The organism is Vogesella sp. (genome assembly GCF_046297735.1).
Lineage (GTDB): Bacteria > Pseudomonadota > Gammaproteobacteria > Burkholderiales > Chromobacteriaceae > Vogesella > Vogesella urethralis.
In genome coordinates, this window is the sequence record NZ_JBKBHK010000005.1 from 1 (window position 1) to 55,126 (window position 55,126).

55 protein-coding genes and 4 tRNA genes (1 of these 59 cut by a window edge) are annotated in these 55,126 nt (G+C 62.9%); 14 read left to right on the forward strand and 45 right to left on the reverse strand.

Annotation, left to right across the window (positions count from 1 at the left end):
• Positions 1–307: 307 nt before the first annotated feature.
• Complete coding sequence (gene mscL, locus ACK4FZ_RS07465; protein ID WP_409819437.1) at positions 308–772, forward strand: large-conductance mechanosensitive channel protein MscL; 465 nt, start codon at positions 308–310, stop codon at positions 770–772.
• 439 nt (positions 773–1,211) lie between these two features.
• Here the strand turns inward: mscL and ACK4FZ_RS07470 are convergent, their stop codons facing one another.
• The 10 genes from ACK4FZ_RS07470 to bfr form a co-directional block, all read right to left on the reverse strand.
• Complete coding sequence (locus tag ACK4FZ_RS07470) at positions 1,212–2,147, reverse strand: carbohydrate kinase family protein (RefSeq protein ID WP_409819439.1); 936 nt, start codon at positions 2,145–2,147, stop codon at positions 1,212–1,214.
• Between the two features lie 90 nt (positions 2,148–2,237).
• The gene (locus tag ACK4FZ_RS07475; protein ID WP_409819441.1) at positions 2,238–3,203 is read right to left on the reverse strand and encodes a porin; all 966 of its coding nucleotides are present in this window, start codon (positions 3,201–3,203) and stop codon (positions 2,238–2,240) included.
• A gap of 230 nt (positions 3,204–3,433) precedes the next feature.
• Complete coding sequence (locus tag ACK4FZ_RS07480) at positions 3,434–4,555, reverse strand: ABC transporter ATP-binding protein (RefSeq protein ID WP_409819443.1); 1,122 nt, start codon at positions 4,553–4,555, stop codon at positions 3,434–3,436.
• A 2-nt stretch (positions 4,556–4,557) separates the two neighbouring features.
• Positions 4,558–6,174, reverse strand: a complete 1,617-nt coding sequence (locus tag ACK4FZ_RS07485; RefSeq protein ID WP_409819445.1) for an alpha-amylase family glycosyl hydrolase — start codon at positions 6,172–6,174, stop codon at positions 4,558–4,560.
• 166 nt (positions 6,175–6,340) lie between these two features.
• Positions 6,341–7,177 carry a carbohydrate ABC transporter permease gene (locus ACK4FZ_RS07490; RefSeq protein WP_017508800.1) on the reverse strand — a complete coding sequence of 279 codons (837 nt, stop codon included), beginning with the start codon at positions 7,175–7,177 and terminating at the stop codon, positions 6,341–6,343.
• A 1-nt stretch (position 7,178) separates the two neighbouring features.
• Positions 7,179–8,117 (reverse strand): carbohydrate ABC transporter permease, encoded by a 939-nt coding sequence (locus tag ACK4FZ_RS07495; protein WP_409819449.1) that lies wholly within the window; start codon positions 8,115–8,117, stop codon positions 7,179–7,181.
• A 79-nt stretch (positions 8,118–8,196) separates the two neighbouring features.
• Positions 8,197–9,471, reverse strand: coding sequence for an ABC transporter substrate-binding protein (locus ACK4FZ_RS07500; RefSeq protein ID WP_409819451.1), 1,275 nt, complete (start codon positions 9,469–9,471; stop codon positions 8,197–8,199).
• A gap of 139 nt (positions 9,472–9,610) precedes the next feature.
• On the reverse strand, positions 9,611–12,196 hold the full coding sequence (locus ACK4FZ_RS07505; protein ID WP_409819453.1) for an ATP-binding protein: 2,586 nt from the start codon (positions 12,194–12,196) through the stop codon (positions 9,611–9,613).
• Positions 12,193–12,933 (reverse strand): response regulator, encoded by a 741-nt coding sequence (locus tag ACK4FZ_RS07510; RefSeq protein WP_144372085.1) that lies wholly within the window; start codon positions 12,931–12,933, stop codon positions 12,193–12,195. Before ACK4FZ_RS07510 ends, ACK4FZ_RS07505 begins: the two co-directional genes overlap by 4 nt.
• 150 nt (positions 12,934–13,083) lie before the next feature.
• Positions 13,084–13,572 (reverse strand): bacterioferritin, encoded by a 489-nt coding sequence (gene bfr / locus ACK4FZ_RS07515; RefSeq protein ID WP_409819456.1) that lies wholly within the window; start codon positions 13,570–13,572, stop codon positions 13,084–13,086.
• A gap of 322 nt (positions 13,573–13,894) precedes the next feature.
• On the opposite strand from bfr, the gene dcd reads away from it, so the two are divergent.
• From dcd to ACK4FZ_RS07530, 3 genes are all read left to right on the forward strand, one after another.
• Positions 13,895–14,464 carry a dCTP deaminase gene (gene dcd, locus ACK4FZ_RS07520; RefSeq protein WP_144372088.1) on the forward strand — a complete coding sequence of 190 codons (570 nt, stop codon included), beginning with the start codon at positions 13,895–13,897 and terminating at the stop codon, positions 14,462–14,464.
• A 258-nt stretch (positions 14,465–14,722) separates the two neighbouring features.
• A complete protein-coding gene (locus tag ACK4FZ_RS07525) occupies positions 14,723–15,199 on the forward strand; it encodes a glutathione peroxidase (RefSeq protein ID WP_144372089.1) in 477 nt (158 codons plus the stop codon).
• Positions 15,196–15,639 carry a MarR family winged helix-turn-helix transcriptional regulator gene (locus tag ACK4FZ_RS07530; protein WP_409819459.1) on the forward strand — a complete coding sequence of 148 codons (444 nt, stop codon included), beginning with the start codon at positions 15,196–15,198 and terminating at the stop codon, positions 15,637–15,639. Before ACK4FZ_RS07525 ends, ACK4FZ_RS07530 begins: the two co-directional genes overlap by 4 nt.
• On the opposite strand, the gene ACK4FZ_RS07535 is transcribed toward ACK4FZ_RS07530, so the two are convergent.
• The 11 genes from ACK4FZ_RS07535 to ACK4FZ_RS07585 form a co-directional block, all read right to left on the reverse strand.
• Positions 15,636–15,944 carry a hypothetical protein gene (locus ACK4FZ_RS07535; protein WP_144372091.1) on the reverse strand — a complete coding sequence of 103 codons (309 nt, stop codon included), beginning with the start codon at positions 15,942–15,944 and terminating at the stop codon, positions 15,636–15,638. The genes ACK4FZ_RS07530 and ACK4FZ_RS07535 overlap by 4 nt on opposite strands.
• 111 nt (positions 15,945–16,055) lie before the next feature.
• Positions 16,056–16,460, reverse strand: coding sequence for a YchJ family protein (locus tag ACK4FZ_RS07540; RefSeq protein ID WP_409819460.1), 405 nt, complete (start codon positions 16,458–16,460; stop codon positions 16,056–16,058).
• Between the two features lie 10 nt (positions 16,461–16,470).
• Positions 16,471–16,887 carry a hypothetical protein gene (locus tag ACK4FZ_RS07545; protein WP_409819462.1) on the reverse strand — a complete coding sequence of 139 codons (417 nt, stop codon included), beginning with the start codon at positions 16,885–16,887 and terminating at the stop codon, positions 16,471–16,473.
• A gap of 484 nt (positions 16,888–17,371) precedes the next feature.
• A complete protein-coding gene (gene cysK, locus ACK4FZ_RS07550) occupies positions 17,372–18,307 on the reverse strand; it encodes a cysteine synthase A (RefSeq protein WP_409819465.1) in 936 nt (311 codons plus the stop codon).
• 121 nt (positions 18,308–18,428) lie between these two features.
• Positions 18,429–18,965: a macro domain-containing protein gene (locus tag ACK4FZ_RS07555; RefSeq protein ID WP_409819467.1), complete on the reverse strand. Its 537-nt coding sequence runs from the start codon at positions 18,963–18,965 to the stop codon at positions 18,429–18,431.
• 73 nt (positions 18,966–19,038) lie between these two features.
• Complete coding sequence (locus ACK4FZ_RS07560; protein WP_409819470.1) at positions 19,039–19,479, reverse strand: ProQ/FINO family protein; 441 nt, start codon at positions 19,477–19,479, stop codon at positions 19,039–19,041.
• 146 nt (positions 19,480–19,625) lie between these two features.
• Positions 19,626–20,054, reverse strand: coding sequence for a type IV pilin protein (locus ACK4FZ_RS07565; RefSeq protein WP_409819473.1), 429 nt, complete (start codon positions 20,052–20,054; stop codon positions 19,626–19,628).
• 14 nt (positions 20,055–20,068) lie between these two features.
• Complete coding sequence (locus tag ACK4FZ_RS07570; protein ID WP_409819475.1) at positions 20,069–20,476, reverse strand: PilX N-terminal domain-containing pilus assembly protein; 408 nt, start codon at positions 20,474–20,476, stop codon at positions 20,069–20,071.
• Complete coding sequence (locus ACK4FZ_RS07575; RefSeq protein WP_409819477.1) at positions 20,473–21,180, reverse strand: PilW family protein; 708 nt, start codon at positions 21,178–21,180, stop codon at positions 20,473–20,475. Before ACK4FZ_RS07575 ends, ACK4FZ_RS07570 begins: the two co-directional genes overlap by 4 nt.
• A gap of 5 nt (positions 21,181–21,185) precedes the next feature.
• Positions 21,186–21,776 (reverse strand): prepilin-type N-terminal cleavage/methylation domain-containing protein, encoded by a 591-nt coding sequence (locus tag ACK4FZ_RS07580; RefSeq protein WP_409819480.1) that lies wholly within the window; start codon positions 21,774–21,776, stop codon positions 21,186–21,188.
• On the reverse strand, positions 21,777–22,286 hold the full coding sequence (locus tag ACK4FZ_RS07585; protein ID WP_409819482.1) for a GspH/FimT family pseudopilin: 510 nt from the start codon (positions 22,284–22,286) through the stop codon (positions 21,777–21,779).
• 294 nt (positions 22,287–22,580) lie between these two features.
• Here ACK4FZ_RS07585 and gltX point away from each other — a divergent pair, with 294 nt between their 5' ends.
• Positions 22,581–23,966 carry a glutamate--tRNA ligase gene (gene gltX, locus ACK4FZ_RS07590; protein WP_409819485.1) on the forward strand — a complete coding sequence of 462 codons (1,386 nt, stop codon included), beginning with the start codon at positions 22,581–22,583 and terminating at the stop codon, positions 23,964–23,966.
• A gap of 171 nt (positions 23,967–24,137) precedes the next feature.
• Positions 24,138–24,911 (forward strand): substrate-binding periplasmic protein, encoded by a 774-nt coding sequence (locus ACK4FZ_RS07595; RefSeq protein WP_409819488.1) that lies wholly within the window; start codon positions 24,138–24,140, stop codon positions 24,909–24,911.
• A 44-nt stretch (positions 24,912–24,955) separates the two neighbouring features.
• Here ACK4FZ_RS07595 and ACK4FZ_RS07600 read toward each other — a convergent pair.
• The 4 genes from ACK4FZ_RS07600 to ACK4FZ_RS07615 all read right to left on the reverse strand — a co-directional run bounded on the left by ACK4FZ_RS07600 (position 24,956) and on the right by ACK4FZ_RS07615 (position 25,335).
• Positions 24,956–25,032: transfer RNA gene (locus ACK4FZ_RS07600), tRNA-Pro, on the reverse strand.
• Between the two features lie 23 nt (positions 25,033–25,055).
• Positions 25,056–25,132: transfer RNA gene (locus ACK4FZ_RS07605), tRNA-Pro, on the reverse strand.
• A 24-nt stretch (positions 25,133–25,156) separates the two neighbouring features.
• Positions 25,157–25,233: transfer RNA gene (locus tag ACK4FZ_RS07610), tRNA-Pro, on the reverse strand.
• Positions 25,234–25,258: 25 nt separating this feature from the next.
• Positions 25,259–25,335: transfer RNA gene (locus ACK4FZ_RS07615), tRNA-Pro, on the reverse strand.
• Between the two features lie 93 nt (positions 25,336–25,428).
• On the opposite strand from ACK4FZ_RS07615, the gene ACK4FZ_RS07620 reads away from it, so the two are divergent.
• Positions 25,429–26,421, forward strand: coding sequence for a recombination-associated protein RdgC (locus ACK4FZ_RS07620; RefSeq protein ID WP_409819491.1), 993 nt, complete (start codon positions 25,429–25,431; stop codon positions 26,419–26,421).
• Positions 26,422–26,585: 164 nt separating this feature from the next.
• Positions 26,586–27,422 carry a hypothetical protein gene (locus tag ACK4FZ_RS07625; RefSeq protein ID WP_144372107.1) on the forward strand — a complete coding sequence of 279 codons (837 nt, stop codon included), beginning with the start codon at positions 26,586–26,588 and terminating at the stop codon, positions 27,420–27,422.
• 65 nt (positions 27,423–27,487) lie between these two features.
• Here the strand turns inward: ACK4FZ_RS07625 and ACK4FZ_RS07630 are convergent, their stop codons facing one another.
• Positions 27,488–27,877, reverse strand: a complete 390-nt coding sequence (locus ACK4FZ_RS07630) for a rhodanese-like domain-containing protein (protein WP_409819494.1) — start codon at positions 27,875–27,877, stop codon at positions 27,488–27,490.
• Positions 27,878–27,998: 121 nt separating this feature from the next.
• On the opposite strand from ACK4FZ_RS07630, the gene ACK4FZ_RS07635 reads away from it, so the two are divergent.
• The 4 genes from ACK4FZ_RS07635 (at position 27,999) to ACK4FZ_RS07650 (ending at position 32,855) form a co-directional block, all read left to right on the forward strand.
• Positions 27,999–29,024, forward strand: coding sequence for an efflux RND transporter periplasmic adaptor subunit (locus ACK4FZ_RS07635; protein WP_409819496.1), 1,026 nt, complete (start codon positions 27,999–28,001; stop codon positions 29,022–29,024).
• Positions 29,024–32,218 (forward strand): efflux RND transporter permease subunit, encoded by a 3,195-nt coding sequence (locus tag ACK4FZ_RS07640; protein WP_409819499.1) that lies wholly within the window; start codon positions 29,024–29,026, stop codon positions 32,216–32,218. Before ACK4FZ_RS07635 ends, ACK4FZ_RS07640 begins: the two co-directional genes overlap by 1 nt.
• Complete coding sequence (locus ACK4FZ_RS07645; protein ID WP_144372111.1) at positions 32,215–32,442, forward strand: DUF2892 domain-containing protein; 228 nt, start codon at positions 32,215–32,217, stop codon at positions 32,440–32,442. Before ACK4FZ_RS07640 ends, ACK4FZ_RS07645 begins: the two co-directional genes overlap by 4 nt.
• An 80-nt stretch (positions 32,443–32,522) precedes the next feature.
• Positions 32,523–32,855: a rhodanese-like domain-containing protein gene (locus ACK4FZ_RS07650; protein ID WP_144372112.1), complete on the forward strand. Its 333-nt coding sequence runs from the start codon at positions 32,523–32,525 to the stop codon at positions 32,853–32,855.
• Positions 32,856–32,928: 73 nt separating this feature from the next.
• On the opposite strand, the gene ACK4FZ_RS07655 is transcribed toward ACK4FZ_RS07650, so the two are convergent.
• The 10 genes from ACK4FZ_RS07655 to ACK4FZ_RS07700 all read right to left on the reverse strand — a co-directional run bounded on the left by ACK4FZ_RS07655 (position 32,929) and on the right by ACK4FZ_RS07700 (position 42,893).
• Positions 32,929–35,271 (reverse strand): heavy metal translocating P-type ATPase, encoded by a 2,343-nt coding sequence (locus ACK4FZ_RS07655; protein ID WP_409819501.1) that lies wholly within the window; start codon positions 35,269–35,271, stop codon positions 32,929–32,931.
• A 61-nt stretch (positions 35,272–35,332) separates the two neighbouring features.
• Positions 35,333–36,346, reverse strand: a complete 1,014-nt coding sequence (gene corA / locus ACK4FZ_RS07660; RefSeq protein WP_409819503.1) for a magnesium/cobalt transporter CorA — start codon at positions 36,344–36,346, stop codon at positions 35,333–35,335.
• A 184-nt stretch (positions 36,347–36,530) separates the two neighbouring features.
• Positions 36,531–38,024 carry an exopolyphosphatase gene (ppx, locus tag ACK4FZ_RS07665; protein ID WP_409819506.1) on the reverse strand — a complete coding sequence of 498 codons (1,494 nt, stop codon included), beginning with the start codon at positions 38,022–38,024 and terminating at the stop codon, positions 36,531–36,533.
• A gap of 219 nt (positions 38,025–38,243) precedes the next feature.
• Positions 38,244–38,960 carry a phosphate signaling complex protein PhoU gene (phoU, locus tag ACK4FZ_RS07670; RefSeq protein WP_409819508.1) on the reverse strand — a complete coding sequence of 239 codons (717 nt, stop codon included), beginning with the start codon at positions 38,958–38,960 and terminating at the stop codon, positions 38,244–38,246.
• 139 nt (positions 38,961–39,099) lie between these two features.
• A complete protein-coding gene (gene rpiA, locus ACK4FZ_RS07675; protein ID WP_144372370.1) occupies positions 39,100–39,762 on the reverse strand; it encodes a ribose-5-phosphate isomerase RpiA in 663 nt (220 codons plus the stop codon).
• Between the two features lie 23 nt (positions 39,763–39,785).
• A complete protein-coding gene (gene ispF / locus ACK4FZ_RS07680) occupies positions 39,786–40,271 on the reverse strand; it encodes a 2-C-methyl-D-erythritol 2,4-cyclodiphosphate synthase (protein ID WP_144372371.1) in 486 nt (161 codons plus the stop codon).
• Positions 40,268–40,954 carry a 2-C-methyl-D-erythritol 4-phosphate cytidylyltransferase gene (gene ispD / locus ACK4FZ_RS07685; RefSeq protein WP_409819510.1) on the reverse strand — a complete coding sequence of 229 codons (687 nt, stop codon included), beginning with the start codon at positions 40,952–40,954 and terminating at the stop codon, positions 40,268–40,270. Before ispD ends, ispF begins: the two co-directional genes overlap by 4 nt.
• Positions 40,951–41,682 carry a DNA polymerase III subunit epsilon gene (gene dnaQ / locus ACK4FZ_RS07690; protein ID WP_409819513.1) on the reverse strand — a complete coding sequence of 244 codons (732 nt, stop codon included), beginning with the start codon at positions 41,680–41,682 and terminating at the stop codon, positions 40,951–40,953. Before dnaQ ends, ispD begins: the two co-directional genes overlap by 4 nt.
• A gap of 10 nt (positions 41,683–41,692) precedes the next feature.
• Complete coding sequence (gene rnhA / locus ACK4FZ_RS07695; protein WP_409819515.1) at positions 41,693–42,142, reverse strand: ribonuclease HI; 450 nt, start codon at positions 42,140–42,142, stop codon at positions 41,693–41,695.
• Positions 42,135–42,893, reverse strand: coding sequence for a class I SAM-dependent methyltransferase (locus tag ACK4FZ_RS07700; RefSeq protein WP_409819517.1), 759 nt, complete (start codon positions 42,891–42,893; stop codon positions 42,135–42,137). Before ACK4FZ_RS07700 ends, rnhA begins: the two co-directional genes overlap by 8 nt.
• Here ACK4FZ_RS07700 and gloB point away from each other — a divergent pair.
• Complete coding sequence (gloB, locus tag ACK4FZ_RS07705) at positions 42,892–43,656, forward strand: hydroxyacylglutathione hydrolase (RefSeq protein ID WP_409819520.1); 765 nt, start codon at positions 42,892–42,894, stop codon at positions 43,654–43,656. The two genes, ACK4FZ_RS07700 and gloB, sit on opposite strands and share 2 nt — an antisense overlap.
• A 152-nt stretch (positions 43,657–43,808) precedes the next feature.
• Entirely contained in the window at positions 43,809–45,761 is a 1,953-nt protein-coding gene (locus ACK4FZ_RS07710; protein ID WP_409819522.1) for a LysM peptidoglycan-binding domain-containing protein, read from the forward strand.
• Positions 45,762–45,906: 145 nt separating this feature from the next.
• Here ACK4FZ_RS07710 and ACK4FZ_RS07715 read toward each other — a convergent pair whose 3' ends face one another.
• From ACK4FZ_RS07715 to ACK4FZ_RS07755, 9 genes are all read right to left on the reverse strand, one after another.
• Positions 45,907–47,202, reverse strand: a complete 1,296-nt coding sequence (locus tag ACK4FZ_RS07715; protein ID WP_409819524.1) for an adenylosuccinate synthase — start codon at positions 47,200–47,202, stop codon at positions 45,907–45,909.
• Between the two features lie 28 nt (positions 47,203–47,230).
• Complete coding sequence (locus tag ACK4FZ_RS07720) at positions 47,231–48,382, reverse strand: ATP phosphoribosyltransferase regulatory subunit (RefSeq protein WP_409819526.1); 1,152 nt, start codon at positions 48,380–48,382, stop codon at positions 47,231–47,233.
• A gap of 95 nt (positions 48,383–48,477) precedes the next feature.
• Entirely contained in the window at positions 48,478–49,353 is an 876-nt protein-coding gene (gene hflC, locus ACK4FZ_RS07725) for a protease modulator HflC (protein ID WP_409819528.1), read from the reverse strand.
• A 12-nt stretch (positions 49,354–49,365) separates the two neighbouring features.
• Entirely contained in the window at positions 49,366–50,583 is a 1,218-nt protein-coding gene (gene hflK, locus ACK4FZ_RS07730) for an FtsH protease activity modulator HflK (RefSeq protein ID WP_409819530.1), read from the reverse strand.
• Positions 50,570–51,706, reverse strand: a complete 1,137-nt coding sequence (gene hflX, locus ACK4FZ_RS07735; RefSeq protein WP_409819532.1) for a GTPase HflX — start codon at positions 51,704–51,706, stop codon at positions 50,570–50,572. The genes hflK and hflX overlap by 14 nt, the downstream gene beginning before the upstream one ends.
• Positions 51,707–51,771: 65 nt before the next feature.
• Positions 51,772–52,029 carry an RNA chaperone Hfq gene (gene hfq / locus ACK4FZ_RS07740; RefSeq protein WP_017508502.1) on the reverse strand — a complete coding sequence of 86 codons (258 nt, stop codon included), beginning with the start codon at positions 52,027–52,029 and terminating at the stop codon, positions 51,772–51,774.
• Between the two features lie 88 nt (positions 52,030–52,117).
• Positions 52,118–53,482: a ribosome biogenesis GTPase Der gene (der, locus tag ACK4FZ_RS07745; protein ID WP_409819534.1), complete on the reverse strand. Its 1,365-nt coding sequence runs from the start codon at positions 53,480–53,482 to the stop codon at positions 52,118–52,120.
• 10 nt (positions 53,483–53,492) lie between these two features.
• Complete coding sequence (bamB, locus tag ACK4FZ_RS07750) at positions 53,493–54,632, reverse strand: outer membrane protein assembly factor BamB (protein WP_409819536.1); 1,140 nt, start codon at positions 54,630–54,632, stop codon at positions 53,493–53,495.
• A 2-nt stretch (positions 54,633–54,634) separates the two neighbouring features.
• Positions 54,635–55,126, reverse strand: the 3' portion of a protein-coding gene (locus ACK4FZ_RS07755; protein ID WP_409819538.1) for a YfgM family protein. 141 nt of this gene lie beyond the right edge of the window; only the last 492 of its 633 coding nucleotides appear in the window; its start codon lies beyond the right edge, outside the window; it ends in the stop codon at positions 54,635–54,637.

Consider the following 55,126-nt stretch of genomic DNA (forward strand, 5'->3'; position numbering starts at 1 on the left):
GTCGAGTCTGTTTGTCCTACCACCCCGCAGACCAGACCGACATTGCCCGCGAGTGGTGAAGAACAGGGCACACAAATATCCAACGAAAAATGCCAGTCAGCGTTAACTGACTGGCATTAGGCCCTGCCGGGGTTTTTGCATTCTGGCGCAGCTAGGTCGACGCTGTTGTTAAGCTAAATCTAAACAGTCAAAGCCGCATTTGCATGCTACATAATCAAATTGAGTGCCAAGCTTCAGTTTTTCCGATTTTCGTTCGATACTTAAGCGTCTTGTTAATCTTCATTACAAAATCAAAAGGGGGGCACACATGTCCGTACTGAAAGAATTCCGCGAATTTGCCATGCGCGGCAACGTGATCGACCTGGCGGTGGGCGTGGTGATTGGCGGCGCCTTCGGCGCCATCGTCAAGTCGCTAGTTGACGACGTGATCATGCCGCCCATCGGCTTGCTGATCGGCAATGTCGACTTCGCCAATATGTTCATCGTGCTGAAGGAAGGCGCCAAGGCAGCCGCCCCGTACGCGTCCGTTGCTGCCGCCAAGGAAGCCGGCGCCGTCACCATGAATATCGGCCTGTTCATCAACGCTCTGGTCAGCTTCACCATCGTGGCATTCGCCATCTTCATGCTGGTCAAAGTCATCAACCGTCTGAAGCGCGAAGAAAAAGTGGCCGAGGCCCCGGCAGAGGTCACCACCAAGGAATGCCGCTACTGTCTGTCCAGTATTCCGGTGAAAGCCACCCGCTGCCCGTGCTGCACCTCGCAGCTGGACTAAGCGCCACTGCGTGATACGCGACAAGGCCGCCCAAAGGGATAATGCCAGTCAGTTAGGCGAATGTGCTTGGTATTCACGTAGCAGGACGTGAGTGAAGCGCCCCATCCCGTTGGCGCGAGCCGGTCAAAATGGTGCGCCCCAGGTTTTAAGACGCCGATTTGTGTGAGCCCCGAGCCGTTAGCGAGGGGCGAGTTCGGCGGTGCCTGGGGCGTGCCATTTTGAACGGGGTTTCGAGCAGCCCCGGGTTGCGGGGGAATGAAAAGGGGGCGGCAATCCGCCCCCTTTCCCGTCTGCCGGGCGGAACCGGCATCTAATCATCGTCCGCAGAGCGGACACACTAGCCTACTTCAACGCAACAAACCCCTAACCAAAAAACGCCAGTCAGTGTTAACTGACTGGCATTAGCCCAAAGGGCGGCCTTGTCGTTTGGCGGTCCACCCTAGCGTGACTGTTGCACCGCCGGCAGCAAATCTGCCTGCAAGCCAGCCACCGTTGCCTGCGGCGGAATCGCCGCCCCCGCCACGCCGCAAGCCGCACTGCCGCTGGCCACGGCGGCGGCCAGATGCTGCGCCGGCGTCGCCTGCGGTGCCTGCCACAGGCTAGCCAGCAAGCCGGCCATGCTGGCGTCCCCCGCCCCTACCGTATCCACAACCGGCACGGCAGGCGGCGCCAGCTGCCAGACCGCGTCTTCCACATACAACTGCGCGCCGGCGGCACCACGGGTGTACAGCACCCAGGCCTGCGGGTTCCATTGCCGCAAGGTGGCCAGCGCGGCGGCCTGATCGTCGTGGCGGAACAGACCGGCCAGGTCTTCGTCCGATACTTTCACCACGTCGGCCAGCGCCACCATCTGGCGCAGCATGTCGTCGTAGCCGGCGTCCATCGCCACGCGGAAATTGGGGTCATACGCGATGCGTACGCCTGCGGCTTTCAATTGCCGCGCCTGCGCCAGCAAATGGCCGGCCAACGGGGCGCGCGCCAGGCTGATGCCGCCAAACAGCGCCCAGCGCGCCGCCTGCGGCCAACCCGGCGGCAGCTTGGCTGCATCGAAGTGCAAGTCAGCACTACGGTCGCCAACAAAAAAGTATTTCGGCGGCTGCGTGCTGTACACCATCGCCAGCAACGGCGAGGCCGCCACCTGCTGCAGATAGCGCACATCCAGCCCGGCGTCGCGGCTGGCCGCCAGCAAGGCATCGCCAAAACAGTCGCGGCTGATGGCGCCGGCAAACGCCGCCGACAACCCCCAGCCGGCCAGAATGCGCGCCACGTTCCACGGCGCGCCACCGGGGCGCGACAGCCAGCGCCCGTCGGGCTGGATGATCATGTCGGTCAAAGCCTCGCCAAAACAGAGCAAGGCTGCTAAGGGCTGTGTCATTGCGTCTCCTGCATGAAAAAAACCTGCCGCAGAGCGGCAGGCAAAGACCTCATCCGGAACCGGCAGCGTGCGCTGCCATGCACAGCAGCATCAGAAGCCGATGTGCACCCCGCCAAACAGGTAATTGTCACGCTGCTTGTTGTTCTTCTTGTCGGACTTGTACTCGACGAACAGGCTGGTCTGGAAGCGGCTTTCCTTGCCCGACAGATCGTAGTCGGCGCCCAGCAGACTCACCTTGTGCTTGCCACCGTTGGCGTAGCCGTAGTCCTTGGTATTGATATAACCGGCACGCACGCCCAGGCGCTGCGGCTTGTACTCGGCGTACACGCCCACGCTCTTTTGCGTCGGGCCGCTGACATTCTTGGAATTGTTGAACTCGGTCGCCAGCGTCAGGCCGGTCGCCGGCACTACCTTGAATGCCAGCAGCGTGTCCTTCAGCGTACCGCCGGCTGCCACTTTTTGCTGGCCAAACGACAGGCGGGCGCCAAACAAGCCTTGCTCGTAGGTACCGCTGGCGGCCCAGGCGTCGGTGGCGCGCTGCTGGGTGGTGGTCTTGTCTTCACCCGGCGAGTAGCTGAACGACAGCGCCAGGCCATTCAGGTTCGGCGCTTCGTATTTGAAGGCACCGCGTGCATTGCCCCCGCCGCTGGCGATGTCGCCGCGGTCCGGGCCCACGTCGTAGGCGTACAGGTTGGCTTTGAAGTAGCCGTCACCGTAGGCATTGATGCCACGGCCCAGTTTCACGGTACCAAACTCGCCCTGCAGGCCGACAAAAGTATCGCCATTGGCAAAGTGGTCGGTGCCTTTATTATTATCCAGTTTGATGTCGGTATTTACTTGCAGCAGCGCTTTCAGGCCATTGCCAATATCAGCACTGCCAACCACATTCAATTCGGAACCGCCGTCTTCTACCGCACGGTTACTGATACCGTTCTCTTTTTTGGACGCCATACCGACTTCCACCTTGCCGGTGAATTTGATATCGCCATCCAGGGCAAAAGCGTGGCCGGCCATCAGGGTGCCAGCGATCAGCAGGGCAATGTGTTTCTGGTTCATGCTTGTCTCCGTTTGTGTTTATTTTCCAGCGCGTGCCGGTAGACTTATTTAAAACGGTGGCCAACATGTAGCCAATCAATTACAAAACAAAACGAGCCATTTTCAGCAAGCAATTGGTTACCAGCAACAAAACATTATTCACAAATAAAACCTGCCATTAATAATTGAAATAATACACAAATAAATAAAGGCACCTACCGGTGCCTTTATTCGCGCTCCCGCTGGGGCTGCTAAGCCGCAGCCAGGCTGGCGGCCAACCTTGGCAGCGCCTCATCGGCGGCGTCGAACACGTGCACACGCTCTGCCGGCAGGGCAAAACGCAGGCTGTCGCCGATGGCGGCGCTGGCGCCGGCCAGCTTCACCACCAGCGGCGCCGGCGACAGGTCGGTGTCCAGGTAGGCATAGCTGTGCTCGCCCAGGTGCTCCAGGTGGGTGATACGGCCAAGCAGGCTGCCCTCGCCTACCTGCACGTGTTCGGGGCGCACGCCCAGCGTCACCATACTGCCCGCCAGCTGGCCGGCGGCGTTCACCGCCGCCAGCAAGGTGGCGGTACCCGCCTGGCACTGCAGGCCGTCGCTGCGCGCCATGCTGACCTCGGCCGGGAAAAAGTTCATCCCCGGCGAGCCGATAAAGCCGGCCACAAAACGGTTTTTCGGGTGGTGGTACAGCTCCAGCGGGTGGCCCACTTGCGCAATGCTGGGCATACCCTCCTGCCCGGCCAGCGGCTTCAGCAGCACGATCTTGTCGGCCAGCGTCATCGCTTCTACCTGGTCGTGCGTCACATACACCATGCTGGCGCGGCCCAGCTCGCGGTGCAGGCGGGCGATCTCCACCCGGGTTTTCACGCGCAGCGAGGCGTCCAGGTTGGACAGCGGCTCGTCAAACAGAAACACCTTGGGCTGACGCACGATGGCGCGGCCAATCGCCACGCGCTGGCGCTGGCCGCCGGACAGCGCGCCCGGCTTACGGTCCAGCAGCGCAGTAAGGTGCAGCGACTCGGCGGCGCTGCGCACGCGGCGCTCGATCTCGGTCTTACCCAGCTTCAGGTGGCGCAGGCCGAAGGCCATGTTGTCGTACACCGTCATATGCGGGTACAGCGCGTAGCTCTGGAACACCATCGCCACGTCACGCTGCGCCGGCGGTACCTCGTTGACACAGCGGCCGTCGATATACAGCTCGCCGCCGCTGGCGTCGTCCAGGCCGGCGATCAGCCGCAGCAGCGTGGATTTACCGCAGCCGGACGGGCCGATGAACACGCAGAACTCGCCCGGCGCGATGGTGAGGTTGATGTCGGCCAGGATGGGGTTGCCACCAAAGCGCTTTTGAATGCCCTGCAGTCGGATTTCGCTCATGATCAGCCCTCCACGGCCAGCTGGATGAAGGCAGCCGACATCGGCGCCAGTTCGATGACTTGTCCGGCAGCCTGGCCACCGTCGCTATGCAACAGTACGCGGGCGCCTGCCGGCAGCGGCAGGTTGGCCGCGGTACTTCCCAGGTTGAACACGCACTGCAGCTGCTGGCTATCAGCGCGGCGGCCAAAGCGCAGCAGGCTGTCGTCGGCTGCGTCCAGCACAAAGTCGCCACCGTGCAGGGCCGGTTGCTGACGGCGCCAGGCCAGCAGCTGCTGCCAGAACGCCAGCGTGCTGCCCGCCTGTGCGGCTTGCTGTGCCACCGCCGCAGCACGGTGCGCCGGCCACAGCGGCAGCCACGGCTGCGTACTGCCGAAGCCGCCGTCGGCGCTATCGTCCCACGCCATCGGCGTGCGGCAGCCGTCGCGGCCCTTGAACTCGGGCCACAGCACCTTGGCGTACGGGTCTTGCAGCTCTTCGTAGCGGATTTCGGCTTCCGGCCAGCCCAGCTCCTCGCCCTGGTAAAGGCACACCGGCCCCGGCAGCGCCAGCAGCAGCATGGCGAATACACGGGCGCGCGCCGCCTCACTGCCGCCCAGCGCCGCCCAGCGGCTGACCACGCGGATGTTGTCGTGGTTGGACAGTGCCCAGCACACGGTGGCGTTACCGGCCTCGGCCACGTACTCCTGCAGCACGCGGTGCAGGTAGCGCGGGTGGCATTCTTCGGTCAGCAGCGTGAACACGTAGGCCATGTGCAGCAGATCGCTACCGGCGGTGTAGTCGCGTAGCGTCTGGTACTGCAAATCGTCGCCGATCTCGCCCACGGTAATGGCGCCGAATTCGTCGCACAGGCGGCGCAGGCGGCGGATGAAAGCCAGGTTTTCCGGCTGCGTCTTGTCGTACAGATGGCGCTGGAAGGCGTACGGGTTGCTACGCGGCACGCCGCCGGCGTAGCTGCCGGCCGGCTGTGGCGGGTTGTCGCGCAGCTGCGCGTCGTGGGTGTAGAAGTTGACGGTATCCAGCCGGAAGCCGTCCACGCCCAGCTGCAGCCAGAAGCGCGCCACGTCCAGTACCGCGTCCTGCACCGCCGGCTGGTGGAAGTTGAGGTCCGGCTGGCTGGTGAGGAAGTTGTGCAGGTAGTACTGGCCGCGGCGGGCGTCCCACTGCCAGGCGCTGCCACCAAAAATGCTCAGCCAGTTATTGGGCGGCGTGCCGTCGGCGCGCGGGTCGGCCCACACGTACCAGTCGGCGCGGGCGTTGTCGCGGCTGGCGCGGCTTTCGGCAAACCACGGGTGCTGGTCGGAGGTATGGCTGAGCACCAGGTCGATCAGTACTTTCAGCCCCAGTTCGTGGGCGCGGCCAACCAGGGCGCGGAAATCGTCCAGCGTGCCGAACATCGGGTCTACGTTGCAATAATCGGAAACGTCGTAACCGAAATCGGCCATCGGCGAAGTAAAAAATGGGGAAATCCAGATCGCCTCGGCGCCCAGTTGCGCAATATGCGGCAGGCGGCAGGTAATACCCGGCAAATCGCCGATACCGTCGCCATTACTATCCTGATAACTGCGCGGGTAAATCTGGTAAATCACGGTGTTTTGCCACCAGTGTTGATTCTTTTGCATGCTTTTATTCCTTAGCCACGAAAATCACGAAAAGCACGAAATAACACCCGCTGTACCATGAGGCGTTGCATCATGTTATGTCTATCCGGCGGTGGACTATTTCGTGCCGGCGATCAGGCAATATTGTTTCCCTGGAAGTACACAGGCGTTGTATGGCGAAATCACATCAGCCTTTTACCGCACCCGCGGTCAGGCCCGACACGATCTGGCGCTGGAATATCAGCACCAGCACAATCAGCGGCACGGTAACAATCACCGAGGCGGCCATGATGTTGCCCCACGGCAGTTCGTAGCTGCTGGCACCACTGATCAGCGCAATGGCTACCGGCACCGTGCGCTGCTCGCCGGACAGCGTGAAGGTGAGTGCAAACAAAAACTCGTTCCACGCTGCGATGAAGGCCAGCAGCGAGGTGGCCGCCACCGCCGGCCACAGCAGCGGCAGGAAGATGCGGAAGATCACCGTCAGCACGCCGGCGCCGTCCATCAGCGCCGCCTCTTCCAGCTCTCGCGGCAGCTCGCGCATGAAGGTCACCAGCACCCACACCGTAAACGGCAGCGTGAAGATCAGGTCGGACAGCACCAGCGCCCACAGGCTGTCGTACAGGCCCAGCCACGAGATCAGCTCGAACAGGCCGGACAGGATGGCCACCTGCGGAAACATCGACACGCCCAGGATGGTCATCATCAGCACGCCGCGGCCACGGAACTGCACCCGCCCCAGCGCGTAGGCCGCCAGCAGCGACACGGTGAGCGATAGCAGCACCACGCCGCCCGCTACCAGCACCGAGTTCAGCAGGTTCTGGCCGAACGGCTGCTCGGCGAACACCGCCACGTAGTTGGCCGCACTCCACACTTTGGGCCAGAAATCGCTGGAGAACAGCGCACTGCCCTGCTTGAACGAGCTGGCCACAGCGTAGGCAAACGGGTACAGCGAAAACGCCAGCACCAGCGGCAGCAACAGGTAATAGGCCAGGTCGGTGGCCTGCAAACGTTTGGGCAGCATCTTAGTAGCCCTCCATGCGGCGGCGCGCCAGCGCCATGTAACACAGGGTGATCAGCGCAATCAGCAGGAACAGCAGCGTGGCGGCGGCCGAGCCGTAGCCGGCCAGCTGGAAGTCGATCAGCTGCTCACGCACGTACACCGACATGCTCTTGGTGCTGCGGCTGTTGGACGTCATCACGTAGATCAGGTCGAACACGCGCAGCGCGTCCAGCGTGCGGAAGATCATCGCCACCAGCACCGCCGGCGTGATCAGCGGCAGCGTGATGTTGACGAACACCGACCAGGTAGGCACGCCGTCCACGCGCGCCGCTTCGTAGCAATCGCCCGGCACCATCTGCAACGCGGCCAGGATCAGCAGCGCCATGAACGGCGTGGTCTTCCACACGTCCACCAGCACGATGGTGGTAAAGGCCAGGTCGGGGTCGGCGGTCCACGCCAGCGGCGCGTCGATCAGGCCGGCCGACAGCAGCATGGCGTTGATGACGCCAAACTGGTCGTGCAGCATCCAGGTCCACATCTTGGCCGACACCACGGTGGGGATGGCCCACGGCACCAGCACGGCGGCGCGCAGCAGTGCCTTCAGCGGCGACGGATGGTTCAGCATCAGCGCCACGCCCAGGCCGAACACCGTTTCCAGCGATACCGACAGCAGCGCAAACCACAGCGTGTTGCGCACCGCCTCCCACCATTGCGGGTCGGCCAATACGCCAGTGTCGCCGATGTAGTTGGCCAGGCCGACAAACTGCCGCGCCGACAGGTCGGACAACTGGGCATCGGTCAGGCTCATGAAAAAAGTACGCGCCAGCGGCAGGCCGGCGATGGCCAGCAGCACCAGCAGGCTGGGCAACACCAGCAGCCAGGCCATGCGCTGCCGGCTACGCTGCAGCGACGACAAGGCACCGCCCGCCGGCAAGGTGGCAGTCAGGGTTGGGCTAGACATAGGGTTCTCCGCGAGGCAGGCACCGGCTACGGCCAAGGTTGGCCGCAACCGGGCTGCCCCGGTCAGGACAGGCAGGGGCTTACTTGGCGGCGCTGAAACCTTGCGGTGCCAGGCGCTTCAGCTGGGCGTCCAGCTGCGCCAGCGAGGTCTTGGCGTCGGTCTTGCCGGACAACACGTCGTGGGTGGCATTCCAGAACTGGTTGCTCACCTGGTTGTAACGGGCAGCCGATACCGAGGACGGGCGGCCCACGGCGCTGGTGAAAGTGTTGTACAGCTCGCCAAAGAACGGGTTGGCCTTCAGCACGTCCGTGTCGCGGTACAGCGCGGCGATGGTGGGGTTGTAGGAACCGTTGATGGCACGCATTTTCTGCACGCTGCTGCTGGTGAGGTAGGTCACCAGTTCGGCGGCCAGCTTCTGGTTCTTGGAGTACTTGGACACTGCCAGCTGCCAGCCGCCCAGTGTGGCAGCGTTGCGGCCATCGGCGCCGCCCTTGGGCAGGGCCACCACGCCGACCTTGCCGTTCACTGCGCTATCCGGCTTTTGTGCCAGCGCCCAGGCGTACGGCCAGTTGCGCATGAACACCGCGTTACCGGCCTGGAACACGCCGCGCGCTTCTTCTTCGCCGTAGTTCAGTACTGCCTTCGGCGTGATGGTGCCCACCCAGCCGGCGGCGGTGGTCAGCGCCTTCACCGCTTGCGGGTTATTGATGGTGGGTTTGCCGCTGGCGGCGTCGATGATGGTGCCGCCCTTGTAGCTCACCACCCACTCCAGCGCGTCGCAAGTCAGGCCTTCGTAGGCACGGCCCTGCCACACAAAGCCCCACATCTTGTCGTTGCCGGCTGCGCGCTCGGCGTCCTGGATCTTTTTGGCGCTGGCGGTCAGCTCTTCCCAGGTCTTGGGTACCGGCTGTTTGTATTTCTCCAGCAGGTCTTTGCGGTAGTACAGCACGCCGGCGTCGGTAAACCACGGCATGGCCAGCAGGCGGCCGCCAATGGTGTTGTTGCTGACGATGCCGGCGAAGTGCTGCTTCTCGGCACCGTTGGTGTACGGTTTCAGGTCCAGCAGATGGTTGGCCAGGATGCCGGGCCACACCACGTCGATCTGGAACACGTCGATCTTGTCGGAGCCGCTACCGAGGATCTGCTGGTACAGCGCCAAGCGCTCGTTGGAATCGTTGGGGGTGGACACCACTTGCACGTCGTTGCCGGTTTTCTTGCTCCACTCCGCCACCGACTGCTTGCACAGTTCCAGCTCCTGGCCCACGGCACCGCAGGAAATCTTCAGCGGGGCGGCCTGGGCACCGGCGGCCAGGGTCATCATCACGGCAGCACTGATCAGGCTGTATTTCATCATGCGTCTCCTCGTTGTGTTGTTGGCCGCACGCCAGCGGCCAGACAGGCCGGCTGCGTGCCGTCGCCCTGCCATGTAAACGCGGAAACGTTAATGCGCAATTTCATCGCCATGCCGACGCCATTAACAATTGCAACATCGCTCATGGCGCCAGCGGTGCCCAGGCCAATAGGCGTGCCAGATCGTCACGGCGATAAGGCTTGGCCAGAAACGCCACCCCGGCCGGCCAGTCGCTGCGGCGGGCGTGGTGCTCGGGCGGCAGGCCGGAGGTGAGTACCACCGGCAGCGCGGGGTAAGCCGCCTGCAGCGTACGGTACAAGCGCACGCCGTCGCCGCCCTCGCCCAGCATGATGTCGGACAGCACCAGGTCGGCCTCGCCGCCGGCCGCCAGCCAGCCCAGCAGCGCCGCCTCGCTGGCAAACACGCTGACGCGGGCACCCAGTGCGGCCAACTGTTGCTGCGCGGTGTCGCGCACGTCGGCGTCGTCTTCCACCAGCAACACGTGGCGGGCGGGCAGTACTGCTGGCAGCGCACTGGCGCAGGCTTGCGGGCTGCACTGGCCGGCGCTGGCCGGTAGCTCGATGCACACGGTGGTACCCTCGCCCTGCCGGCTGTGGATGGCCAGCTCGCCGCCGCTCTGCTTCACGAAACCGTACACGATGGACAAGCCCAACCCGCTGCCCTTGCCCTGCGCCTTGGTGGTAAAGAACGGCTCCAGCACGTGTGGCAGCACCTCGGGCGGAATGCCCGGCCCGTCGTCCTGCACATTGATGGCCACCCAGTCGCGGCCGTCACGCTGGATGCGGCCCACCCGCAGTTGCAGGCTGCCCTGCTCGCCCATCGCCTGCGCCGCATTCAGCGCCAGGTTGAGGATGGCGTTTTCCAGTTGGCCGCGGTCTACCTGCACCACCAGGCCTTCCGGCGCGTCCACGCTGACGCGAATGCCGTCGCTGACGCTGTATTCCACCAGGTCCAGCATTTCGTACAGCATGTCGCCCACGTCCACCCGTTCGGTACACAAGGGCTGGCGGCGGGCAAAGGCCAGCAACCGCCGCGTCAGCGCCGCCGCCTTGTTGGCCGCCGCCTGGGCGCGCTCCAGCCGCTGCCGCGCCTCGGCCGGCAGGTCGGCGCGCTGCTCCAGCAGCTCCAGGTTGCCCAGGATGGCGATCAGGATATTGTTGAAGTCGTGCGCCACACCGCCGGTAAGCTGGCCCAGCACTTCCATTTTCTGCATCTGCTGCAGCTGCGCCTCGGCGGCGCGGCGCGCCGAGACATCGCGGCATACCGCCACCCAGCCGCCTTCCGGCATGGCGTGGCTCATGAATTCCAGCACCCGGCCGCCGGGCAGGTGCAGCTCGGCGTGGCTGGCGATGCGGTGGCTGTCGTCCGGCCGCGCCACGGTGTCGCCGGCCACCGCTTCCCAGCGGGTGCCGGCCGGCATGGCGGCGCGCAGCGCGGTGTACGGCATGCCGCTATGCAGGCAATCGGGCACCATGCCCAGCTGCGCCGGGAACTGCGGGTTCCACACCATCAGCTTGCCGTCTTCGTCGTACACCGACAGGCCGTCGTGCATGCTGCGGAACACCGTCTGCAGCAGGCGGCGCTGCGCTTCGATACCGTGCGACAGGCGCTGCTTTTCCAGCAGGTTGTCGCGGAATACCTGGAACGCGCGCGCCAGGTCGCCGATTTCGTCGGCCTGCTCAGTGGCCGGCGTCAGTTGTTCGGTATCGCCACCGGCCAGCCGGCTCATCACGCTGGAGATGGCCTGCATGCGCTGCGCCACGCGGCGCACGTAGGCGGCGGCCAGCATGGCCACCGCCACGCCAATGGCGGCCAACAGCAAGGCGCTGCTGCTGCCGGAGCGGATTTCGGTAGCCATCTGGCCGCTGCGGTCGTCCGCCTGCTGGCGGATGGCCTGCACGTAACTGGCGGTACGGCGGCTGAGGTGCTCGGCGTTGCTGCGGTACAGCTGCAGCAACACGGCAATGCGCTCGCCACTTTCGGTGAGCTCGCGCTGCTGCTCGAACAGGTTTTGTGGCGCCTGTACCATCACCTCCAGCTCTACCACCAGCCAGTCCGGCAATTGAGCACTTTCGCCACGGCGCGCCATGGCCAGCATCAGCGCCTCGGCACTGGCTTCCAGCTCGCCCAGCCGGGCACGGTCGCGCGACAGCGGCACCGCCAGCAGCGTTTGCCACAGCGGAATCAGCGTGGGGGCACGCCGTGCCTGGGCGGCGTGCTGCGCGGCCAACCTGCCGCCCAGCTCGTCCAGCCGCGCCATATAGGTGTTCAGGATCTGCTGGCTGCGGCGGCGCTGCGCCGACAGCAGCAGCAACTGCGACAGGTCGCGCTCGGCGCCTTCCAGCATGCTGCTGACTGCCAGCTGGCGGTCGGCCTCCGGCGGCAGGTTTTGCGACAGCTGGCGGATTTCGCGTGTCAGCGCCTGCAGCCGGTTGATGTCGCGCGACAGCGTTTCCGGCGCATAGCTGTCGGCCAGCGACGGCGCAATGGCGGCAATTTGCGACACTTTTTCAGCCAGCTCCAGCACGCGAGCCAGCTCCGGCATCACTTCCTCGCGAAAACCGGTCAGCGTGTCCAGCGTGTTGCGCATGGCGCTGACGCTGACCACGATCACCACCAGCATCAGCACGAACAGCAGCACGAAGGCGGCCTGCAGCCGGGCACGGATGGGCTGGGTACGCAGCTGCTGCAACAGGGTGGGGATCATGCCGGCTGGGTCTTGCTGACGCTGGCGCGAAACACGTAGCCGGCGCCGCGCTCGGTGCAGATCAGCGCCGGCAGGCGCGGGTTGGGTTCGATCTTGCGGCGCAGGCGCAGGATCAGTACGTCGATGGTGCGGTCGAACACTTCGGTATCCAGGCCGCGGGTTTGCTCCAGCAGCTGCTCGCGGCTCCAGACGCGGCCCGGGTGGCGCACCAGCGCGGCCAACAGTGCGTATTCGCCCTGGGTGAGCGCGCACGGCTCGCCGCCCTTGCTATGGCGCAGCTCGCGCGCGGTGGTGTCCAGAATCCAGTCGTGAAAACAGTAGCATTCGTGCGCTTCGCCCGGCTTGCGCAGCATGGGCAGCGACAGCTCGGTGGCACGGCGCAGCGCGGCGCGCACGCGGGCCAGGAATTCGCGGCCGGAAAACGGCTTGGTCAGGTAATCGTCGGCGGCCAGCTCCAGCCCCAGCACACGGTCGGTTTCGTCGCCCTTGCCGCTCATCATGATGATGGGCACCGCCGACTGCGCACGCAGCGTGCGCGCCAGCTGCAGGCCGTCCTCGCCCTTCAGCCGCAGGTCCAGCACCACCAGCGCAAAACTGTGCTGTTGCAGCGCTGCCTGCATGTCGCGGCCGTTGGCCGCCCCCACTACCGCGTAGCCGCAATCCTGCAGCAGCTCGGCCAGCCAGTCGCGGATATCGGCCTCGTCGTCCACGATCAACACGGCATGCCTGTCGTCCATTGTTGTCTCCCTGTTTTTTGCCATCAGGTTTAACAGAAAGCGGCGTGACGTGTGTTTCAATTATTTCAAATCGAAGGCAATAAAAAACCCTGCGTGCAGCAGCAGGCAGGGTACGGGACAAGGTTGGCCGCATACGGTGGCCAAGCGGGCTTAGCTGGCGCTGGCGTCGCCGGCCATTTGCGATTGCTGGTAATTGGCCAGGCCCACCAGATCGATCAGCTTGATCTGCTGTTCCAGCCAGTGCGCGTGATCGTTTTCGGTTTCTTCCAGCAACACCATCAGCTGTTCGCGGGTGATGTAGTCGCGCTCCTGCTCACAGACAGCGATCACGTCTTTCAGCGCGGCCGCCACGCGGTATTCCACGTCCAGATCGCTTTTGAGCATCGACGGTACGTCGTCACCGATCACGATCGGCACGCGCTTGGCCACGTTGGGCTTGCCGCCCAGGAACAGGATGCGGGCAATGAGGGTGCGGGCGTGTTCCAGCTCGTCCTCGCGCTCGTGGTCGATGCGGGCAAACAGCTTGTTCAGGCCCCAGTCCTTGTACATTTCTGCGTGTACGAAGTACTGGTCGGCGGCGGACAGCTCTTCTGCCAGCAGTTCGTTCAGCAGGTCGATGATTTTCGGGTTGCCTTGCATGATGTGTGCCCCTGTAAAAGCGGTGAAGTCTCGAATACGGGGATTCTAGTACAGGCCTGCCATGCTGTCATGGTGGATTTTTGCGAATTATTCGCAATAAAATTATCAACATCACTATTGTTTTGCCACTTGATAGCACAAAAAACCAATAAAATAATCAATAAAGCAATTTGCAAGCAAAGCATTTGCCTGAAGCGAACGCGCCATGCCGCTACCATGCCGCGCCACGTACTAGCGTGATGCGATGAATGGTGGTAGCGCCGCCGGTGTGTGGGCAGTAAAATCCGGTTGATCCGCCAAAATCAGCACGAAAGCGAACAAGATGAGCATCAAATCCGACAAGTGGATTCGCCGCATGGCCGAAGAACACGGCATGATCGAGCCGTTTGTATACGACCAGGTCAAGAACGTGAACGGCGAAAAGGTGATCTCGTTCGGCACCTCCAGCTACGGCTACGATATCCGCTGCGCGGACGAATTCAAGGTGTTCACCAATATCAACAGCACCATCGTCGACCCGAAAAACTTCGACCCCGATTCCTTCGTGGAAGTCTCCGGCAAGGGCTACTGCATCATCCCGCCCAACAGCTTTGCACTGGCCCGTACCGTGGAATACTTCCGCATTCCGCGCTCGGTACTGACCGTCTGCCTGGGCAAGTCCACCTATGCCCGCTGCGGCATCATCGTCAACGTCACCCCGTTCGAACCGGAATGGGAAGGCTACGTCACGCTGGAGTTTTCCAACACCACGCCGCTGCCGGCCAAAATCTACGCCAACGAAGGCGTGGCGCAGGTGCTGTTCTTCGAATCGGACGAAATCTGCGACGTGTCGTACAAGGACCGCGCCGGCAAATACATGGGCCAGGTTGGCGTTACCCTGCCGCGCCCCTGATCCCCCCGCTCCCCACACCAAGCCTGCCGGCAACGCCTGCAGGCTTTTTTCATGGCGGCAGCCTGCCGCGGCGGCCGTATTTAAGCCTCGCAATTTCCCTACCCTGGTCTAGGATGAATTCAGGGCGCGCTGCAAGCAGCCGCCCTGGGCACAGCAAGCCGTTTCTTCTGAGCGTTGTGGTTCCCCCTTGCCGCATCGCTCTTTTTTTTGCCATTTCAATTGTGTACAATTTAATTTTTCACAATCAGAGTAAACACCATGTCCGTCTATCAATACCGCGTACCCGCCCTGCTGGGCGGCGACATCCAGCTGGCCGACTACCAGGGCAAGGTACTGCTGCTGGTGAATACCGCCAGCGAATGCGGCTTTACCTACCAGTACGAAGGCCTGGAAGCGCTGCACCGCGAGCTGGGCGACAAAGGCCTGGCCGTGATCGGCTTCCCGTGCAACCAGTTCGGCAAGCAGGAACCCGGCGGCGCCGAAGCCATCGGCAGCTTTTGCCAGAAAAACTACGGCGTCAGCTTCAAGATGGCAGCCAAGATCGACGTCAACGGCGCCAACGCCGACCCGTTGTGGCAATACCTGAAGCAGCAGAAAGCCGGCATTCTGGGCACCCGTGCCATCAAGTGGAACTTCACCAAGTTCCTGCTGGATCGCCAGGGGCGCGTGGTTGGCCGCTTCGGCCCGCGCACCAAACCGGAAGCGCTGCGCAGCGAGATCGAGCGCCTGCTATGACACCGGAACTGCAACTGGATCGGCAGCTGTGCTTTGCGCTGTACGCCGCCAGCCGCAGCATGACCCAGGCCTACCAGCCGCTGCTGGGGGCGTTGGGGCTGACCTACCCGCAATACTTGGTGCTGCTGGTGCTATGGGAGCAGGATGGCGCCAGCGTCAAGCAGCTGGGCGAGCGCTTGCTGCTGGATTCCGGCACGCTGACGCCGCTGTTGAAGCGGCTGGAAGCCGCCGGCCTGCTGCAACGGCGGCGCGCCAGCGACGATGAGCGACGGGTGGAAGTGTGGCTGAGCGACGCCGGCAAGGCGCTGGAGGAAAAGGCCGCCGCCATCCCGCAGGCAATGCGTTGCCGCTACGGCGCGGAAGGACGCGAGGCCGAATCGGCCATGCTGCGGCAAACCCTGCAGCAACTGACCATGCTGCTGCAGGGCAAGCCGGGCTAGATGGCTTCGCTGGCGGCCTGGCACGGGCTGTCCAGCGCCTCGCGCGCCAGCCTGGCCAGCGCGTCCAGATCTTCATCCAGATGCTGCTGCATGTGACGCAGCGCACCAGCCAGAATGGCCGACGCCAGCAAGGCCTCGTCACACTGGAACACCTGCGCCATGGCACGCAGCTGGCTGCAAGTCTGGTGATTGAGCGGTAACGCCAGCTGGCGCACCGGGTCGACCGACAACAGCTGGCCCAGGTCGCGCCCTTCGGCCTGGTGGCGTTCCAGCTGGGCGATGAAGTCATGCAGGGTATCGTTCACGTGTCACCTCCGCTTTCCGGGCAGATGCCCGTTCCAGCATGGCACACGCGGCCAACATTCCCAGCCCGATAGCGATAAAAAATGATCGCCATCAAGCACTTAGGTCAAGCACTAGCCCTGATGCAGGTCGCCATCGATATAGCGCCAGGCGCCGTCTTCACGGCAGAAGCGGCTGGTTTCGTGCAAGCGGTAGGCGCGGCCGCCCACCTTGTAGCGCGCCACGAACTCCACGGTGCCGCTATCGTCGCCCTCTGCACCGCCCGAGGTGGCCAGTACCTGCAAGCCCAGCCACTTCACGCCGTCGTCGGCACTCAGATCCAGGCTGGCGGGGCGCGTGGCGCTGGCCCAGCTTTGCAGCAGGTAGGGTTCCAGCTGCAGTACAAAGGCGCTATAGCGCGAGCGCATCAGCTGTTCGGCGCGTGCGGGTAACTCGCCGTGGTGGTAGCGGCCGCAGCAAGCGGCGTAAGGCAACGGTTGGCCGCAATGGCAGCCGGTACTGGCAGGGGTCTTTTTCATCAGGCAGGGGTCAGCGCGGCAAAGGCGGCAGGCTGTAAAGCTTGAGCAGGAACTGGGTAAAAGCCGGGTTGGCGGGTTTTTCCGGCAGCGTGGGCCAGCGCCGTTGCCACATTTCCAGACGGTCTTCCATCTGTTTCTGGGCACGGGCACTGTCGATCTGGCCGGCATCGCGCTGCTGGGCGATACGGCGATAGGTGCGGAACACGTCGTCGTCTACCGCGTTGCGGCCAACCTGCTGCTGGCGCAGCGCATCCAGCTTGTCGGCCACCTGCACGCGGGTAAGCTCGCCCTTGCCCACACGCGGCGCCAGTTGCTGCGCTTCGCGCATCAGCACGTCGGCAGCGGCATGGCCGCCGCCCCCCAGCTCCGGCAAGCCGGCGCAACCGGCCAGCCACAGCAGAGACAGCATCAGAAGCAATCGTTTCATGTGTGGCATTGTAATCGGGATTGCGCGCTGGCGCTGCCCTGCCCTGTCGCTGAATGCAAAAACCCCGCCTGGCGGCGTAATGCCAGTCAGTTAGGCAAATATGCTTGGCCATCAAGTAGGAGGGCGTGTGTGTAGCGCCCCATCCCGTTGGCGCGAGCCGGTCAAAATGGTGCGCCCCAGGTTTTAAGACGCCGATTTGTTTGAGCTCCGAGCCGTTAGCGAGGAGCGAGTTCGGCGGCGCCTGGGGCGTGCCATTTTGAACGGGGTTTCGAGCAGCCCCGGGTTGCGGGGGAATGAAAAGGGGGCGGCAATCCGCCCCCTTTCCCGTCTGCCGGGCGGAACCGGCATCTAAATTATTGTCCGCATCGCGGACACAACAGCACTCCTGAACGCAGCAAACTCCTAGCCAAAAAGACGCCAGTAAGAGTTAACTGACTGGCATTGGGCCTAGCTGCCGGGTGTCGGCATACGTGGGAGCGGATGATCAGTCGGCCAGATGCTGGAACAGCGCGGTGGACAGGTAACGCTCGCCGAACGACGGAATGACCACCACGATCAGCTTGCCGGCATTTTCCGGGCGCTTGGCCAGCTGCAGCGCAGCCCACACGGCGGCGCCGGACGAGATGCCCACCAGCACGCCTTCCTGGCTGGCTACGGCACGGGCGGTCTCGAACGCGTCATCGTTGCCGACGCGGATGATTTCGTCGTAGATGCCGGTATTGAGAATGGGCGGCACGAAGCCGGCGCCGATGCCCTGGATCGGGTGCGGGCCCTTGGCTCCGCCGGACAGCACCGGCGATGCATCCGGCTCTACTGCCACGATCTGTACGCCCGGCTTGCGCGCTTTCAGCACTTCACCCACGCCGGTGATGGTGCCGCCGGTGCCGACGCCAGCTACCAGAATATCCACCTGGCCGTCGGTATCGCGCCAGATTTCTTCGGCGGTGGTGTGGCGGTGGATCTCGGGGTTGGCCGGGTTTTCAAACTGCTGCGGCAGAAAGTGGGTGTCGGGGTTGGCCGCCACGATCTCGCGGGCTTTGGCGATAGCACCGCCCATGCCGTCCGGGCCGGGGGTCAGTACCAGCTCGGCACCGTAGGCGCGCAGCAGCTGGCGGCGCTCGCGGCTCATGGTTTCCGGCATGGTGATGATCAGCTTGTAACCGCGCGCCGCGCACACCATGGCCAGGCCGATACCGGTGTTGCCGGAGGTGGGCTCCACGATCACGGTGCCAGGGCCGATCTTGCCGTCTTGCTCGGCGGCATCGATCATCGCTACCGCAATGCGGTCTTTCACGCTATGGCCCGGGTTGAAGAACTCCAGCTTGGCCACCACGGTGGCGCCGGCGCCTTCGGTGACACGGTTCAGGCGTACCAGCGGCGTGTTGCCGATGAGGTCGGTGACGGAAGAAGCAATACGCATTGTTTATTCTCCTGTTGAGCGCACGGCGCAGGCCGTTATGCTGGGCAATTCTATACAGCCACGCCCGGGCTGCCTAATACCGTTTTTTGATAAGTTTCGAACGCTTGCCTATAACCGGCACTCACGAGATGCCGGGCATCACGCGGCAGCCGGCTTGCCATACCGCGTCGTCGTAAGCCACCAGCACGATGCGCTGCAGCTCATGCGCCGGCGCTGCGGCCAACCATTCGGTAATGGCCTGCCACGCCACGCTCATCGCCGCCAGCGCCGGGTAACCGTATACGCCGCAACTGATGGCCGGGAACGCCAACTCGCGCACGCCACGGTTGGCCGCTTCGTCCAGGCAATGGCGGTAACACTGCGCCAGCTGAGCGGCTTCGTCCTCGTCGCCACCGCGCCATACCGGGCCAACGGTATGAAACACCCAGCGTGCCGGCAGCGCGAAACCGGGCGTTACCCGCACCTCGCCCACCGGGCAAAAACCGTGCTGCAAACAGGCCTGCAGCATGCCGGGGCCGGCAGCTCGATGGATGGCACCGTCCACCCCGCCGCCGCCACGCAAGCCACGGTTGGCCGCATTGACGATGGCGTCTACCGTCAGCCGGGTGATATCGCCGCGCCACAACTCGATGGTGACGCCGTGTTGACGTGTCAGCATGCTTGGTTTTGTCCTTGCTGAAAAAACAAAACCCCTCGCCGTATCGGGAGGGGTTGTCTGGCCGCTGTGCGGATTATTCCGCGCTGTCGGTCTTGGCGGCTTCGGCGACCACGGCTTCAGCAGCCGGTACCTCGGCGGCAACCGGTGCTGCAGCGTCGGCCTTGGCCGGGCGCGGCTGTACCATGCGCTCGGCGGCGGCTTTTTCTTCCGGGCTCACCACGCCGACCGGCTTCATCGCCAGGTCGAAGCGCTTGCCGCCGCGGGCCAGCGACTTGATGTAACGCTGACGGCGGCAGTGGTTAGCCAGCACACGGGCCACCAGCTGGGCGTCGAACTGCGGCAGTTCGGCGATCAACGCCTCGTGGATGCCCAGCGCCAGCGGCAGGAAGCGCTTGAACACATCGTACTTGGCGTAGACGTGAGCGGCGATCATCTCGGTCTGGCTTTTCTTGCTCAGGCTTTGTACGGCCGTCTTCAGTGCCGCACCCAGTGCTGTTTCATTATTCGGTTTCATGGCGTTTTTCATGGTTCAGGTCACCGGGCAAAGCAGGTTTGCGCGCAGTCCTTTCAGTATCGGCACGTGCGGACGGCGACGCCATCCGGCAAAAAGGGGGCTATCTTAATGCAGCCGGCGCCCAGACGCCAGCCGCATGACACCGCTTACCAACAGTTGGCCGCAGTATAGCCGCTGGTGGCGCTGCTGACGCCTTTGACGCCGGTATTGGTCAGCGTCAGGATATTGCACTTGTCGGTATTCTGCCCGGCCTTGCTTTGCGGCGTGGCGCTGAGGGTGTAACCGACAGTCGGGCTGGCCGCCGCGATGCTGATGTTGTAGTAACCGTTTTCGGTCAGGCCACTACTGGCAATGCCCATCACCGTGCCCAGCGACGCCAGCGTGGTGCTATACGTATTGTTGGCCGAATAGTAGCGCTCCTGCGCCAACGCCACCGCGGCCAGCGCGGTCTTGGCCTCGGTGCGGTTGGCGCGCACCACGTAGTCGCGGTACAGCGGCATGGCGATACTGCTGAGAATGCCAACAATGGCAATCACGATCACCAGCTCTATCAGGGTAAAGCCCTGCTGCTTCATGTGTTTCTCCACAATCATTCTTCTACCGATATCACCGACTCCAACGCGGTGACCGAGTCGTTACGCACCCCGGTCGCGCTGGCCACAATCCGATAAAACACCTTGCCACCCGAGGCAACGCAGTTATTGATACAGCTGATGGTATAGCTGGACGAGGCGCCCCCCAGCGGCGATACCGTGTTGCGTACTACGGTAGCGGAACCGGTCAGAGCGGACAGGTCATCCACCGTGCCCAGATAAACCTCGGCTTCACGCAATGCCGCTTCGGCAGCAAAAAAGGAAACGTTCTTCTCACGCACATTACCGGCAATGCGCTCCTGCACAATGGCACTTTTGGTGACAGCAAAGCCCAACAGGCCCAGCACCAGCAGGAACACCATTACCACCAGCAGCGAAAAGCCGCGTTGTTGCATCCGGCTCATGGTGCGTTCCTCACGTATACCGAAGTACGGAATACCTTGGCGATGCGGTTATTACTGGTGCTGCTGGCCGTGTTGCCGCAGTCGGTAAAGCCCACCGCCGACGGCGCTACATTGTTTTCCAGTGACTCCACCACCATGCACACCCTGATAGCGTATACGGCAGACGCCGGTGCTGTCGCAACGTAACGGTCGGGAATACGGTCACCGGAAACATCTTCACCGTACTCGAATACCAGTTGCGTTACGCCCGGCACCACTTCGTTACCGTCACAAGCCAGGCTGTTGCCGTTGCGGTTGATGACATGGGTCACCGCCGAGGCCACACCCATGCCGCGGCCCTGGCAATCCACGATATTGCTGTCGTCAGCACCCCGCACCCGCAGCTGCAAGGTAGACGAGCTACCGGCAAACAGTTGCGAGACGCCCATTGCCACCGCACTGCCACTGGCGTTGACGGCCGGATACAACGTGGCAAAGCTGCTGGCTATCTGCGAGTTGGCCACATAACCGGCCTGGCGGATCTGTTGCCCCAGCCACGACATGGCAAAGCGGCCACGCTCCTGCACGTCGGCCTGCGCCTGCTGGGTGCGGTAGGTTGACTTGTTGGCGATAAAAAACTGCGCGGCCACCAGAATCAGAAACAGCGACAGTGCCAGCGACACCATCAGCTCCACCATGGTCAGACCGTATTGTCTTGTTTTCATGGCGCTTACCTGAACACGTAACCGAGACTGGCCGCACCGGTGCGCGGGTCTTGCCAATTGATCACCACCTGGAACGAACACGGCTGGTTGGCCGCAGAGCCGGAAGCCAGCGAATAATTGCAGCTGGCTGCGGCAATGCCACTGGCCACCACGCCATTACGCATCAGGTTCAGGCTCCAGCTGCCGCCGGGCAACACCGAACTAGCATTGCTGACCCAGGTATCCATCGCAGCATCGTCGGCAGTAGCGATAGCGGCCTGGCTGGCGTTGGCCGCCGTTACAGCGGTACACATTGCCGCAGCATCGGACGGGTCGGTCCCGGAAGCAGCATTGAAATAGCAGCCCACTGCCGAAGCAAGGCGGTAGAGGTTGTTGTCTTCGTCGTACACATAGATATTGTCGCCGGTATTGGCACGTACCCGCTCGGCGTAAGCCAGTGCCAGCTCGCCGGCGCTGGCGCGCAGATAAGCCAGCCGCGTGGATTGCAGCGCATTGGTCTGCAGCATTGATACTGCCAGCAGGCCGAAGCCGATGATCACCACCGACACCAGCAGCTCGACAAAGGCAAAGCCTTGCTGTGAAGCATTGTGATTCATTCAGTTACCTACCCGGATACTGCCGTAGGGAGCAATGGTGACCGTAGCAGACACGGTGCTGTCGCTATTGCGGAACACCACGACACCGTCACTACTATTGATACGCGCATTGCTGGCGTCGGACTTCACCTGGCCACTGGGAGCAAAGCGCAAACCGGCCAGACTGGCCGACGCCACGGCGCCGGCTTCGGCCTGGTGCACTTTCAGTACCGTACCGCTAGCACCCCCGGTGCGCACCAGAATGATCCAGTTCTGGTTCCACTGTGCGGCAGTACCGCAGCTGGTGGCGGTGCTCTGCGAGGCAGCGCATACCGTTACATCGGCACCACGCCGAATGGCCTCGGAGCGCGCCTGCCCCAGATCTGCTGCCAGCGCGTAGGCAAATGACTGTACTTTATTCTGCGCCACAAAACGGTTGTAGGCAGGCACGGCATACGACATAACAATGGCGATGATGGCCACCACCACGATGGTTTCTACCAGTGTAAAACCGCTTTGCTTGTTCATCATAGCCCTGACAGCCATTGCGCTGGAACTACCCTCAGAATAGCGCAGCCAGCCAGCGGCCAAGCTCGCGCTTTTACAGAAAAACCTTGTCTAATCCACGCAGGGTAACGCAGCCAGTGTTATCGATACAAACACATCCGCGTATTTTGCTTACAGCTGTCAAAAGCCCTGGCCATTTTAAAGCAGCTTAGCGCAGCAAGCGGGCGCTCTCGTCTGCCAGCTGCTACTGCGCGGTTTGCCCGCCCTTTCGCTGGCAACGTACAATACCGGTTTTACGATTCACAGCAGGCGTAGACCATGATCCGCACCCGTTTTGCCCCCAGCCCCACCGGTTTCCTGCACATCGGCGGCGTGCGCACGGCACTGTTCTCCTGGGCGTTTGCCCGCAAGCAAGGCGGCACCTTCGTGCTGCGCATCGAAGACACCGACCTGGAACGCTCTACCCCGGAATCGGTAAAAGCCATCATGGACGGCATGCACTGGGTAGGCCTGGACTACGACGAAGGCCCGTTCTACCAGACCCAGCGCTTTGACCGGTACAAGGAAGTGATCCAGCAACTGCTGGCCAGCGGCCACGCCTACCTGTGCTACTGCAGCAAGGAAGAGCTGGACGCGCTGCGTGCCGAACAGGAAGCCCGCGGCGAAAAACCGCGCTACGACCGCCGCTGGCGCCCGGAAGACGGCAAAACGCTGCCGCAGCCGCCGGCAGGCGTACAACCGGTGGTGCGCTTCAAAACCCCGTTGACCGGCTCGGTAGTGTGGGAAGACGCGGTCAAAGGCCGCATCGAGATCAGCAACGAAGAGCTGGACGACCTGATCATCGCGCGCCCGGACGGCAGCCCCACCTACAACTTCTGCGTGGTGGTGGACGACTGGGATATGAACATCACCCACGTCATTCGCGGTGACGATCACGTCAATAACACCCCGCGCCAGATCAACATCCTGCTGGCGCTGGGCGCCCCGCTGCCGGTGTACGGCCACCTGCCGATGATCCTTAACGAAGACGGCCAGAAGATGTCCAAGCGCCGCGACGCTGTCAGCGTGGTGGACTACGCCGCCAAGGGCATTCTGCCGGAAGCGCTGCTGAACTACCTGGCGCGCCTGGGCTGGGGCCACGGTGACGAAGAATTCTTCAGCATGGAACAATTCGTCGAGTGGTTCACGCTGGAAGCGGTCAGCCCGTCCGCCAGCCGCTTCAACAACGAAAAATTCCTGTGGCTGAACGCCCAGCACATCAAGGCCGCCGACAACGCCCGCCTGGGCGAGCTGATCGCCGAGCGCCTAGCTGCGGCCAACGTCGACACCCGCCACGGCCCGGCACTGGCCGACGTGATTGGCCTGGTGAAAGAGCGCGTGCAAGACCTGAACGCGCTGGCCCGCGAGGTGGACTATTTCTACGCCAAGCGCAGCCCGCAAGCCGAAGACGTGGAAAAGCACCTGGGCGCCGACAGCCACGCCCGCATGCAACGCTTTGCCGACCGCCTGGCCGCGCTGGATAGCTGGAACACCGAGAGCATCCACAGCCTGTTCAAGCCGTTCTGCGCCGACGAAGGCATCAAGATGGGCCAGCTGGGCATGCCGCTGCGCGTGCTGGTATGCGGCACCACCCAGACGCCGTCGGTTGACGCGGTACTGGCCTTGATCGGCAAGGAAGAAGTGCTGCGCCGCATTCGCGGCTAATGCTGCATCTCGACCGGGGTGGCACCATGCTTTGCCACCCCGTCGTGATTTCCCCACATTCCAATTTATAGATACGTTTATCCGTATTCTTAATGTTTTATCCATACCGGCATCACGGCCGACAATTGGGGCATACCTGTTTTTTTGCCACCGCCGTGCACCACGTTGCCCATGCCTATTCGACGTCAGCCTTCAACCAGCCGCTTGCTTGTCTGCCTATGCCTCGCACTCAAACCGGCCGTCAGCCTGGCACAGACCGCCAACCCGGCCATCAGCCTGGCAACGTTTCACTACCCGCCTTATATCGATAGCAAGGCAGCGGATCAAGGCGCACTGGTCGCCATTGTCCAGGCCGCGCTGAAGCTGGAAGACATTCCGGTGCATATCACGGTCTTGCCATGGCAGCGTTTGAGCTCCCTGTCTTCCAGTGGTCGTTTCGATGGCGTCATCGGGGTACGCCGTCACGACGAAAAAACCCTGAAGGTACGTATGTCGCAAGCCGTGTTTTATAGCGTGATCGGTTTTTACCAGCGCAGCCAGTTTTTAACGATGACGAGCAACCCGCTCGCCGGCCGCCGCGCAGGCGTAGTGGCGGGCTATAGCTACACGCCAGTCATCTGGCAGCTGGGTAGCAACTTTGATCAGGCACGTGACGATGAAACCAACCTGCGCAAGCTGCAACAGGGGCGAATAGACATTGCCATCAGCGAGAAGGCAGTAGGGGAAGCGCTAATCCGGCAAAACCGTATTCCGCGCAGCCCGGCGCTGTACTGGGGTGAAGTGGTTCTGGCCAGGGAAGCGTTATCGGTGGGCTTTTATAATGGCCCGCTGCAAGCATACTGGCAGCAGGCGTTTGAACGCGGTTTGCAGAAACTGCAACATAGCGGCCGCTATCGGGAAATCGTGGCGAGCCACAGGCTGCAAGACTACGCTGCAATCAAATAAACAGGATAGAAACAACAAAGCCTGCACGCGGCAGGCCAGTATGATGGTCGGGGTGAGAGGATTCGAACCTCCGGCCTCTACGTCCCGAACGTAGCGCTCTACCAGGCTAAGCTACACCCCGACGGTGCATGTGCTTACAGATTGTGGTCGGGGTGAGAGGATTCGAACCTCCGGCCTCTACGTCCCGAACGTAGCGCTCTACCAGGCTAAGCTACACCCCGATGGTGCATGATACTTACAGATTGTGGTCGGGGTGAGAGGATTCGAACCTCCGGCCTCTACGTCCCGAACGTAGCGCTCTACCAGGCTAAGCTACACCCCGATCAAAATAGTGCTTGTGAATGAAATGGTCGGAGTGAGAGGATTCGAACCTCCGGCCTCTACGTCCCGAACGTAGCGCTCTACCAGGCTAAGCTACACTCCGCTGCCGATTCATTCATCCTGAAATCTGACTGGCAGTAGCGTTTTTACGCTACAATCAATGCGATTCAGCAAGGACAAAGATTATCTATCAAATATGTGGTTTAAGCAACTCTCTTTTTTCCGCCTGGACGACAACTTCCCCATCGACAGCGCCAAACTGGGTGATGCCCTGGCCCGTCGTCCGTTTCAACGCTGCAGTGGCCTCGACTGGTTCAGCGAAGGCTGGGTTGCCCCCGCCGGCCACCTGGACAGCCCGCTGCACGAATCGCGCGGCTACCGCATGGTCAGCCTGCGCCGCGAGGACAAAGTGCTGCCCGCCGGCGTGATCCGCGATCACCTCGACGGCAAGGTCGCCGAGATCGAAGCCGCCGAACTGCGCAAGGTTGGCCGCAAGGAAAAGCTGCAACTCAAAGAGCAGATTACCGACGACCTGCTGCCGCGCGCCTTTACCCGCTCCGGCCGTACCACTGCCTATATCGATAGCAGCCGCGGCTGGCTGATGGTCGATAGCGGCACCGCCAGCAAGGCAGAAAACCTGGTGTCCACGCTGCGCGAAGCCCTGCCCCCGTTCCCGGCCGCGCTGCCGCGTACCGCGCTGTCGCCGCATGCGGTAATGACCGACTGGTTGGCCGCCGGCGAAGCCAGCTACGGCTTCGAGCTGGACGCCGAGTGCGAGCTGAAAGACAGCAGCGAGAACGGCGCCGTGGTGCGCTGCACCCGCATCGACCTCACCGCCGAAGAAATCCGCCAGCATATTGCCACCGGCAAGCAGGTTACCCGCCTGGGCCTGATCTGGCGCGAGCGCATCCGCTTCGTGCTGACCGACCAGCTGCAACTGAAGCGCCTGCAGTTCTTGGACGTACTGCAAGAGGAAGCCAGCCAGGCCGGTGACGATCTGGCCAGCCTGTTTGACGCCACCTTCCTGCTAATGGCCGAGGAGCTGGGTGATCTGGTCAACGACCTGGTCGCCGCGCTCGGCGGCCTGGACGCAGGCGCAGGCAGCAGCCCGGCACCGCTTGCATTTACCGCCAGCGCCAGCACTGCAGCCACCGGCGATAGCAGCACCATCGATACGCCTTGGGACTGAGCGTTAGCCACGACCAACGCCCTGCACAGCCCCCGCCTGGTCGGGGGCTGTGGCTTTGCTACACCAGCCATGACATGCCGATAGCGCTTCTGTCTATAGCTATAACCAAACGCTGTAAAATCGTGTAGGCTTCAATCTACTTACTCTTGAAACGCCGCCCGATCATGAACGCCAAAACCAGCAAAGCCACTACCCCGGCGCCGGCACCGGAGCCACCACCGCTGCCGCCAATGGAAAACGAGGTGTTCCTGGCCGGCCTGTCCACCACGCACGGCGAGCAATTGCTGGCACTCAGCGACGGCGGCAACCCGGTGTACGTGTTCGTGCGCCGCAGCTTCGGCAAGACGCAACAGTCCGACTTTTTCCGCATCCAGTTTGCCGCCTTTGCCCAGGTGCAGGGCGGGCAATGGAAGCCATACCAGGGCGAAGTCAGCGAGTGGCTGAACACCCGCAACTGCCTGCAGGTATCGGTAGACCACCCACGCCAGTGCGTGCAGTTCGGCCCCAAATCCGGCTTTAACCTCAGCGCAGAGCTCACCGGTATGGGCCTTACCAGCTACGCCTACGCCCAGGCCATCCTGTGGCTGAAGAGCCAGTATTCGGAATACAGCGTGCTGCCCACCACGCTGCCCAACCCGGAAGCAGAAGGGGATGAAGCCCGCGTCAAACGCAATGCACGGCTGGCGGCGCAGGGTTTTGATATCGAGTTTCTGGACAGCGAGCAACGCTCCGGCCGTTATTTCAAGGACAAGATCTCGCGCCTGATCAGCAACTGGGAAACCGACAAGATCACCGAAGTGCCGATTGCCGCCCTGCTGGACAATATTGCGCGGCTGGACAATGAAAAAGCCGAGCTGCAACGCCAGCTGCACGCCATCAAGAGCCAGGAACGTTCGCTGGAAGACTCGCTGAGCAAGGAAAAGCAGACCAACCTGATCCTCACCGGCGTCACCTGCTTTGTGCTGGTCTTCACGCTGATGGGTATTTTCGGCCTGTACTGAGCCCTGCCCCAGCGCAAGCAAAAAAGGTTGGCCGCGGCCAACCTTTTTTTGCGCCTCCTTCCGGCTCAGTCAAACCCCAGCGCCGGCGGCTGCTGCACCGGCAGCCCGGCAGCCACCCAGGCATCGAAGCCGCCCGCCAGCGACGTGACCTTGCCAAAGCCCATCTGCTGCATCACCAACGCCGCCAGCGCGGCACGGCCACTGGTCTTGCAGTACACCAACACCGGCCGTTCCGTATCGGCCAGCGCCGCATCGCCAGACAGGCGGAACTCCAGCAAACCGCGAGGAATATTGACGGCAGCGGCCAGATGGCCGGCGCGGTACTCGTCCGGCTCGCGCACGTCCAGCAGCAATACCTCACCACCAGCCAGCATTGCCTGCGCCGCCTGCGGCGTGCATTCCGTAATCAGCGCTTTGGCAGCCGCCACCAATTCGTGTGCATTGCGTTTCAGCATGATTTCTCCTGTCTGCAGACTGCGACCTGCCCACCGGCGATCGCAAGGCCATGATAATCCTGACGTTGTACATTATCAATTTTTATATTATGTTTAGTAAAACATTAACCCGGAGCCTGCCGTGAACACTTCCCGCTTCAGCCTGCTCGCCTGCCTCGCCGCCCTCAGCGGCCCCGGCCTGGCCGCCCCGCTCGCCACACTGGTGCTGGGCAGCCAGTCGCATAGCGCCAGCTACCAAAGCCAGGGCGTGGTACAGGCGCAACGCAGCGCACAGTTGTCGGTGCCGGTGGCCGGCCGCCTGACGCAGCTACCGGTGCGGGCAGGCGACAACGTGAAGGCCGGTGCCCTGCTGGCACGGGTAGACGGCGAAGCCGCCCAACAGTCGGCCAGCGCCAGCCAGGCGCAGATTGCTGCCGCGCAGGCGCAGCTGGAGCAGGCGCGGCGCGAGTTCGCGCGCACCCAAAAGCTGGCAGCACAGAACTTCATCAGCGCGTCGGCGCTGGACAGCGCCCAAGCGCAACTGAAAACCGCCGAAGCGCAGGCACGCGCACAGATCGCCGCCGCCCGTGCCGCCGGTGCCCAGGCCGGCCTATACCAGCTGAGCGCGCCGTTTGCCGGCACCATCGCCCGCGTCAATGGCGACCTGGGCGCGCTGGCCATGCCGGGTCAAGCCATCGTCGAGCTATACGATGGCAGCGGGCTGCGCGTGGAAGTGCAGCTGCCGGCCAGCGTGTACAACAAGGTGAACCAGCAGGCCGCGCCCACGCTCAACTGGCGCGGCCAGGCGCTGAAGGTTGGCCGCATCGAGTGGTTTCCGGCCACCGACGCCAGCAGCCAGACCCGCACCGTGCGCGTCAACCTGCAAGCCGGCAGCCCGGTGCCGGTAGGCGAAATGGTGCAAGCGGGCTTCACCCTGCACGGCAGCGACAGCCAGCTACGGGTGCCGGCAGCCGCCGTCAGCCGCCAGCGCGAGTTTGACGCTGTCTATATCGTGGATGGTAACGGCCGGCCCAGCCTGCGCTATGTGCGGCTGGGCAGCGCCGAAAACGGCAGCTTCCCGGTGCTGGCCGGCCTGCGCGCTGGTGAACGCATCGCCGCCAACGCCGAACAGGCTGCCGCACTGACCCGCACACCGGGAGCACGCTGATGGATACCCCGCACAAGCTGGGCATCGCCGGCCGCCTGGCCGCGTTTTTCCAGCACGCCCGCATTACCCCGCTGATTGCCCTGCTGGCGCTGCTGCTGGGGCTATTCGCCGTGCTGGTGACCCCGCGCGAAGAAGAGCCGCAGATCAACGTCACCATGGCCAATGTGCTGATCCCCTTCCCCGGCGCCAGTGCGGAAAGCGTGGAAAGCCTGGTGGCGCAGCCGGCCGAACAGGTACTGGGCCAGATCGACGGCGTGGATCACCTGTACGCCGTCAGCCGGCCGGGCATGGCCATCCTCACCGTACAGTTCAAGGTGGGCGTACCGCGCATCGACGCGCTGGTGCGGCTGTACGACACGGTACACAGCCACGCCGACTGGCTACCCGCCGGGCTGGGCGTGGGCCAGCCACTGATCAAACCGAAGGGCATCGATGACGTGCCCATCGTTACCTTTACCCTGCACGCACGCGACCGGACTTTGGGCAGCCTGGACCTGGAACGCATCGCCCACGCGCTGGAAGGCGAGCTCAAACGCGTACCCGGCACCCGCGAAGTGGCTACCCTCGGCGGCCCCGGCCAGGCCATCAACGTCAGCCTGCTACCGCAGAAGCTGCAAGCCACCGGCCTGACCGTGGACGACCTGCGCCAGGCACTGACGGCGGCCAACCAGGCGCTGCCGCTGGGGCAAACCGTCAACCGCCAGGCCATCACCGTGGAGGCCGGCCCGTTCCTGCAAAACGCCGAGCAAGTGGCCAGCCTGATCGTGGCGGTACGCAACGGCAGGCCTGTGTACCTGCGCGACGTGGCCGAGGTGAACGCCGGCGCGCAACAGCCCAGCCGTTACGTGTGGTACGGCGACGCCAAGGGCAGCACGCCGGCCATTACCCTCAGCATCACCAAGCAGCCGGGCCGCAACGCGGTGGACATCGCCGACGCGCTGGCGCAGCGCGTGGCGCAGCTGCACGGCACGCTGCTGCCGGATAATGTGGCGGTCACGCTCACCCGCAACTACGGCGCCACCGCCAACGACAAGGCGCAGAAGCTGATCCAGAAACTGGGCTTCGCCACCGCCTCGGTGGTTGCGCTGGTGCTGCTGGCGCTGGGCCGACGCGAGGCCGCCATCGTCGGCGTCGCCGTCATCCTCACCCTGACCGCCACGCTGTTTGCTTCCTGGGCCTGGGGCTTCACGCTGAACCGGGTGTCGCTGTTTGCGCTGATCTTCTCCATCGGCATCCTGGTGGACGACGCCATCGTGGTGGTGGAAAACATCCACCGTCACCGCCAGCTGGACCCGTCGGCGCCGCTGACGGCGCTGATTCCGCGTGCGGTGGACGAGGTAGGTGGCCCCACCATCCTGGCCACGCTCACCGTGATTGCCGCCCTGCTGCCCATGGCCTTCGTGTCCGGCCTGATGGGCCCGTACATGAGCCCGATCCCGATCAATGCCTCGATGGGCATGCTGATCTCGCTGGCCATTGCCTTCGTGCTGACGCCGTGGCTGGCGCAGCGCTGGCTGCCACGGCAACCCCAGCACCACGCTGGCTTGTCTGCCCGCCTGCAACCGTTGGCCGCGCGGCTGTTCGCCCCGTTCCTGCATACCCAACACGGCGCCCGCGCACGCAGCCTGCTGCTACTGGGCGTAGCCGGCATGGTGGCGCTGTCGCTGGCGCTGCCGGTGGCCAAGCTGGTGGTACTGAAAATGCTGCCGTTCGATAACAAATCCGAGCTGCAGCTGGTGGTGGACATGCCGGCCGGCGCCCCGCTGGAAGACACCGCGGCGGTGATGCAAAGCCTGGGCAACTGGCTGGGCCAGCAGCCCGAGGTGGTGAACTACCAGGCCTACGCCGGCACCGCCGCGCCGATCAACTTCAACGGCCTGGTGCGCCAGTACTATCTGCGCAGCGGCTTTGAAAGCGGCGACATCCTGATCAACCTGCAAGACAAACACCAGCGCCACGCGTCCAGCCACCGCCTGGCGCTGCGCTACCGCCCGGCGCTGGAACAGATCGCCCGCCACTACGGCGCCCGCATCAAACTGGTAGAGGTACCGCCCGGCCCGCCGGTGATGGCGCCCATCGTGGCCGAGGTGTACGGCCCGTCCGCCGCCGGCCGTGCCGGCGTGGCGCAGCAACTGGAGGCCGTGTTCAAGCGCAGCCCGCACATCGTGGACGTGGATAGCACCGTGCAGCCGCAAGGCCCGCGCACCCTGCTGCTGATCGACCGCGAAAAAGCCATGCAGCGCGGCGTGCCGCAAGCGGCCATTGTCAGCACCTTGGCCGCCGGGCTGGCCGGCGACAACGCCACCTGGCTGCGCGACCTCAGCAAGTACGCGGTGCCGGTACAGCTGCGCCTGCCGCAAGCGTTGCAGGGCGATACCCACGCGCTGCTGGCACTGCCGGTCCGCGCCGGCGACGGCAGCGTGATGCCGCTGTCCGAGCTGGTAAAAGCGGTGCCGGCCGACACCGAGCGCCCGCGCCTGCGCAAGGACGGCATGGCGGTAGACTACGTGACCGGCGACATGGCCGGCGGCGAAGACAGCCCGCTATACGGCATGTTTGCCCTGCGCGGCCAACTGGCGACCATCCAGACCGCCAACCTGCAGCCGCTGGGCGAGTACTTCATCCGGCAGCCGGCCGACCCGCAACGCGAATACGCCATCAAGTGGGACGGCGAATGGCAGATCACCTATGAAACCTTCCGCGACATGGGCGCCGCCTACGCTGTGGGCCTGGTGCTGATCTACCTGCTGGTGGTGGCGCACTTCGGCTCCTACCTGATGCCGCTGATCATCATGGCGCCAATTCCGCTGACGCTGGTGGGCGTCATGCCCGGCCATGCGCTGCTGGGCGCGCCGTTCACCGCCACCAGCATGATCGGCATGATCGCACTGGCCGGCATCATCGTGCGCAATTCCATCCTGCTGGTGGACTTCATCCGGCTGGAAGTAGCCGCCGGCAGCGCACTGGCCGACGCGGTGGTGCGCTCGGCCGCCACCCGCGCCCAGCCCATCGCGCTGACCGGCCTGGCCGCGATGATCGGCGCGCTGTTCATCCTGGACGACCCCATTTTCAACGGGCTGGCCATCTCGCTGATCTTCGGCATTTTCGTGTCCACCTTGCTGACGCTGGTGGTCATCCCGCTGCTCTATTACATGGCCCACCGCGGCCAAACGCAGGAAAGCACCACATCATGACCATCGAACGCGCCATCCGCTTTTTTGCCGGCTGTATGATTTTGCTGTCGCTCGCACTGGGCGCCAGCGCCAGCCCGCTGTTTGTCAGCCCCAACTGGCTGTGGCTAACCGCCTTTGTCGGTGCCAACCTGCTGCAGTACGCGCTGAGCAACTTCTGCCCGCTGGCGCTGCTGCTGAAAAAACTGGGGGTGCCGGAACAGGCTGCGTGCGGCCTTCAGAAATGATTTATTGCTGTCGATAACATTAGCGGCAGTGATACCCCACTGTCCGATAACAATATCCAACGAACACACAAGGACGGGCCATGATCCACTGGTTGAAAAAACTGTTCGGCGCCCCGGCAAAACCGGTAGCAGCCATCCCGCAAGGGGCGTTGATCATCGATGTACGCGAACAAGGGGAATTTGCCAGCGGCCACGCCGCCGGCGCCATCAACATCCCGCTGGGCCAGCTGGCCAGCCGCATCGATTGGCTGAAACAGCAAAAACCGCCGGCGCTGCTGCTGTACTGCGCCAGCGGCATGCGCTCGGCCATGGCATGCAAGCAGCTGCAAAGCGCCGGCTTTGCCAATGTGCAAAACGCCGGCAACCAGGCGCGGCTGGCGGCGTTGCTGAATCGGCAGCGCCAGGCAGCCTGAGCGTGCAGCACGGAAAAGGTTGTCTGACTGGTAGATTCTATATTCCTACGGTCGCCACACCGCACACCTTGCATCACCGCCAGCGCCGCAGCAGCAGCGCATTGCTGACTACCGACACCGAACTCAGCGCCATCGCCGCGCCGGCCAGCACCGGGTTCAGCAAGCCCAATGCGGCCAGCGGGATGCCCAGCACGTTGTAGACAAAAGCAAAGAACAGGTTCTGGCGGATCTTGCCCAGCGTGGCGCGCGCCAGGCGCAGTGCGTCGGCCAGGTGCTGCAGGTTGCCGTGCATCAGCGTGACGTCGGCGGTATCGATAGCAATGTCGGCACCGGCACCCATGGCAAAGCTGACGTCGGCTACCGCCAGCGCCGGGGCGTCGTTGATGCCGTCGCCCACCATCGCCACGCGGCGGCCGGCGGCTTGCTGGCGCTGGATGTAGGCGGCCTTGTCCTGCGGGCGCTGGCTGGCGTGCACCTCGGTAATGCCGGCTTCGGCGGCAATGGCGTCGGCGGTGGCCTGCTTGTCGCCGGTGAGCATCACCACCTGCACACCCAGTGCCTGCAAGGCGGAGACGGCGGCGGCCGACGTTGGCCGCAAACGGTCGGCCAGCGCCAGCAAGGCCAGCGGTGTGTCGCCGGCGGCCAGCGCCAGCACGGTCTTGCCTTGCGCGTACAGCGCGGCAGCCTGCGGAGGCAACTGACCCAGCGCCCATTGCGGCTCGCCCAAGCGGTAGGCCTGGCCGGCAATCTGGCCACATACGCCGTGGCCGATCTCGCTATCGAACGCGGCCAGATGCGGCAGCGCCAGCTGGCGGGCAGCCGCGGCCTGCACGATGGCTTGCGCCAGCGGGTGCTCGGCGCCCTGCTCCAGCGTGGCGGCCAGCGTCAGCACGGCGTCGGGCTGGATGTCGGCCAGCGGGATGATGTCGGTAAGCTGCGGCTTGCCTTCGGTGAGGGTGCCAGTTTTGTCCACCACCAGCAGGTCGATGTTGGCCGCGTGCTGCAAGGCAGCGGCGTGGCGGAACAGCATGCCGCGCCGCGCGCCCACGCCGACGCCCACCATCACGGCAGTGGGCGTGGCCAGGCCCAGCGCGCACGGGCAGGCAATCACCAGCACCGCCACCGCGTGAATCAACGCCTGCTGCCAATCGCCCAGCCACCAAGCCGTGATCAGTAGCGTCAGCGTGGCAATGGCCAGCACCACCGGCACAAAGATGGCCGAAATGCGGTCGGCCAGCGCCTGGATCGGCGCCTTGCTGCCCTGCGCCTGCGCCACGGCGCGCACGATGGCGGCCAACTGCGTGGCCTGGCCGACGCTGGTGGCACGTACCTTCAGCATGCCGCCGGCGTTCTGGGTACCGGCGTACACGGTATCGCCCTCGCCGCGCGCCACCGGCAGGCTTTCGCCGCTGAGCGCGCTTTCGTCCAGCACCGCGCTGCCGGCCAGTACGGTGCCGTCTACCGCCAGCCGCTCGCCGTGGCGCAGCACCACCACGTCACCGGGCAACAGCTTGCCGATGGCCACCTCTTGCAGCTGACCATCACGTTCCACGTTAGCGGTCTTGGGCGACAGCGCCAGCAGTGCTTCGATAGCGCCGGCGGTGCGGCGCTTGGCGCGGCTTTCCAGCAGCTTGCCCAGCAGCACCAGCGTGATCACCGACACGCTGGCCTCGAAGTACACGTGCTGGCTGTGGTCGGTGGCCAACGTCACCCACGCCGACAGCAACCACGCCACGCTGGTACCCAGCGCCACCAGTACGTCCATGTTGGCCGCGCCGCTACGCAGCGCATGGTAAGCGCCACGGTAGAAACGCCAGCCGACGATGAACTGCACCGGCGCCGATAGCAGCAGCTGCCATTCACGGGATAACCAGCCGTGGTGGCCGCCGCCGAACATGGCCACCATCTCGCCGATAAACGGCAGCGTCAGCAGCAGCGCCAGCGCAAACCAGGCCAGCTCGCGACGGTCGTCGTGCTGCGGCGTGGCCGGTGCGGCGTCGTCCAGCACGCTGGCGCCAAAGCCGGCGCCCTGCACCACCGCCAGCAGCTGTTCGGGGGTATACAGGCCGCTGGCAAAGCGCAGCTGTGCGGTTTCGCTGGCCATATTGACGCTGGCCTGCACGCCGGGCTGGCGGTTCAGCACCTTTTCGATACGTTGGCCGCAGGCGGCGCAGCTCATGCCAGTCAGCGCCAGCGTCAGCACCGCGTCTGGCACGGCAAAGCCGGCGCGCGCAATGGCGTCCAGCACTTGCTGCGGGCCGGCTTGCGCCGGGTCGTAATCGACGTCGGCGCTTTCGCTGGCAAAGCTGACGCTGGCGGCCACGCCGGGCAGACGGTTCAGCACTTTTTCGATGCGCAGCGCGCAGGCGGCGCAGCTCATGCCGCTGACGGGCAGGTGTAAACGGGCGGTATTCATCAGGTGTTACCGGTTGACTGACGCCCTTATCGTATACCCCACCAGGGTATAAAACAAGCCACTACAACCAGCGCCGGCGCCAGAACACCAGCAGCAGGCCCAGCGCGATAGCCAGCATCAGCCCCATCACGTAGAAGTAACCGTAGTGCCAGTGCAGCTCGGGCATATTGTCGAAATTCATGCCGTAGATGCCGGCAATCAGCGTCAGCGGCATGAAGATGATGGTGATGACGGTCAGCACCCGCATCTGCACGTTCAGCCGGTTCGATTGCGCCGACATGTACAGGTCCAGCATGCCGGAAATGACTTCGCGCGCCGCTTCCAGCGACTCGATCAGGTGCAGGGTGTGGTCGAAGGCGTCGCGCAGGTAGACCAGCGTATCGCGCTGGAAAAAGTCGTAATCGCCGCGCACCAGCGTGTTGAGTACCTCGCGCAGCGGCACCAGGGCGCGGCGCAGACGCATGGCGTCCTGCTTCTGGCGCTGGATGCGCGCCAGGATGAAGCGGTCGTGGCCGCCCAGCACTTGGCGGTCCAGGTCTTCTACCCGCGCGTTGAACTGGTCCAGCACGCCAAAATAATCGTCGATGATGGCGTCCAGCAGCGAATAACCCAGGTAATCGGCACCCAACTGCCGCACCAGGCCACGGCCGGCCTGTAGCCGCTCGCGCAGCGCGGCAAACACGCCCAGCGGCCGGGTCTGGAAGCTCAGCACGAAACCCTGCCCCAGCACCAGAAACACCTGGTCGTGTACCAGACGCTGGCCTTCGTCCTGGTAGCGATACACGCGGGTGGCGATGAACAGGTAGTTACCGTAGTCGTCTACTTTGGGCCGCTGCCGCACGCTGGCGATGTCTTCCAACACCAGCGGGTGCAGACCGAAGCGCTGGCCGATGGCCTGCAGCGCGGCCGGGTCGGTCAGGCCGTACACGTTCAGCCACAGATTGGGCAGCGCCGGCTGGTAAGCCAGGCCGGCGGCCACGCTGTCGAAGCGGGTTTCGCGATAGTCGTCGCGGCTGTATTCTACCAGCGAGATACTGCTGGTGACGGTGTCTGCCACGGCTGCGTGCGGGTTCATACGGGGTCTCCCAACCGGGCAAGGCTGCAGTGGAAAAGGCCCGCCAAGGCTTTCACCACCGAAAGCGCGGGCAGCCGCGGCCTTGCTGTTTACAAGACAAAGCCTGTTTGCGTGGCAAACAGGCTTTGTCATTTATTGCGGCCGCCCGGAAGGCAGCTTGGCGCTGTCAGGGCCTTGCCGCCGCTTAGTCGCCGCGCAGCTCCAGCGCCACGCCGATAGCTTTCCACTGCCCGATTTCCTGGCGGAACGCCGCTGTAGTCAGCGGGTTGGCCGCCAGCCAGTCTTTACCCACGGTCAGCGCGTAACCGTTCATGGTCTGCGTCAGGCCGTGCACGGCGTTGATGTCCAGCTCGTTGCGGCTGCGGTAGAACAGTGCGGCCAACCTCAGCGACAGTACCGCCGGCCACAGCGCCGGGTCAGTCACTTCTTTGACCATCTTGCCCATATCGCCACGATGGCCCAGCACGATGGTGGCAAGCAAGCTCTGCTCACGGCGAGAAAAGCCCGGCATGTCGGCGTTGGTGAGGATGTAAGCCGAATGCTTATGGTAAGCGGTGTGCGCGATGGTGAGGCCGATTTCGTGCAACCGCGCCGCCCACAGCACGCGCTTGAGCATGTCTTCGTCCAGCACATCGCCCGACACCATACGGAACAGGCGCTCGGCCAGGGCAGCGACACGCTGCGCCTGCGGCACGTCCACGTGGTAACGGCGCTTGAACTGGGTGACTGTCGAGTCACGCATGTCTTTTTCACGCTGACGGCCCAGCAGGTCGTACAGCACACCGTCGCGCAGCGCGCCGTCGGTGACGATCATCTGTTCGATAGCCAGCGATTCGAAAATGGCGATCATGATGGCCAGGCCACCCGGCAGTACCGGTGCACGGTCGTCTTTCAGGCCCAGGATGCGGATATCGCGGGTGTGACCGCAAGCGATCAGATCGTCGCGCAGGCGCTTCATGCCGCGCAGGGTGATCTCGCCGCCGCTCCAGCCGTTCTGCTCCATGATGTCGCGCAGCGAGCGGGCAGTACCGGAGGTGCCCACCGCCAGCTGCCATTCGCTGGCCGGGTATTCGTGCACGATGCGCTGGATTTCGTTGCGGGCGGCCAGCTCGGCATCGCGGAAAGCGACCTTGCTGATCTTGCCATCCATAAAAAAACGCTTGCTGAACACCACGCAGCCCAGCGGCAGGCTTTCGGTGACGTGCGCCTTGTAGCCGCTACCGATGATGAACTCGGTAGAGCCGCCGCCGATGTCCACCACCAAGCGGCGCTCTTTGGTGGCCGGCAGGCTATGCGCGGCGCCCAAGTAGATCAGGCGGGCCTCTTCGCGGCCGGCGATGATTTCGATGGGGAAGCCCAACAGACGCTCGGCTTCCACGATGAATTGGGGCGCATTCTTGGCCACGCGCAGCGTATTGGTACCCACCACGCGCACCTGCTTCGGGTCCAGGCCGCGCAGACGTTCGCCAAAACGCGCCATGCAGGCCAGTGCGCGCTGCAGGGTTTCCTGGTTCAGGGTTTTGTCTTCTTGCAAGCCACCGCCCAGGCGCACGGTGTCTTTCAGCGAATCGAGGGTATACAGCTGGTCGTCCATCACGCGGGAAATCTGCAGCCGAAAGCTGTTGGACCCCATGTCCACGGTGGCCAGCACGTCAAACGGGGGCTTAACGGAGCTCAAATGTCACCCCTTCTTTCATGTTCAGTTGGTCAATAAAAAACGGCGGTAACCATACAGTTACCGCCGCTGGCTGCCTGCCCCGTCGACAGGGCCTGCTCCGGCAACACCCCAGAGCAAAGTGACAGCAATGGGCCCCATTACGGCACGCGGCGCCGCAAAGCGGGCCGGCGTCAGGCGGCAAAGTGGAATGTTACCGCCGCTGGCGCCAGCTGGCCATGCTTATTGCGTTACCGGGCCACCCATGGATTCGCGTTTCTTGTCTTCCAGCGAGGTGTGGCGGATGTCCTTGCCACGCACCAGGTACACCACGTACTCGGAAATGTTCTTGGCGTGGTCGCCGATGCGTTCGATGGCCTTGCAGATGAACATGGTATCGATGGACATGCTGATGGTGCGCGGGTCTTCCATCATGAAGGTAATCTGCGCGCGCAGCTCGGACGCGTAGTCCTGGTCGAGCAGCACGTCCTGCTCGGCCAGCTCGATGGCGGCGGTAGCGTCCAGACGGGCAAACGCATCCAGCGAGCGGTGCAGCATGGCCAGCGCCACTTCCGCCATCTTGGCCGCCTCGCGGAAGCGCGGCGCCGGGTAACGGCCGGTCTGGTACATGGTGCGGCCAACGCGGGCGATCTTTTGCGCCTCGTCACCAATACGCTCCAGGTCGGTAATGGTCTTGATCACGGTAATCACCATGCGCAAGTCGCTGGCAGCAGGCTGGCGGCGGGCGATGATGTGCTGGCAATCTTCGTCGATCTGTACCTCCAGCGCGTTGACCTTGGTGTCGTCGGCTACCACCTGGTCGAGGCGATCGACATCGCCATTCTGCAAAGCCTCCACCGCGGCACGGATCTGCTGCTCTACCAGCCCACCCATTTGCAATACGCGGGTGCGGATGGTTTCGAGCTCCAGGTCAAACTGTTTGGAAATGTGTTCAGGCATGGCGATCTCGTCCGGAGTAAATGTACCAAACCGCCATCATATGGCGGCAAGATGACAAAATTGTTGCATCAGCTCCCGGCAGTCAGGCCGGCGCACCCGGCTGCGGCCGGATTGTGGCAGCCAGGCCGCAATGTCGAGCTTAACGCAGCTCTTTCACGCCTTCCGGCGTGCCCAACAGCAGCACGTCGGCACGGCGGCGGGCAAACAGGCCGTTGGTCACCACGCCAACGATCTGGTTGATTTTCTCTTCCAGCTGCACCGGCTCGGCGATCTGCAAGCCGTGTACGTCCAGGATGATGTTGCCGTTATCGGTGGTGACGCCCATGCGCCATTCCGGGTGGCCGCCCAGTTTTACCAGCTCGCGCGCCACGTGGCTGCGCGCCATCGGGATCACTTCTACCGGCAGCGGGAAGGTGCCCATCAGCTCGACGTATTTGCTCTGGTCGGCAATGCAGATGAACTGCTGCGCCACCGCAGCCACGATTTTCTCGCGCGTCAGCGCCGCGCCACCGCCCTTGATCATGTGCAGGTGATGGTTCACCTCGTCGGCGCCGTCCACGTACACCGGCACTTCGTCCGGGCCGACGGTGTTCAGGTCGAACACCGGAATGCCCAGCTGCTTCAGGCGCTGGGTGGAGGCTTCGGAGCTGGACACGGCGCCTTTCAGGCGGCCCTTGATCTTGGCCAGCTCGTCGATGAAGAAGTTGACGGTGCTGCCGGTGCCGACGCCGACGATGCAGTCATCCGGCACGAATTTCACGGCAGCCTGGGCTACCAGTTGTTTCAGTTGGTTCTGGTCCATGAGTGTCACTCCGGGATGGGGAATCAGTTGGCCGGCACCAGCAGGCACACGGCCTGGGTTTCGATGGCTTCGGCACGGCCAAGGTAGCCGAGCTTTTCGTTGGTCTTGCCCTTCACGTTGACGCAGGCCACGTCGATGTCCAGCAGCGCGGCAATGCGGGCGCGGATGGCGTCGATGTGCGGCGCCAGCTTGGGCGCCTGCGCGATGATGGTGCTGTCCACATTCACCAGCTGCCAGCCGGCGGCACGCACGCGGCGCATGGCTTCCTGCAGCAGCACGCCGCTGTCGGCCCCCTTGAACGCGGCGTCGGTGTCGGGAAAATGGCGGCCGATATCGCCCAGCGCCGCCGCGCCCAGCACCGCGTCGGTGATGGCGTGCAGCAAGGCGTCGGCGTCGGAATGGCCGAGCAGGCCCTTGTCGTGCGGGATGGTGACGCCGCCCAATATCAGCGGGCGGCCTTCTACCAGGCGGTGGACGTCGTAGCCCTGCCCGATGCGGAATGGCGTCATGCTTGCAATCCTTTGCGGGCCGCGAGGATGGCGCCGGCCAGCGCCAGGTCCCCCGGCCAGGTTACCTTTAAATTCTGGGCATCCCCCACCACCAGCCGCGGCGCATGGCCCAGCAATTCAATGGCAGAAGCCTCGTCGGTGATGGCCGGGTTGGCCGCGTCCTGTAGCGCCTCGGCCAACAGGCCGGCACGGAACATCTGCGGCGTTTGCGCCAGCCACAGGCCATCGCGCGGCACGGTGGCGGCAATGCGGCCAACCTTGCCCTGCTTGACGGTATCGGCCACCGGCTGCGCCAGAATACCGCCGATGGCGTCGTCGCCCACTTCGTCCAGCAGGCGCTGCAGCGCGTCCGGGCTGAGGCAGCAGCGCGCAGCATCGTGCACCAGCACCCAGTCGTCTTCGTCGGCGGCCAGCGCCGCCAGGCCGTTGGCCACGCTTTCAGCACGGCTGGCGCCGCCCACGCGCAGCACCTGCACGCGCGCGGGCCAGGCAAAACCGTCGAACCATTCGTCGCCAGGCGAGATCACCACGGCCACCTCGTCGATGCCGGCACAGCCGCACAGCACGTCCAGCGTGTGCGCCAGCAACGGACGGCCATTCAGCAGCAGGTATTGCTTGGGGGTTGCCGAACCGAAGCGGCTGCCGTGACCGGCCGCCGGAATCAGCGCGATACGGCGGCTCATGCCGCGGGCTCCGCCGGCGGCGGGTTTTCGATGGCGCGCCACAGGCAGGTGCCTTTCACGCTTTTGTCCAGCGTATCGAGGTAGGCCTGGTGCTCGGCCAGTTCATCGGCGCTGGGCTGCAGCACGGCCAGCGGCTTGCGCTCGAAGGCCATGTGCACGCTGCTGCCGGCGCTGGCGCTGTCGTCGCTGCCGGCGTCCATCAGCAGGCTGTCCTGGCCGCGCGTCATCCACAGGTAGACTTCGGCCAGCAGTTCGCAGTCGATCAGCGCGCCGTGGTAGGTACGGTTGCTGCGGTCGATCTCGAAACGGTCACACAGTGCGTCCAGGCTATTGCGCTTACCCGGGAAGTTGTCGCGCGCCATCGCCAGCGTGTCGATGACGCCGCCGCAGGTTTTGGCCACCGGGGCGAGACCGACGCGACGGAATTCGGCATCCATGAAGCCCACGTCGAACGGGGCGTTGTGGATGATCAGCTCGGCGCCGGCGATGAAATCCACCAGTTGCTGCGCCACTTCGGCAAAGCGCGGCTTGCCTTCCAGGCTGGCCAGCGAAATGCCGTGCACGCGCTCGGCGTCGGGGTCGATGTCGCGCTCCGGGTGGATGTACAGGTGCAGGCTGCGGCCGGTGAGCTTGCGGTCTTCCATTTCCAGACCGGCAAATTCGATGATGCGGTGGCCCTGGTTCGGGTCCAGGCCGGTGGTTTCGGTATCGAGGATGATCTGACGCATGGGAAGCTACCTAGCCGCGCAGACTGTCGACGCCGGCGTTGGCCAGCTGGTCGGCGCGTTCATTGAATTCATGACCGGCGTGGCCTTTTACCCAGCGCCACTCCACATGCGGGTGCTGGTTGCGCAGCGCATCCAGTTGCTGCCACAGGTCGGCGTTCTTTACCGGCTCCTTGCTGGCGGTTTTCCAGCCGCGGGCTTTCCAGCCGTGAATCCACTCCGAAATGCCCTTCTGCACGTACTGCGAATCGGTATACACCACGATGTGACAGGGGCGCTTCAGCAGCTGCAGGCCCTGGATGACGGCCATCAGCTCCATGCGGTTGTTGGTGGTACCGTGTTCGCCACCGAACAGTTCCTTTTCCTGGCCCTTGTAGCGCAGCAGCACGCCCCAGCCGCCGGGGCCGGGGTTGCCCTTGCAGGCGCCGTCGGGGTAAATCTCGACGATTGCGTCGTCACTCATCGTTTGTCTTGTCGCCTTGCGTTCGGTTAAGGGTCTGTCGTTCGTTGCCGGCGGCGACCAGCGCCCGCGCCGGGCGCGCCCGCTGCCAGCGCGGCAGGATCAGCCGCATGCCACGCTGGCGCTTGACAGCCACGATGGCGTAAAGACCTGCCAGTTGCGGCCAACAGTAACTACCGGCCTGCTCCATGAAGCTGCACCGTGCCAGCCAGTCGTGGCGCGAGAAAGGGGGCGAGTATGCCATGAACTGGCAGTCAATGGCTTCGAGCTGCAGCAATTGCAGCCAGTCTTTCACCCTTAACAAGGAAACAAAGTTGCCATTCCACGGTGCCGCACCGCGGCGGCGCGCCAGCCGGCACAGCCCCCATAGTGAAAACGGGTTGAAACCGGTGAGCACCAGCCGGCCTTCGGGCATCAGCACCCGTTCGGCCTCGCGCAGCACCTGGTGCGGCTCGCTGGTAAAATCCAGCGCATGCGGCATCAGCAGCAAGTCCAGACTTTTACTGTCGAACGGCAGGTAAGCCGGGTCGCACACCACGTCCGGCTGGCCATCCAGTCCAGCGTAGCCGTGCCAGGGAATGCGGTTACAGGCGAGGAAGTCATAATCGCTCAGCCCCAGCTGCACGGCGCGAAAGCCAAAGATATCGCTGACCGCCGTATCAAAAAACGCCTGCTCACGGCATAGCAGATCTTGGCCCAGCTCGGTGCTGGACAGCCAGTCTGCAAACTCTTCCATCGTTTCGGGATACATCATGGCCGACCTGTTTCGCCTCAGCGCGGTAAGCGCGTTCAGTGACAATTATATCTGGGTTTTACACGACCAAAGCCGCGCCATCGCCGTCGATCCGGGTGACGCAACACCGTTGCTGGCCTTTCTTGCACAACAGCAACTTGCCCTGTCGGCGGTGTGGATCACCCACCACCACGCCGACCACATCGGCGGCCTGCCACAGCTTGGCAGCCACTTTCCCGGCCTGCCCGTGTACGGCCCGGCTGGCGTCAACGGCGTGACACAAGCGGTGGGCGAAGGCGATACGCTGACGGCTTTTGGTAGCACGGTGCAGGTATGGGCCATTCCCGGCCACACCACCAACCACCTGGCCTACCTGGCCGGGCAACACCTGTTCTGCGGCGATACCCTGTTTGGCGCCGGCTGTGGCCGCGTATTCGACGGCACCATTTTGCAACTGTTCCATTCCCTGCAAAGGTTGGCCGCATTGCCGTCCGAGACGCTGTGCTACCCGGCACACGAATATACGCTGTCCAACCTTGCCTTTGCCGCAGCCGTCGAGCCGGGCAATGCCGCCATCCGCGCACGCCAGGCGGTCGATAGCGACCGCCGCAAACGCGGGCTGCCGACCTTACCCACCACACTCGCAGCAGAACTGGCCAGCAACCCCTTCCTGCGCACCAGCCAGGCCGAAGTTGGCCGCAACGCTAGCGAGCATGCCGGCCACCAGCTGACACGGGACGAGGACATTTTTGCCACACTTCGCAGCTGGAAAAATAACTTTTAGACAAAATTATCAACAAGCTGCAAGAAATGGCTAGCCACTCGCCATTAAAGCCTCTAAAAATCAGCAAAAATCATGGTCTTAAATGAACTTTGCGCATTCCAATGTGCTCCAGCCGTGTTAGCATCGCCCGATACAGGAAACAGGCCCCGCCCATGAAAAAGCTTACCCCGCTAGCATTGTCGGTTACCGTGGCGCTCACGCTGCCAGCCATCAGCCACGCACAGGATGTGTCGCCGTTTTCACGGCAAAGCAATACGGCGGTCGATGACGGTTTGTCTGCCGGCCTGGACATGATGCTGCTCAACACCGCCATGCTGCGTAACGGAGACAGCGTGTGGACACGGGCGCGTGAAGGCTTCGAACTGAGCGAAGTCAACCCGGAGCTGGTGCGTCGTCACGAACGCAACTACGCCAGCAAGCCCGCTTACTTCAAACGAACCCTGGACCGGGGCCGCAAATACCTGTTTCACATCATGAACGAAGTGGAACGCCGCGGCATGCCTACAGAAATCGCCTTTCTGCCAGTAGTGGAAAGTGCCTTCGTACCCGGCGCGCAATCGCATGTTGGCGCATCCGGCCTATGGCAATTCATGCCAGCCACCGGCCGTCAGTATGGCCTGGAGCAAACCTGGTGGTACGACGGCCGCCGCGACGTGATGGAATCTACCCGCGCTGCACTGGACTACCTGCAAAACCTGTACACCATGTTCGGTGACTGGCGCCTGGCACTGGCGGCATACAACTGGGGTGAGGGCAACCTGTCGCGTGCGATAGCCAAAGTACGCGCTCGTGGCGAAGTAGAAACCTACGAAAACATCCAGATGCCCGCCGAAACGCGCAACTATGTGCCAAAACTGCTCGCTGTTCGCAACCTACTGCAAGACCCGGAGAAATTCGGCCTCAGACTGGACCCATTCCCCAACAAACCTACCTTCGTGGCCACCAGCAATGGTCGCCACATGAATATCGACGTCGCAGCCCGCCTGGCAGAAATTTCGGTAGCAGAGTTCAAGGAGCTGAACCCTGCCTTCAACCTGCCAGTGTACGCCCACAAGCCGGGCCGTCAGATGCTGCTGCCGGCCAACAAGCTGCACAAGTTCGAAACCAATCTGGCGAAATGGGACAAACCGCTGCTTACCTGGCAAGTACACGTCCCTGACAGCGACACCACGGCTACCCAGCTTGCAAGCCAGTTCGACATGAACCCCAACGAACTGATTACTGCCAACAACATCAAGGGCGGCAATCTGCTGCCAGCAGGTCGCCCGGTACTGGTTGCACTGCGTGGCAACGCGCCGGCCCCCGCGCTGGACAACACTGACGTTCCGGCCGCCCCGGCAGAAGCGGCCACACTGGTCGCCTTTGCGGCGAACAGCGGGCCAATGGATACGCCCCCGGCCACACAAGTGACAGCGCCGCGCCTTGATGTCGCTACACCGGTAACGCGTGTACTGCAACGCGCCGAACCTGCCCGCAGCGAGGCCGCACCGGTCAGCCGCCCTGCTCCGCGTAGTGAAGCGGTAGCCGTGGCCCGTGCCGAACCCAAACCCGAGATCATTCGTGCCGAGCCGGTCAAAGCTGAACCGGTTCGTATCGAAGTCGCGCGTAGCGAAGTGGTACGCAACGAAACGCTGCGCCCAGTGGCCGCCCGCACTGACAATAGTGGCGGGCTGGGGGACAACGTACCTGTCAACACTCCTGACAGGGTCGTCAATGTTGCTGCAGGCCTGCACACCGTGGCCAGCGGCGACACCCTGTATAATATTTCGCGTCGCTACGGCATGACGGTTACCGACCTGCGCAACCTCAATAGCCTGGTGGACGACACCGTCAAGCTGGGCCAGGTGCTGAAGGTAATCGGCAGCAATGTGGCTGTAGCACCGGCTGCCAGCGCTACCGACAGCAGCGCCTTGCGTCCTGTCAGCTACAACCGTCCGGCCTCTAGCGCCAACGTCGATTACGTGGTGCAACGCGGCGATACCGTATTCAGCATCGCCCGCAAATTCGGCGTCAGCCATACCGACATCCTGCGCTGGAACAATCCAGAGCAGCTGGTCAACCTCCAGCCGGGCCAGAAAGTACGTATTCAGACCGCCGGTCTCTAACCCGCGCCGCACAGACAAAGCCCGCAAGCAAAGCCTGCGGGCTTTTTTTTGCGGCCTCGTGACACGCCATCTGCAATAAAAAGCCCGTCGCTAGCGACGGGCATTTTGCTGGGACCCTGCCGGCGTTGGCCGGTACTTCAGCCTGTTACAGGCCGAACGGGTGACGCAGTACGATGGTTTCTTCGCGATCCGGGCCGGTAGACACGATGTCGATCGGCGCGCCGCACACTTCTTCGATGCGCTTCAGGTAGGCCTGGGCGTTCGCCGGCAGGTCTTCCCAACGCTTGGCACCAACCGAGCTTTCGCTCCAGCCCGGCATGGTTTCGTAGATCGGTTCGCAACGGGTAACAGCATCGGAGCCAAACGGCAGGATGTCGATCACTTCGCCGTTGAGCTTGTAGCCCACGCACAGCTGGATCTCTTCCAAGCCGTCCATCACGTCCAGTTTCATCACGCACAGACCGGACACACCGTTGATCTGAATAGAACGCTTCAGTGCGGCTGCATCGAACCAGCCGCAACGACGCGGACGGCCGGTAACGGAACCGAACTCGTTGCCACGCTTGGCCAGGAAGGCGCCGATGTCGTTTTCCTGCTCGGTCGGGAACGGGCCGGAACCCACGCGGGTGGCGTAACCCTTCACGATACCCAGCACGTAGTTCAGCATTTGCGGGGCGACACCTGCGCCCGGCGCAGCGGCACCGGCTACACAGTTGGACGAGGTCACGTACGGGTAGGTACCGTGGTCGATGTCCAGCAGCGTGCCTTGCGCGCCTTCGAACAGGATGGGCACACCGGCCTTGTCCAGGTCGTGCAGGATGCGCGATACATCAGCCACCATCGGCTTGATGCGCTCGGCCTGCTTCATGGTGTCGGCCAGGATGGTGTCGAAGTCTACCGGCTGGGCGTTGAACAGCTTGGTCAGCAGGAAGTTGTAGTACTCGACGTTTTCTTTCAGCTTGGCGACGAAGCGGTCGGTGTCGAACAGGTCGATCACCTTCAGCGCGCGGCGCGCTACCTTGTCTTCGTAGCAAGGGCCGATACCGCGACCGGTGGTACCGATCTTGGCGTCACCTTTGGCGGCTTCACGTGCCTGGTCCAGAGCAATGTGGTACGGCAGGATCAGCGGGCAGCCTTCGGCGATCTTCAGGCGGGCCGAGGCGTTCACGCCCGCAGCTTCCAGCTCGTCGATCTCCTTCAGCAGGGCTTCGGGGGACAGCACCACACCGTTACCGATGAAGCAGTCCACGCCATCGCGCAGGATGCCGGACGGCACCAGGCGAACCACGGTTTTCTTGCCGTTCACCCACAGGGTGTGGCCAGCGTTGTGGCCGCCCTGGAAGCGAACCACGGCACGCGCGTGGTCGGTCAGCCAGTCAACAATCTTGCCCTTGCCCTCGTCACCCCACTGGGTACCGATTACCACGACATTCTTGGACATTGGAAAAACCTCTTCTCTTCAGAAACAATTACTTGAACGGGACCAGCTGCCATTCGCCACCAACCAGGACCAGTTCGCGGTCGCAGTCCAGTGCCTCGGCAGATTCACCCAGATAGTCAATGATTACCCGCTCGCCAGCGACGCGCAGAGCCTGCACGCGCTCGGCAGCCTGCGGCAGCAGACGTGCGGCCAATTTGATACCCTGCACGCTGTCTTTTTGCGGCAGGATGCGCACTAGATCACGCAGATCCAGGCTGAAACCGGTTGCCGGCCGGGCGCGACCAAAGCGGCGGCCAACGTTGTCGTAGCGGCCGCCACGCGCCAGCGCCTCGGACCAACCCGGGGCGTAGGCTGCAAACATCAGGCCGGTATGGTAGGCGTCGCCGCGCAACTCGGCCAGGTCGAAGCTGACCTGTACACGGTCGCCAACAGCGGCCGCAATAGCAGACAGCTGCATCAGCGCCAGCTCGATTTCCGGCAGCGACGGCAGGCGGGTACGCGCTTTTTCCAGCACGCTGGCCGGGCCGTACAGCTCCGGCAGCGCCAGGAAGGCGCTACGGTACGGTTCGGCCACGCCGGCGACCATCTCACCGATGGTCACCACGTCTTTGGCTTGCAGCGCGGCAAACAGCTCGCGCCCCTGCTCCGCCGGCAAACCGGCCGCAGCCGCCAGGCCTCGGAAGATACCGATGTGACCAACGTCCAGACGCAGGTGTTTCACACCCACTTGCTGCAGGGCGTCCAGCATCAGGCCGATGATCTCCACGTCGGCTTCGATACCGGCGTAACCGTACAGCTCGGCCCCCACTTGCAGCGGCTCGCGCGAGCTGGTGAGTCCGGATGGACGGGCGTGCACCACGCTACCGGCGTAACACAGGCGGGTAACGCCGGTACGGGACGACAGCAGGTGGGCATCGATACGGGCAACCTGCGGGGTAATATCCGCGCGCAGACCCAGCTGGCGGCCGGACAGATGATCGTCCAGCTTGTAGGTTTTCAGGTCCAGCGAGGCGTCGTCGCTGGAGACCAGGGCATCGGCGTACTCCACCAGCGGTGGAAGTACCAGTTCGTAGCCAGACAGACGGAAAAGGTCCAGCATGGCCGCTTTCGCACTCTCTACCTGGCGGGCGGTAGCGGGCAGGATATCGGCAATTTGTTCGGGCAACAGCCAGTTACGCATTGTTTTTTGCACACAAGAAAAGGCGGGATTCACGATCCCGCCTTGTTTTATCGCAACCCGGCAGCCGCCGGGCAGTCGCAAGTTAAGCCATTTTATCAGCGTGGCTTCGGTTGCGCATTCTTGAAATACTTGAAGAATTCTGAACTTGGGTCCAGCACCATCACGTCGCCCTTGTTGCGGAAGGTTTGCTTATAGGCTTCCATACTGCGCCAGAAGGCATAAAACTCAGGGTTCTTGCCATACGCTTGCGCATAAATGGCGGCAGCCTTGGCATCGCCCTCACCCTTGATGGCCTGCGCTTTGCTATACGCTTCAGCCAGCAGCACTTCACGCTGACGGTCAGCGTCGGCACGAATACGCTCGGCCTCGGCGCCACCTTCACTACGTAGCTGGTTGGCCACCGTGCGACGCTCGGAGTTCATCCGCTCGTAAACCGAAGTGCTGATTTTATCGGGAAAATCAACGCGCTTTAAGCGCACATCCAGTACTTCCATACCGATTTTTTGCGCTTCACTATTGGCACGCTGGCGCACCACTTCCATCACTTGGTCGCGCTTACCGGAAATGACATCGGCCACCGTTTGCTGACCGAACTGGGCGCGCAAACCGTCGTTGATGGTCTGACGCAGGCGCTGCACAGCCACAGTTTCATTGCCGCCCACACTCTTGTAGAACTGCTCTACGTCGCGCACGCGCCATTTCACGAAACTGTCTACCAACACGTTTTTCTTCTCGCGGGTATTAAACAGCTCAGGCGCTTCCGGATCAATGGTCTGAATGCGACGGTCAAAATAACGCACATTCTGCAGCAGCGGTACTTTAAACTGGATGCCGGGCTCCTTCACCACGCGCACCACCTCACCAAACTGGAACACCATGGCGAACTGGCGCTGATCGACGGTGTACAGCGAACCGGATGCCACCAGCAGCGCGCCAGCCACACCCAGTACTACAGGGAAAAATCGTTCCATCTAGCTGTCCTCCTAGCGGCCGCGCGTCACGTCGCGGTCAACCGGCGGCCGTGCATTATTGTTGGGCTGTGCAGTCTGTGCCGGCTCTTGCGGCGCAGCCGGTTTAGCGTCGGCGGCGCGGGCATCGCTGCCAGCTTGTTGCATCAGCTTGTCCAACGGCAGGTACAGCAGGTTATTGCCGTTTTTCTGATCCACATACACCTTGCTGCTATTGCTCAGCACTTGCTGCATCATGTCGAGGTACAGACGGTCGCGCATCACTTTCGGAGCCTTGTTGTACTCGGCCACCACGCTTTGGAAGCGTGCCGCATCACCCTCGGCGGTAGAGACTACGCGCTGGCGGTAGCCTTCTGCTTCTTCGATCAGTCGCGAAGCCAGACCTTGCGCCTTGGGCACTACTTCGTTGGCGTAAGCCAAGCCTTCATTACGTAGTTTTTCCTTGTCCTGGCCGGCTTTCACCGCGTCATCAAAGGCTTCAATCACCGGCTCCGGCGGCTGTACGTCGTTGATGTTTACCTTGGCGACACGCACGCCCATGCGGTAGCGATCGAGAATTTGCTGCATCACACGCTGGGTATCGGATGCGATCTGGCCGCGACCTTCGTTCAGCACGAAATCCACCTTATTGCGGCCAACCACCTCGCGAATCGCGGTCTCGGCGGCCTGTTTTACTACGTCCTGACCACCCTCTTCCTGGGCCAAGTTGTTGAACAGGAATTCACGCGCGTCCTTGATGTCGTACTGCACCGACAGTTGCACATCGATGATGTTCTGGTCTTCGGTCAGCATCAGCGACTCTTCCAGCACGCGGTTTTTTGCATTGTTGCGGTAGCCCACTTCAATGCTACGCAGTTCGGTCAGGTTGACGATTTCCACTTGTTCGAACGGATAGGGGGCGTGCCATTGCAAGCCAGAGTCGCTGACACGGTCAAAGCTACCCAGACGCAACACGACGCCTTGTTCACGGGCATCGACCACATAGAAACCGCTGGCCAGCCACAGGGCGCCCACTACCGCAGCAATGCCAACGGCACCAAACGCCATATTGCGCTGACTGGGCATGCCGCCATGGCCACCGCCAAAACCATTACCATTGCCGCCATTACCCGAGGGTTGGGGCTTGCCGCCCAGTAAGCGGGACAGTTTCTGGTTGAGTTGGCGGAAGACTTCTTCCAGATCGGGCGGGCCATCGTCGGGGCGACGACCGCGGTTATCATCATTCTGTGCCATCGTTTTGGGTTTCTTCTGTGATGTTCGGGTGAGTGATTGCCAGTGCTCGTTCGGCAATAGCCTCGCGCAGGAGTTCCAGCCCTGCTCCATTCAGTGCCGATATTCGCACCCCTTCGATATCGCCGAATTCATCGTGCAGGATGGCTGGCGGCAAACCGCGCAGGTCGGTTTTATTCCACACTATCAACTGCGGCACATGCTCGGCACCAATTTCTTTCAATACCTTGTTAACCTCTTCCACCTGCCGCTCGCGCATCGGGTTGGCCGCATCCACCACATGTAGCAGCAGATCGGCCGAAATGGTTTCTTCCAGCGTAGCGCGAAACGAGGCCACCAGCGAGTGTGGCAAGTCGCGGATGAAACCCACGGTATCCGACAGCACGATGGACACGTCCTGGTTGATGTACAGACGGCGGCTGGTGGTATCCAGCGTGGCAAACAACTGGTCTGCCGCGTAGGCACCGGCCTTGGTCAGCGCATTGAACAAGGTGGACTTGCCCGCATTGGTATAGCCGACGATAGAGACCGATGGCAAGCCGGAACGGTCACGGCTACGACGCTGGGTCTTGCGCTGCTTCTGCACCACCGCCAAGCGGTCTTTCAATGCCTTGACACGGTTACCCAGCAAGCGACGGTCGGTTTCCAGCTGCGTCTCGCCGGGGCCACGCAGGCCGACACCACCCTTTTGCCGCTCCAGGTGTGTCCAGCCGCGTACCAGCCGGGTAGACATATGGCTAAGCTGCGCCAGCTCAACTTGCAGCTTGCCCTCGTGACTGCGCGCCCGCTGCGCGAAAATGTCCAGAATCAGTGTTACCCGGTCGATGACGCGGCATTGCAGCGCACGCTCCAGATTACGTTCCTGGCCCGGACCCAGTGCGTGGTTGAAGATCACCACATTGGCGTCGGTGGCACGCACCAGCATGGCGATTTCTTCTACTTTGCCCTTGCCAGCAAACAGGGCTGCATCCGGACGCTGGCGCTTGCCGCGAATGACGCCGGTGACGCTAACGCCGGCCCCTTTGACCAGTTCCAGGCATTCGCTAACGCCGTCTTCATAGTCGGCCTCGCCAAAATCGAGGCATACAAGTACTGCTTGGTCACCTAGGTCGGGACGATCAAACACGCGCGGGCTTTCAATAAATAAAGCTGACCGGCTTACACCGGCCAGCCTTGGGATAACAGCGGGAATTACGCGTCTTGCGAATCCGACTTGGCACCGTGGTGCTCGTGCGGAATATTCACAGGGCGGGCCGGAACAACAGTAGAGATGGCGTGTTTGTACACCATCTGCGTAACCGTGTTCTTCAGCAGAACGACGTACTGGTCAAACGACTCGATCTGACCCTGCAGCTTGATGCCGTTTACCAGGTAAATGGATACCGGCACGTGCTCCTTGCGCAGGATATTCAGAAACGGGTCTTGTAACATTTGCCCTTTGGCGCTCATTTTTGTTCTCCGATTCGATGCAGTTTTTGTAATTCAGTACAAGCGTGCTGGTGCTAAAACTCTTTTTAGCATAAAAAATTCCAGCAGACTATTTGAACCCCTTGTGGCGCAGCAAACTTACCTTGGTACCTGTCGCTTCGACCTCAAACGGGTTAGTGCTCGATTTGTATTGTACCCGCAACGGCGTACCTTGCAGATGGAAAGCCTTGCGGAACATGCCTTCCAGATAACGGGTGTAGCTATCCGGAATCTTGTCCAGCGCATTACCGTGAATCACTATGATCGGCGGGTTCATGCCGCCCTGGTGGGCATAACGCAGTTTGGGGCGAACCTGGCCGGCACGCGGCGGCTGCTGACGCTCGGTGGCCACCTGCAGGATGCGGGTAAGCTTAGGCGTCGGCAGCTTGCTCATGGCAGCCTTATACGCTTCATCAATAGATTTGAACAAGTCTGCCACACCACGGCCTTGCAGTGCCGAAATGTAGTGGAACTTGGCAAAATCGAGGAAGCCCAGTTTGCGCAGAATGTCACGTTTGATGGTGTCTTTCTGATGCAGTTCCAGGTCTTCCCATTTATTCACCGCTACCACCAGTGCACGGCCTGCTTCCAGTGCAAAACCGGCGATGGTCGCATCCTGCTCGGAAATATCGAGCTGCGCGTCCAGCACCAGCACCGCCACGTTGGCGTCTTCCACCGCCTGCATGGTCTTGATCACCGAGAATTTCTCGATGGCCTCGTTCACCTTGCCACGACGGCGCACGCCTGCGGTATCGATAATGGTGTATTTGCGGCCATCGCGCTCGAAATCAATATAGATGCTGTCGCGCGTGGTGCCGGCCTGGTCGAAGGCGATAACGCGGTCTTCACCCAACACGGCGTTCACCAGCGTGGACTTGCCCACATTAGGGCGGCCGATCACCACGAATTTCGGGTGATGGGTTTTCTCTTCTTCTTCGGCATCCGGGAAGCCTTCCAGCACCAGCTCGACCAGCTCGCGCACGCCGTCACCGTGCGATGCGGAAATCGCCATCGGCTCGCCCAGCGCCAGCTCGTGGAACTCGGCAGCAGCAATCGCGCTGTTGACGCCTTCGGCCTTGTTCACCGCCAGAAACACGGGCTGGTTGGACTGGCGCAAGCGGTTGGCAATGATCTTGTCTTGCGGTGTAATGCCGACACGACCGTCCACCAGGAAAATGATGGCATCGGCTTCGTCCACGGCCTGCAGCGTCTGCTTGGCCATCTCGAACAGGATGCCTTCGTCCACCACCGGCTCGAAACCACCGGTGTCTACCACCAGATAAGGCTTGCTGGCACCGCGGCCGTGGCCGTAGTGACGATCGCGGGTCAGGCCCGGCTGGTCGGCCACCAGCGCATCGCGCGAGCGGGTCAGGCGGTTGAACAGGGTTGATTTGCCCACATTGGGGCGGCCCACCAGGGCAATAGTCGGTTTCATTGTGTACTACTTATTTGGTCAGCGCAGCCAGTCGGCCTTCGGCATCCAGTACGTAAGCCACATCGCCGGCAAGCAGCGGGCGGCTCAGCGTACCGTTTACTTTCAGGCTGCTGCGGCCAACGATACGTCCATCAAGCGATGAAAGCAGATGTGCATAGCCTTCACCATCAATTACCAGCAGGTTATCGCCCAGTTTGACCGGGGCGGTGACGTTGCGGTAGCGCAAGTCATCCTGTTTCCACAGGTTGCGGCCGGAGTCGGCATCGTACGCCCACACCACGCCATCATCGGCGGTGACAAACACCGTCTTGCCATCCGAATACAAACCACGGCTGCTACCCAGATCGCGCGCCCACAGCTGCTGGCCGCCACGGGCCTCGTAGCACGCCACCCGGCCCTGATAAGCCACCGCGCATACGCGGCGGCCATCAAACATCGGCTGGCTCACTACATCGGTGACACGTTCCAGCTCGCTGGCACCGCGAGCGGTGGCAACTGTGGCCTGCCACAGGGGCTCCCCACGCTCTGCAGCATAGGCAGAGATCTTGCCTGCTGCTTCGCCAACCAGCAGTACGTCGCTGCCTTCCACGCGGATTTGCGGCGTGGTAGCACGCACGGTCAGCGCGGGCGGCGTTTGCCACTGGGTCCAGACCTGACGGCCAGTCTGACTGTCAAAACCGGAAACACGACCATCCGCCGCACGGACGATCAGCACCTTGTCGGCCAGCTGCGGCGCTTCCGCCAGCAGGCTGGTCAGTGTCTGCTTCCACACCAGTTTGCCGTCGGCAGCACTCACCGCCAGCAGCTCGCCGCGATCACTGCCGACAAACAGCATGCCGGCATCGGCGGCAATGCCGGACACCAGCGGCTGTTTCAGGTCGAGGCTGGACAGCACGCGGCCACTCTGCGCATCCAGCTGCTGTACCTTTCCGTTACTGCCGGCCACCCACAGGCGGCCATCGTCCAGGTACGGGGTAAACAGGCCGCGCTCGCCGGCCGGTACGCCGGCCTGCCACAGCACGCGTGGGCCAGACAAAGCCTGCAGCGGTTTCAGCGGGGTCGGTTCGTAGGCAACGCTGCCTTCAAACCACGAAGCACAACCACCCAGCGCGGGCAGCAATACGGCACACAGCAGCAGTCGGCGCATCATGATCAGCTCCCCAGCGAGTCGAGTTTGGCCTGGATGAATTCACGGACCTGGGCCTCGGGTGCCGCTTTGGCCAGCGCCGCCTTGTAGGCTTCGCGAGCACCACCGATATCACCGCGCGCTACGAGCACGTCTGCCTTCAGATCGAGGAACATGGCGTCGAAGGTGGCCGGGTGCGCCATTGCCAGCTCGGCCAGCGCCGCGTCGTACTGTTTTTCATCCAGCAGCACGCTGGCCAGACGTAGACGCGCTACCGCCTGCAAGGTCTCGTCTTTGCCAGCGTGATCAATTACCCACTTCAGCTGGGTGCGGGCATAACCGAGTTCTTTGCTGTCGAACGCCAGACGGGCAACCAGCAATGAAGCGTTGGCCGCATAGGCAGAGCCGGCATAGTCTTTCTGCAAGGCAGCCACAATGCCCTTGGCCTTGTTGAGGTCACCGGCTTGCAGCGCAGGCTCCAGTTGACCAAAGACTGTTGCCGCTTGCTCCGACTGCGT

What these genes read in the sequence shown, in the direction of transcription:
- mscL (WP_409819437.1), top strand. Translation starts at nt 308, where the DNA reads ATGTCCGTACTGAAAGAATTCCGCGAATTTGCCATGCGCGGCAACGTG.
- ACK4FZ_RS07470 (WP_409819439.1), bottom strand. Translation starts at nt 2,147, where the DNA reads ATGACACAGCCCTTAGCAGCCTTGCTCTGTTTTGGCGAGGCTTTGACC.
- ACK4FZ_RS07475 (WP_409819441.1), bottom strand. Translation starts at nt 3,203, where the DNA reads ATGAACCAGAAACACATTGCCCTGCTGATCGCTGGCACCCTGATGGCC.
- ACK4FZ_RS07480 (WP_409819443.1), bottom strand. Translation starts at nt 4,555, where the DNA reads ATGAGCGAAATCCGACTGCAGGGCATTCAAAAGCGCTTTGGTGGCAAC.
- ACK4FZ_RS07485 (WP_409819445.1), bottom strand. Translation starts at nt 6,174, where the DNA reads ATGCAAAAGAATCAACACTGGTGGCAAAACACCGTGATTTACCAGATT.
- ACK4FZ_RS07490 (WP_017508800.1), bottom strand. Translation starts at nt 7,177, where the DNA reads ATGCTGCCCAAACGTTTGCAGGCCACCGACCTGGCCTATTACCTGTTG.
- ACK4FZ_RS07495 (WP_409819449.1), bottom strand. Translation starts at nt 8,117, where the DNA reads ATGTCTAGCCCAACCCTGACTGCCACCTTGCCGGCGGGCGGTGCCTTG.
- ACK4FZ_RS07500 (WP_409819451.1), bottom strand. Translation starts at nt 9,471, where the DNA reads ATGATGAAATACAGCCTGATCAGTGCTGCCGTGATGATGACCCTGGCC.
- ACK4FZ_RS07505 (WP_409819453.1), bottom strand. Translation starts at nt 12,196, where the DNA reads ATGATCCCCACCCTGTTGCAGCAGCTGCGTACCCAGCCCATCCGTGCC.
- ACK4FZ_RS07510 (WP_144372085.1), bottom strand. Translation starts at nt 12,933, where the DNA reads ATGGACGACAGGCATGCCGTGTTGATCGTGGACGACGAGGCCGATATC.
- bfr (WP_409819456.1), bottom strand. Translation starts at nt 13,572, where the DNA reads ATGCAAGGCAACCCGAAAATCATCGACCTGCTGAACGAACTGCTGGCA.
- dcd (WP_144372088.1), top strand. Translation starts at nt 13,895, where the DNA reads ATGAGCATCAAATCCGACAAGTGGATTCGCCGCATGGCCGAAGAACAC.
- ACK4FZ_RS07525 (WP_144372089.1), top strand. Translation starts at nt 14,723, where the DNA reads ATGTCCGTCTATCAATACCGCGTACCCGCCCTGCTGGGCGGCGACATC.
- ACK4FZ_RS07530 (WP_409819459.1), top strand. Translation starts at nt 15,196, where the DNA reads ATGACACCGGAACTGCAACTGGATCGGCAGCTGTGCTTTGCGCTGTAC.
- ACK4FZ_RS07540 (WP_409819460.1), bottom strand. Translation starts at nt 16,460, where the DNA reads ATGAAAAAGACCCCTGCCAGTACCGGCTGCCATTGCGGCCAACCGTTG.
- ACK4FZ_RS07545 (WP_409819462.1), bottom strand. Translation starts at nt 16,887, where the DNA reads ATGAAACGATTGCTTCTGATGCTGTCTCTGCTGTGGCTGGCCGGTTGC.
- cysK (WP_409819465.1), bottom strand. Translation starts at nt 18,307, where the DNA reads ATGCGTATTGCTTCTTCCGTCACCGACCTCATCGGCAACACGCCGCTG.
- ACK4FZ_RS07555 (WP_409819467.1), bottom strand. Translation starts at nt 18,965, where the DNA reads ATGCTGACACGTCAACACGGCGTCACCATCGAGTTGTGGCGCGGCGAT.
- ACK4FZ_RS07560 (WP_409819470.1), bottom strand. Translation starts at nt 19,479, where the DNA reads ATGAAACCGAATAATGAAACAGCACTGGGTGCGGCACTGAAGACGGCC.
- ACK4FZ_RS07565 (WP_409819473.1), bottom strand. Translation starts at nt 20,054, where the DNA reads ATGAAGCAGCAGGGCTTTACCCTGATAGAGCTGGTGATCGTGATTGCC.
- ACK4FZ_RS07570 (WP_409819475.1), bottom strand. Translation starts at nt 20,476, where the DNA reads ATGAGCCGGATGCAACAACGCGGCTTTTCGCTGCTGGTGGTAATGGTG.
- ACK4FZ_RS07575 (WP_409819477.1), bottom strand. Translation starts at nt 21,180, where the DNA reads ATGAAAACAAGACAATACGGTCTGACCATGGTGGAGCTGATGGTGTCG.
- ACK4FZ_RS07580 (WP_409819480.1), bottom strand. Translation starts at nt 21,776, where the DNA reads ATGAATCACAATGCTTCACAGCAAGGCTTTGCCTTTGTCGAGCTGCTG.
- ACK4FZ_RS07585 (WP_409819482.1), bottom strand. Translation starts at nt 22,286, where the DNA reads ATGATGAACAAGCAAAGCGGTTTTACACTGGTAGAAACCATCGTGGTG.
- gltX (WP_409819485.1), top strand. Translation starts at nt 22,581, where the DNA reads ATGATCCGCACCCGTTTTGCCCCCAGCCCCACCGGTTTCCTGCACATC.
- ACK4FZ_RS07595 (WP_409819488.1), top strand. Translation starts at nt 24,138, where the DNA reads ATGCCTATTCGACGTCAGCCTTCAACCAGCCGCTTGCTTGTCTGCCTA.
- ACK4FZ_RS07620 (WP_409819491.1), top strand. Translation starts at nt 25,429, where the DNA reads ATGTGGTTTAAGCAACTCTCTTTTTTCCGCCTGGACGACAACTTCCCC.
- ACK4FZ_RS07625 (WP_144372107.1), top strand. Translation starts at nt 26,586, where the DNA reads ATGAACGCCAAAACCAGCAAAGCCACTACCCCGGCGCCGGCACCGGAG.
- ACK4FZ_RS07630 (WP_409819494.1), bottom strand. Translation starts at nt 27,877, where the DNA reads ATGCTGAAACGCAATGCACACGAATTGGTGGCGGCTGCCAAAGCGCTG.
- ACK4FZ_RS07640 (WP_409819499.1), top strand. Translation starts at nt 29,024, where the DNA reads ATGGATACCCCGCACAAGCTGGGCATCGCCGGCCGCCTGGCCGCGTTT.
- ACK4FZ_RS07645 (WP_144372111.1), top strand. Translation starts at nt 32,215, where the DNA reads ATGACCATCGAACGCGCCATCCGCTTTTTTGCCGGCTGTATGATTTTG.
- ACK4FZ_RS07650 (WP_144372112.1), top strand. Translation starts at nt 32,523, where the DNA reads ATGATCCACTGGTTGAAAAAACTGTTCGGCGCCCCGGCAAAACCGGTA.
- ACK4FZ_RS07655 (WP_409819501.1), bottom strand. Translation starts at nt 35,271, where the DNA reads ATGAATACCGCCCGTTTACACCTGCCCGTCAGCGGCATGAGCTGCGCC.
- corA (WP_409819503.1), bottom strand. Translation starts at nt 36,346, where the DNA reads ATGAACCCGCACGCAGCCGTGGCAGACACCGTCACCAGCAGTATCTCG.
- phoU (WP_409819508.1), bottom strand. Translation starts at nt 38,960, where the DNA reads ATGCCTGAACACATTTCCAAACAGTTTGACCTGGAGCTCGAAACCATC.
- rpiA (WP_144372370.1), bottom strand. Translation starts at nt 39,762, where the DNA reads ATGGACCAGAACCAACTGAAACAACTGGTAGCCCAGGCTGCCGTGAAA.
- ispF (WP_144372371.1), bottom strand. Translation starts at nt 40,271, where the DNA reads ATGACGCCATTCCGCATCGGGCAGGGCTACGACGTCCACCGCCTGGTA.
- ispD (WP_409819510.1), bottom strand. Translation starts at nt 40,954, where the DNA reads ATGAGCCGCCGTATCGCGCTGATTCCGGCGGCCGGTCACGGCAGCCGC.
- dnaQ (WP_409819513.1), bottom strand. Translation starts at nt 41,682, where the DNA reads ATGCGTCAGATCATCCTCGATACCGAAACCACCGGCCTGGACCCGAAC.
- rnhA (WP_409819515.1), bottom strand. Translation starts at nt 42,142, where the DNA reads ATGAGTGACGACGCAATCGTCGAGATTTACCCCGACGGCGCCTGCAAG.
- gloB (WP_409819520.1), top strand. Translation starts at nt 42,892, where the DNA reads ATGGCCGACCTGTTTCGCCTCAGCGCGGTAAGCGCGTTCAGTGACAAT.
- ACK4FZ_RS07700 (WP_409819517.1), bottom strand. Translation starts at nt 42,893, where the DNA reads ATGATGTATCCCGAAACGATGGAAGAGTTTGCAGACTGGCTGTCCAGC.
- ACK4FZ_RS07710 (WP_409819522.1), top strand. Translation starts at nt 43,809, where the DNA reads ATGAAAAAGCTTACCCCGCTAGCATTGTCGGTTACCGTGGCGCTCACG.
- ACK4FZ_RS07715 (WP_409819524.1), bottom strand. Translation starts at nt 47,202, where the DNA reads ATGTCCAAGAATGTCGTGGTAATCGGTACCCAGTGGGGTGACGAGGGC.
- ACK4FZ_RS07720 (WP_409819526.1), bottom strand. Translation starts at nt 48,382, where the DNA reads ATGCGTAACTGGCTGTTGCCCGAACAAATTGCCGATATCCTGCCCGCT.
- hflC (WP_409819528.1), bottom strand. Translation starts at nt 49,353, where the DNA reads ATGGAACGATTTTTCCCTGTAGTACTGGGTGTGGCTGGCGCGCTGCTG.
- hflK (WP_409819530.1), bottom strand. Translation starts at nt 50,583, where the DNA reads ATGGCACAGAATGATGATAACCGCGGTCGTCGCCCCGACGATGGCCCG.
- hfq (WP_017508502.1), bottom strand. Translation starts at nt 52,029, where the DNA reads ATGAGCGCCAAAGGGCAAATGTTACAAGACCCGTTTCTGAATATCCTG.
- der (WP_409819534.1), bottom strand. Translation starts at nt 53,482, where the DNA reads ATGAAACCGACTATTGCCCTGGTGGGCCGCCCCAATGTGGGCAAATCA.
- bamB (WP_409819536.1), bottom strand. Translation starts at nt 54,632, where the DNA reads ATGATGCGCCGACTGCTGCTGTGTGCCGTATTGCTGCCCGCGCTGGGT.